At 51.5% G+C, this 57,671-nt stretch carries 46 protein-coding genes and 6 tRNA genes (2 of these 52 running past the window's edge); 13 read left to right on the top strand and 39 right to left on the bottom strand.

Features of this window, described 5'->3' with window-relative positions; genetic code table 11:
* Both BGL48_RS15625 and BGL48_RS15620 read left to right on the top strand, forming a co-directional pair.
* Window positions 1-461, top strand: partial view of a 3-keto-5-aminohexanoate cleavage protein gene (locus tag BGL48_RS15625; RefSeq protein WP_069363509.1) — the 3' portion only. Its footprint begins 367 nt before the window's first position; the window shows 461 of its 828 coding nt (coding positions 368-828); its start codon lies off the left edge, out of view; its stop codon occupies window positions 459-461.
* Window positions 462-604: 143 nt separating this feature from the next.
* Window positions 605-1,576: a TAXI family TRAP transporter solute-binding subunit gene (locus tag BGL48_RS15620; RefSeq protein ID WP_069363508.1), complete on the top strand. Its 972-nt coding sequence runs from the start codon at window positions 605-607 to the stop codon at window positions 1,574-1,576.
* 78 nt (window positions 1,577-1,654) lie between these two features.
* Here the strand turns inward: BGL48_RS15620 and mltA are convergent, their stop codons facing one another.
* Window positions 1,655-2,737: a murein transglycosylase A gene (mltA, locus tag BGL48_RS15615; protein ID WP_069363507.1), complete on the bottom strand. Its 1,083-nt coding sequence runs from the start codon at window positions 2,735-2,737 to the stop codon at window positions 1,655-1,657.
* Between the two features lie 235 nt (window positions 2,738-2,972).
* Between mltA and BGL48_RS15610 the strand changes: the two genes are divergently transcribed.
* Entirely contained in the window at window positions 2,973-3,197 is a 225-nt protein-coding gene (locus tag BGL48_RS15610) for a hypothetical protein (protein ID WP_069363506.1), read from the top strand.
* A 29-nt stretch (window positions 3,198-3,226) separates the two neighbouring features.
* On the opposite strand, the gene BGL48_RS15605 is transcribed toward BGL48_RS15610, so the two are convergent.
* Complete coding sequence (locus BGL48_RS15605; protein ID WP_069363505.1) at window positions 3,227-3,583, bottom strand: DUF2850 domain-containing protein; 357 nt, start codon at window positions 3,581-3,583, stop codon at window positions 3,227-3,229.
* 233 nt (window positions 3,584-3,816) lie between these two features.
* On the opposite strand from BGL48_RS15605, the gene argA reads away from it, so the two are divergent.
* Complete coding sequence (argA, locus tag BGL48_RS15600; protein ID WP_069363504.1) at window positions 3,817-5,142, top strand: amino-acid N-acetyltransferase; 1,326 nt, start codon at window positions 3,817-3,819, stop codon at window positions 5,140-5,142.
* Window positions 5,143-5,157: 15 nt separating this feature from the next.
* On the opposite strand, the gene recD is transcribed toward argA, so the two are convergent.
* From recD to BGL48_RS15570, 6 genes are all read right to left on the bottom strand, one after another.
* The gene (gene recD / locus BGL48_RS15595; protein ID WP_069363503.1) at window positions 5,158-6,996 is read right to left on the bottom strand and encodes an exodeoxyribonuclease V subunit alpha; all 1,839 of its coding nucleotides are present in this window, start codon (window positions 6,994-6,996) and stop codon (window positions 5,158-5,160) included.
* Window positions 6,993-10,580 carry an exodeoxyribonuclease V subunit beta gene (recB, locus tag BGL48_RS15590; RefSeq protein WP_069363502.1) on the bottom strand — a complete coding sequence of 1,196 codons (3,588 nt, stop codon included), beginning with the start codon at window positions 10,578-10,580 and terminating at the stop codon, window positions 6,993-6,995. The genes recD and recB overlap by 4 nt, the downstream gene beginning before the upstream one ends.
* Window positions 10,581-10,719: 139 nt before the next feature.
* Window positions 10,720-11,241 carry a GNAT family N-acetyltransferase gene (locus BGL48_RS15585; RefSeq protein WP_069363501.1) on the bottom strand — a complete coding sequence of 174 codons (522 nt, stop codon included), beginning with the start codon at window positions 11,239-11,241 and terminating at the stop codon, window positions 10,720-10,722.
* A gap of 164 nt (window positions 11,242-11,405) precedes the next feature.
* The gene (locus BGL48_RS15580) at window positions 11,406-13,652 is read right to left on the bottom strand and encodes a CehA/McbA family metallohydrolase (RefSeq protein WP_069363500.1); all 2,247 of its coding nucleotides are present in this window, start codon (window positions 13,650-13,652) and stop codon (window positions 11,406-11,408) included.
* A 515-nt stretch (window positions 13,653-14,167) separates the two neighbouring features.
* Complete coding sequence (gene recC / locus BGL48_RS15575) at window positions 14,168-17,548, bottom strand: exodeoxyribonuclease V subunit gamma (protein ID WP_069363499.1); 3,381 nt, start codon at window positions 17,546-17,548, stop codon at window positions 14,168-14,170.
* Between the two features lie 134 nt (window positions 17,549-17,682).
* Window positions 17,683-18,366 (bottom strand): DNA-3-methyladenine glycosylase I, encoded by a 684-nt coding sequence (locus tag BGL48_RS15570; RefSeq protein ID WP_069363498.1) that lies wholly within the window; start codon window positions 18,364-18,366, stop codon window positions 17,683-17,685.
* Window positions 18,367-18,449: 83 nt separating this feature from the next.
* Between BGL48_RS15570 and BGL48_RS15565 the strand changes: the two genes are divergently transcribed.
* The 4 genes from BGL48_RS15565 (at window position 18,450) to pheA (ending at window position 22,201) form a co-directional block, all read left to right on the top strand.
* Window positions 18,450-18,758, top strand: coding sequence for a YebG family protein (locus tag BGL48_RS15565; protein WP_069363497.1), 309 nt, complete (start codon window positions 18,450-18,452; stop codon window positions 18,756-18,758).
* Window positions 18,759-18,980: 222 nt separating this feature from the next.
* The gene (dapD, locus tag BGL48_RS15560) at window positions 18,981-20,012 is read left to right on the top strand and encodes a 2,3,4,5-tetrahydropyridine-2,6-dicarboxylate N-succinyltransferase (RefSeq protein ID WP_069363496.1); all 1,032 of its coding nucleotides are present in this window, start codon (window positions 18,981-18,983) and stop codon (window positions 20,010-20,012) included.
* Between the two features lie 394 nt (window positions 20,013-20,406).
* Window positions 20,407-20,757: a ribosome hibernation-promoting factor, HPF/YfiA family gene (hpf, locus tag BGL48_RS15555; protein WP_069363495.1), complete on the top strand. Its 351-nt coding sequence runs from the start codon at window positions 20,407-20,409 to the stop codon at window positions 20,755-20,757.
* 259 nt (window positions 20,758-21,016) lie between these two features.
* Window positions 21,017-22,201 (top strand): prephenate dehydratase, encoded by a 1,185-nt coding sequence (gene pheA, locus BGL48_RS15550; protein ID WP_069363494.1) that lies wholly within the window; start codon window positions 21,017-21,019, stop codon window positions 22,199-22,201.
* A 72-nt stretch (window positions 22,202-22,273) separates the two neighbouring features.
* Here pheA and tyrA read toward each other — a convergent pair whose 3' ends face one another.
* Both tyrA and BGL48_RS15540 read right to left on the bottom strand, forming a co-directional pair.
* Entirely contained in the window at window positions 22,274-23,407 is a 1,134-nt protein-coding gene (gene tyrA / locus BGL48_RS15545; RefSeq protein WP_069363493.1) for a bifunctional chorismate mutase/prephenate dehydrogenase, read from the bottom strand.
* A gap of 3 nt (window positions 23,408-23,410) precedes the next feature.
* Window positions 23,411-24,487 carry a 3-deoxy-7-phosphoheptulonate synthase gene (locus BGL48_RS15540; protein ID WP_069363492.1) on the bottom strand — a complete coding sequence of 359 codons (1,077 nt, stop codon included), beginning with the start codon at window positions 24,485-24,487 and terminating at the stop codon, window positions 23,411-23,413.
* Between the two features lie 179 nt (window positions 24,488-24,666).
* Here BGL48_RS15540 and BGL48_RS15535 point away from each other — a divergent pair, with 179 nt between their 5' ends.
* Both BGL48_RS15535 and btsR read left to right on the top strand, forming a co-directional pair.
* Window positions 24,667-26,364, top strand: a complete 1,698-nt coding sequence (locus BGL48_RS15535) for a sensor histidine kinase (protein ID WP_069363577.1) — start codon at window positions 24,667-24,669, stop codon at window positions 26,362-26,364.
* Window positions 26,361-27,077, top strand: a complete 717-nt coding sequence (gene btsR / locus BGL48_RS15530; RefSeq protein ID WP_069363491.1) for a two-component system response regulator BtsR — start codon at window positions 26,361-26,363, stop codon at window positions 27,075-27,077. Before BGL48_RS15535 ends, btsR begins: the two co-directional genes overlap by 4 nt.
* Window positions 27,078-27,093: 16 nt before the next feature.
* On the opposite strand, the gene BGL48_RS15525 is transcribed toward btsR, so the two are convergent.
* The 7 genes from BGL48_RS15525 to ffh form a co-directional block, all read right to left on the bottom strand.
* Window positions 27,094-27,483, bottom strand: coding sequence for a DUF2799 domain-containing protein (locus BGL48_RS15525; RefSeq protein WP_069363490.1), 390 nt, complete (start codon window positions 27,481-27,483; stop codon window positions 27,094-27,096).
* A 147-nt stretch (window positions 27,484-27,630) separates the two neighbouring features.
* Complete coding sequence (locus BGL48_RS15520; RefSeq protein ID WP_069363489.1) at window positions 27,631-29,055, bottom strand: carbon starvation CstA family protein; 1,425 nt, start codon at window positions 29,053-29,055, stop codon at window positions 27,631-27,633.
* Between the two features lie 218 nt (window positions 29,056-29,273).
* The gene (gene rplS, locus BGL48_RS15515; RefSeq protein WP_046074125.1) at window positions 29,274-29,627 is read right to left on the bottom strand and encodes a 50S ribosomal protein L19; all 354 of its coding nucleotides are present in this window, start codon (window positions 29,625-29,627) and stop codon (window positions 29,274-29,276) included.
* Window positions 29,628-29,655: 28 nt separating this feature from the next.
* Window positions 29,656-30,411, bottom strand: a complete 756-nt coding sequence (trmD, locus tag BGL48_RS15510) for a tRNA (guanosine(37)-N1)-methyltransferase TrmD (protein WP_069363488.1) — start codon at window positions 30,409-30,411, stop codon at window positions 29,656-29,658.
* A 25-nt stretch (window positions 30,412-30,436) separates the two neighbouring features.
* Entirely contained in the window at window positions 30,437-30,964 is a 528-nt protein-coding gene (gene rimM, locus BGL48_RS15505; RefSeq protein ID WP_069363487.1) for a ribosome maturation factor RimM, read from the bottom strand.
* A gap of 28 nt (window positions 30,965-30,992) precedes the next feature.
* Window positions 30,993-31,241 carry a 30S ribosomal protein S16 gene (gene rpsP / locus BGL48_RS15500; RefSeq protein WP_069363486.1) on the bottom strand — a complete coding sequence of 83 codons (249 nt, stop codon included), beginning with the start codon at window positions 31,239-31,241 and terminating at the stop codon, window positions 30,993-30,995.
* 205 nt (window positions 31,242-31,446) lie between these two features.
* Complete coding sequence (gene ffh / locus BGL48_RS15495) at window positions 31,447-32,829, bottom strand: signal recognition particle protein (protein WP_069363485.1); 1,383 nt, start codon at window positions 32,827-32,829, stop codon at window positions 31,447-31,449.
* Between the two features lie 181 nt (window positions 32,830-33,010).
* Between ffh and BGL48_RS15490 the strand changes: the two genes are divergently transcribed.
* A complete protein-coding gene (locus BGL48_RS15490) occupies window positions 33,011-33,808 on the top strand; it encodes a cytochrome C assembly family protein (RefSeq protein WP_069363484.1) in 798 nt (265 codons plus the stop codon).
* Window positions 33,809-33,914: 106 nt separating this feature from the next.
* Window positions 33,915-35,201, top strand: coding sequence for an HlyC/CorC family transporter (locus BGL48_RS15485; RefSeq protein ID WP_069363483.1), 1,287 nt, complete (start codon window positions 33,915-33,917; stop codon window positions 35,199-35,201).
* Between the two features lie 144 nt (window positions 35,202-35,345).
* Here BGL48_RS15485 and BGL48_RS15480 read toward each other — a convergent pair whose 3' ends face one another.
* The 22 genes from BGL48_RS15480 to BGL48_RS15375 form a co-directional block, all read right to left on the bottom strand.
* Window positions 35,346-37,901, bottom strand: a complete 2,556-nt coding sequence (locus tag BGL48_RS15480) for a LuxQ periplasmic sensor domain-containing protein (RefSeq protein WP_069363482.1) — start codon at window positions 37,899-37,901, stop codon at window positions 35,346-35,348.
* A 3-nt stretch (window positions 37,902-37,904) separates the two neighbouring features.
* A complete protein-coding gene (locus BGL48_RS15475; RefSeq protein ID WP_077599259.1) occupies window positions 37,905-38,951 on the bottom strand; it encodes a substrate-binding domain-containing protein in 1,047 nt (348 codons plus the stop codon).
* Window positions 38,952-39,253: 302 nt separating this feature from the next.
* Window positions 39,254-39,772 carry an S-ribosylhomocysteine lyase gene (gene luxS, locus BGL48_RS15470; RefSeq protein ID WP_069363481.1) on the bottom strand — a complete coding sequence of 173 codons (519 nt, stop codon included), beginning with the start codon at window positions 39,770-39,772 and terminating at the stop codon, window positions 39,254-39,256.
* Window positions 39,773-39,801: 29 nt separating this feature from the next.
* Window positions 39,802-40,419: a hypothetical protein gene (locus tag BGL48_RS15465; RefSeq protein ID WP_069363480.1), complete on the bottom strand. Its 618-nt coding sequence runs from the start codon at window positions 40,417-40,419 to the stop codon at window positions 39,802-39,804.
* Window positions 40,420-40,433: 14 nt separating this feature from the next.
* The gene (gene gshA / locus BGL48_RS15460) at window positions 40,434-42,011 is read right to left on the bottom strand and encodes a glutamate--cysteine ligase (RefSeq protein WP_069363479.1); all 1,578 of its coding nucleotides are present in this window, start codon (window positions 42,009-42,011) and stop codon (window positions 40,434-40,436) included.
* Window positions 42,012-42,108: 97 nt separating this feature from the next.
* A complete protein-coding gene (locus BGL48_RS15455; protein ID WP_069363478.1) occupies window positions 42,109-44,958 on the bottom strand; it encodes a M16 family metallopeptidase in 2,850 nt (949 codons plus the stop codon).
* Window positions 44,959-44,968: 10 nt separating this feature from the next.
* Window positions 44,969-45,391, bottom strand: coding sequence for a YqaA family protein (locus BGL48_RS15450; protein WP_069363477.1), 423 nt, complete (start codon window positions 45,389-45,391; stop codon window positions 44,969-44,971).
* A 62-nt stretch (window positions 45,392-45,453) separates the two neighbouring features.
* A complete protein-coding gene (locus BGL48_RS15445) occupies window positions 45,454-46,410 on the bottom strand; it encodes an NADP-dependent oxidoreductase (RefSeq protein WP_069363476.1) in 957 nt (318 codons plus the stop codon).
* 183 nt (window positions 46,411-46,593) lie between these two features.
* Window positions 46,594-47,724: a sodium ion-translocating decarboxylase subunit beta gene (locus BGL48_RS15440; protein ID WP_069363475.1), complete on the bottom strand. Its 1,131-nt coding sequence runs from the start codon at window positions 47,722-47,724 to the stop codon at window positions 46,594-46,596.
* A gap of 9 nt (window positions 47,725-47,733) precedes the next feature.
* Window positions 47,734-49,524: a sodium-extruding oxaloacetate decarboxylase subunit alpha gene (gene oadA / locus BGL48_RS15435; protein WP_069363474.1), complete on the bottom strand. Its 1,791-nt coding sequence runs from the start codon at window positions 49,522-49,524 to the stop codon at window positions 47,734-47,736.
* A 32-nt stretch (window positions 49,525-49,556) separates the two neighbouring features.
* Window positions 49,557-49,811, bottom strand: a complete 255-nt coding sequence (locus BGL48_RS15430; RefSeq protein WP_069363473.1) for an OadG family transporter subunit — start codon at window positions 49,809-49,811, stop codon at window positions 49,557-49,559.
* A gap of 504 nt (window positions 49,812-50,315) precedes the next feature.
* Window positions 50,316-50,392: transfer RNA gene (locus BGL48_RS15425), tRNA-Arg, on the bottom strand.
* Between the two features lie 27 nt (window positions 50,393-50,419).
* Window positions 50,420-50,496, bottom strand: a tRNA-Arg gene (locus tag BGL48_RS15420).
* Window positions 50,497-50,551: 55 nt separating this feature from the next.
* Window positions 50,552-50,628: transfer RNA gene (locus BGL48_RS15415), tRNA-Arg, on the bottom strand.
* Between the two features lie 31 nt (window positions 50,629-50,659).
* Window positions 50,660-50,752, bottom strand: a tRNA-Ser gene (locus BGL48_RS15410).
* An 8-nt stretch (window positions 50,753-50,760) separates the two neighbouring features.
* Window positions 50,761-50,837, bottom strand: a tRNA-Arg gene (locus BGL48_RS15405).
* Window positions 50,838-50,860: 23 nt separating this feature from the next.
* Window positions 50,861-50,953: transfer RNA gene (locus BGL48_RS15400), tRNA-Ser, on the bottom strand.
* Window positions 50,954-51,152: 199 nt separating this feature from the next.
* On the bottom strand, window positions 51,153-51,350 hold the full coding sequence (gene csrA, locus BGL48_RS15395) for a carbon storage regulator CsrA (protein WP_069363472.1): 198 nt from the start codon (window positions 51,348-51,350) through the stop codon (window positions 51,153-51,155).
* 439 nt (window positions 51,351-51,789) lie between these two features.
* Window positions 51,790-54,372 (bottom strand): alanine--tRNA ligase, encoded by a 2,583-nt coding sequence (alaS, locus tag BGL48_RS15390; protein WP_069363471.1) that lies wholly within the window; start codon window positions 54,370-54,372, stop codon window positions 51,790-51,792.
* 128 nt (window positions 54,373-54,500) lie between these two features.
* Window positions 54,501-54,968, bottom strand: coding sequence for a regulatory protein RecX (locus BGL48_RS15385; protein ID WP_255377423.1), 468 nt, complete (start codon window positions 54,966-54,968; stop codon window positions 54,501-54,503).
* Complete coding sequence (recA, locus tag BGL48_RS15380) at window positions 54,968-56,017, bottom strand: recombinase RecA (protein WP_069363470.1); 1,050 nt, start codon at window positions 56,015-56,017, stop codon at window positions 54,968-54,970. Before recA ends, BGL48_RS15385 begins: the two co-directional genes overlap by 1 nt.
* A gap of 130 nt (window positions 56,018-56,147) precedes the next feature.
* Entirely contained in the window at window positions 56,148-56,633 is a 486-nt protein-coding gene (locus BGL48_RS15375; RefSeq protein ID WP_069363574.1) for a CinA family protein, read from the bottom strand.
* A gap of 87 nt (window positions 56,634-56,720) precedes the next feature.
* Between BGL48_RS15375 and mutS the strand changes: the two genes are divergently transcribed.
* Window positions 56,721-57,671, top strand: partial view of a DNA mismatch repair protein MutS gene (gene mutS, locus BGL48_RS15370; RefSeq protein ID WP_425589745.1) — the start only. It continues 1,653 nt past the right edge of the window; 951 of the gene's 2,604 nt are visible here — the first part of the coding sequence; its start codon is at window positions 56,721-56,723; its stop codon lies off the right edge, out of view.

The following is a 57,671-nucleotide window of genomic DNA, read 5'->3' as shown; positions in this document are numbered from 1 at the left end:
CCGAAGCCAGAACATTTTTTGCATGGTTACATCACCATGCTGTTTACACACAGTTTATTCTCTATCACCCTCAAGATGTGGCGCGCTACCGTCAGCTACGTCACGCCGGCGTGATCCCTCCTACAGGGCACCATTTACTCTTGGTTGCGGGTCGGGATCAAAATCCCCCATTTGGCCACCCAGAAGACATCGTCGCCATGTGGCAAGCGCTCCCCGACCCTAACAACCTGCCCTGGTCAGCCTGTGCATTTGGCCACCATGAAATACGCTGTCTGACGACCGCTGCACTGCTAGGAGGAGACATACGAATCGGCTTTGAAAACAACACCCAACGCGTTGACCAACGTCAGGCCATAGATAACGCATCTCAGATCACAGATTTACGCAACACACTGGAAAAGCTGGGATATTGTACTAAACCTGTACAAGCACTAAGGCAAACCATGACCCAATCGTTTTAACCCAATACAATTGCTTGCAAATATTGTTAAAAGATTGAAAAAATAGCGTGGTGACACTTTTTTGTCATATTGTTATTGAGTGTCATACCAACTTCGAGGGTGCGCCCGGATAGCAACCTCTAACTTAAAAAGGAATCTTAAGCATGAAAGCGATGAAACCTACTCTGATTGCGCTCGGCTTTTCTGCCGCACTAGGAACCGCGGCAAGCGCGCAAGCTAACCAGTTTGTGACTATTGGTACTGGCGGTGTCACGGGTGTTTATTACCCAACAGGTGGTGCAATTTGCCGTCTGGTCAATAAAAGCAAAGATGACCATGGCATTCGCTGCTCGGTAGAAAGTACAGGCGGCTCAATCTACAACATCAACACCATTCGTGCTGGCGAGCTAGATATGGGTATCGCCCAATCTGACTGGCAATACCATGCTTACAAAGGCACTAGCAAATTTGAAGATCAGGGCGAATTTAAAGAACTTCGCGCCGTTTTCTCTATTCATCCAGAACCGTTTACCGTGGTAGCACGTGCCGATGCAGGCGTAAAAACCTTTGATGATCTGGAAGGCAAGCGCGTTAACATTGGTAACCCTGGCTCGGGCCAACGTGGCACCATCGAAGTATTGATGGATCAAATGGGTTGGGATATGGACAAGTTCGGCCAAATTTCTGAACTAAAAGCGGCCGAGCAATCCAAAGCCCTGTGTGATAACAAAATTGATGCCATGGTTTACACCGTGGGTCACCCAAGTGGTGCGATTCAAGAAGCGACCACCGCCTGTGATAGCGTATTGGTTGAAGTTGCGAATGATGCGGCTAAACAGCTGATTGAAGATCGTGACTATTATCGTCAAGCCATTATTCCTGGCGGTATGTACCGTGGCAACGACAACGACGTCACCACCTTTGGTGTGGGTGCGACCTTCGTCTCTTCCACACAAGTTCCTGAGGATGTGATCTATAACGTGGTGAAAGCGGTGTTTGAGAACTTTGACGACTTCCGCCGTCTCCACCCTGCATTCGCTAACCTGAAGAAAGAAGAGATGGTAAAAGACGGCCTGTCTGCTCCCCTTCACCCAGGTGCGGCGCGCTACTATCGTGAAGCCGGGTTAATTGAATAAGTCATCTCCCGCTTACCAAAAAGCGAGCGTTCAACGCTCGCTTTTTTATTTCCTAAGGGTCTGACCTCATCTTGGCCGTTACTCTGACTGGCTCACTCTTTGTGGCGCTAAGGCGTCCAGTTTCCAAACCCGACCAAAGTGCTTGTAGTGCCCGGCTTGCTCGCCTGCTTCACGACCCATGCCATGGTATAAATCCAGGTGATTTTCTTTCACCGCGCCACCGGTATCTAGTGCCATTAACAGCTTGATCACATGCTCGCCCGTCCAGTTGCCTTGCTCATCCAACTGAGGCACTTCAGCCAGTAACACACTGCCCATGGGTAAGTAACGTCGATCCGCCGCCACAGACGCCCCGGCTTTCAACGGAATCCCCGCCGTGCCACTGACAGGATCAGCCGCCTTTGGGGTAAAGAAAACATAAGAGGGATTTTGCTCGAGTAATTCACGCACTTCATCTTTACTGTGGGCAGCCACCCACTCTTGGATCGCTTTCAGCGACATTTTTTCGCGCGGAACCTCACCTCTCTCGATCAGCACTTTTCCAATGCTGACATATGGGTGACCATTCTTGCCTCCGTAGGCAAAATACTCCAGTTGGTCGTTATCGCCAAAATGCACAAAACCGCTGCCTTGTACTTCCATAATAAAACTATCGATAAGGGAGGCACTGTAGCCCAGCTCTAAGCCCTGCCCATCCAAGGCGCCAGCATAGATAGCAGCGCGATCTGGACAGTCGTCATCACAAGGGGGTTTGGCGTAGACAGGATAGCGGAACAAATCATCCGGCTGGTGGCGCATTTCTATCACCGGAGAGAAATACCCGGTAAACATCACGTTCCCAAAGTCATCTCCCCCTGCCATTTGGTTCACTTCCAAGCCATAATCCGCAAGCGCCTCGATCTTGCCTCCCGCGTCTAACCAGGCTTGCAAACGCTGATAAACGGCTTGATGCTCCGCCACTAACGACGGAGAGTTGGCGGTCACCGCCGCTAACTGGTCATTGAATAAACTAAAGTCTCGCGGGCTTTCAGAAGCCACTTGTGGTACTGGGGTGAGTATCGATTCAAATCGCCCATCAATATATTGTTGACCCCGGTCGGTAGGACGCACACATCCTGCCAATATCGCCACACACGCCATCACAACTAACGCTTTTTTCACACCATATTCCAATCAGTGAGTTAATAGCGCTAAGGCTCGCAAAAAGCGCCCCGCTTGGCAATCAGTTCTCGAGGTTAAGTTTGTAACTGTCTGCAAACCAATACAGATATATTGTGACGCTATTCGGCTTACTTCCTTTACCAAGACGACATTCATCAAATTGTCATATAAATATTATGTACTGACCTTGCAACAAAACTGCATAGAAAGTGCAACATAAAGGAGTAAAGCAGCGATGGATTTAAAAGTTGGGCGTTCAACGCTACTTGATAGTGATGCAGTGGAATACCAATGGATTCGTATGATGGCCACCGAAGGCTGTACACGCCAGGTGATTAATACCAGTATTCAACGTTGTCTGGGGGGTGATGCTGAAACCGCCGATCTCTTGCGGAAAGTGGCAACAAAACAGTGCTCGGTCAACGAGCTTCTCACCACCTTGGAGTCACAGCACTTCTGAACCAGGCCGCGTAGCGGCTAACACGTCCCTCATGAGCGATTATCTTTGGCAAAAAAGGATGTGTAATGAGCAGGTTCAATACGCTCGAGCGTCTTTGCGTCTTCAACCCGATATAGGTAGGTTTCGGTTCCTATCGTATATTTGAGCAGATCGCCATCAAACTGATACTCAGTGGTGGCGCGGCTCCCATTGGTGTAAATACCATCAGAGCGTATTTCAAACTGGTCGGCGGCATAAGGTGCCACATCTTGTTCTACCCATTCGCCATACAAATCGGCTTGCGTCACGTCAGGCGCAAAAATGGCCGGCTGAGTCGCCACTAAAAACCCCGTCCCACCAAATAAGATCAAAAGAACTAATAGAACCACTTGTTTCGTTTTTCGCACACGCTTACCTCTCAGTGCTTTTTATTCCAGCATAACTGACTCATTACTTTATTTTAGACGCTGAACGCTAGATTGTGATCTTGCTTCATCTACCGACATTGCGAGTGGAAGTGTTGAGAGTGCGCGCGAAACCTTATCGCTTCACGTGCGCCTTGACACCAGACAGGACTTGACACTCAGACCCGAAAAAGAATAAAAAGGCATATATAGTGAATAATTAAACAGGTGTCCGCGTGAAAATAAGAAGTACCGCACTGGTTAAAGGATTTCGCCAATCGGCCCCGTATGTCAACGCTCACCGAGATAAAACCGCGGTGATTATGCTGGGTGGCGAGGCGATGGCGGATGAGAACTTTCAGAATATCGTCAATGATATCGCCCTACTCAACAGCCTGGGCATGAAACTGGTGTTGGTGTTTGGTGCCCGTCCACAGATTAATTGCGCCTTAAATCAGTACGGACTGGAAACGCCTTATCACAAAGGTATTCGCATCACCGACAACCATGCGCTTGAAGTGGTCAAACAAGCGGCCGGCCAAGTGCAACTCGACATCACGGCACGCTTATCCATGGGGCTGAATAACACGCCCATGGCCGGCGCTCAGATCAATGTGATCAGTGGCAATTTTGTTATCGCGCAACCGTTGGGCGTCGATGAAGGAATTGATTATTGTCACAGTGGCAAAATTCGCCGCATCGATATTGACGGTATTCAGCGCCAGCTCGATCAAAACGCAATCGTGCTGATGGGGCCAGTGGCCAGCTCAGTCACTGGGGAATGCTTTAATCTCACCTCCGAAGAAGTGGCGACTCAGGTTGCGATTCGGTTACGCGCAGACAAGTTGATTGGCTTTTGCTCCGAGCAAGGGGTTTTAAACCAAGACAGTGAGGTGATTTCTGAGTTACTGCCTACCCAAGCCCAACCGCTTTTAGAGGCGAGAGAAGCTGCTGGCGATACTGGCTCTGGCACCAGTCGCTTTTTACGCGGCGCGATTGCTGCGTGTCGCGCGGGCGTCACCCGCAGTCACTTAATCAGCTATAAAAAAGATGGGGCATTAATCCAAGAGCTGTTCTCGATTGAAGGGATCGGCACCCAGATCGTGATGGAGCGTGCCGAAAAAGTGCGCCAAGCCCAGATTGACGATATCGGTGGGATCTTGGATTTGATCCGCCCTTTGGAGCAACAAGGGATCCTAGTACGCCGCTCGCGGGAACAACTGGAGCAAGAAATCCCACGCTTTACCATCATCGAGCGGGATGGATTGGTGATAGGCTGCGCCGCTCTCTATCCGTTTAGTGACGCGCGCACCGGCGAGATGGCATGTGTCGCTATTCATCCCGACTATCGTGATGGCGACCGCGGTGTCATGCTGCTCAATCACCTCAAACAACGCGCCAAAGCCAAAGGGCTCGAAACCATTTTTGTGCTCACTACCCATAGTTTGCATTGGTTTCTGGAACAAGGCTTTTTGCTCTCCGATGTGTCAGCACTCCCCAACACTCGCCAAGAGCTGTACAACTATCAGCGTCGCTCTAAGGTGCTGACCTTGGCGCTTTAGCAGATGTCACTGCACTCAAGGCGCTATCAAGGCATCCGGCAAACCACTATAACGGGCGGTGCGTGCGCCTACACCGTGACGCAGCACCGGCCAAGACGCGTAGAGATCAAGCTGGCGCTTCGCCCGCGTGATGCCGGTGTAAATCAGCTCGCGGGTGAGCACTGGTGAAATGGTAGGCGGACACACCAACACCGTATGCGCAAACTCCGAGCCCTGTGATTTGTGTACCGTCATCGCAAACGCGGTTTGATGGGCGGGCAAACGGCTGGCAAGCAAATAGCGCACTTCGCCATCGTGGGTTTCAAACGCTACCCGGGTGATCCCCGCGTGTTGCACAGCAATCCCAATATCACCGTTGTACAGCCCCAGGGCATGATCGTTTTGTAAAATCATGATCGGCCGGCCGTGATACCAGGTGTCACGCTCTTTGGCGATTAACCCCGCCGATGCCAAGTGCTGCTCAATGGCTTGGTTGAGGCCAGCGACACCAAATGGGCCTTCGGTCAATGCACACAACAAACGAAATTGGCTAAAGGCACTCAGCACGTCCGCCATGGATGGCGGGTTTTCGAGCGTCGCATTATCGAGTGTCGTTAAGTAATCGCGATATCCTGTCACCGCTTGTTGCATCAGGGTCTGATAACTGTCATCACTCAGCACATGGTGGGTAATATCGCCATAGCCGCGTTTTAACACCGCCCCCACCTCGGCCATCTCTCCTCGGTTCACCGCAAAGGCGAGCTGGCCAATGCCGGATTGGGCATCAAAACGATAACTTTTGCGCAACAGACACAGGGCACTAGCAATCGCTGGCGCGTGCCGATTTTCGGGTACGTCAAAGCCTGTCAGTTGGCTTAAACGCGCGGCTTGCGCCGCTGGATAGCCCGCCTCGGCGTACTGACAAATATCCCCTAGCACCGCCCCCGCTTCCACAGAGGCAAGCTGATCTTTATCCCCCAGCAAAATAATGCGTGTTGAAGGCGCCAAGGCATCGAACAGCTGTGCCATCAAGGGCAAGTCCACCATCGAGGCTTCATCGACAATCAATACATCCGCATGCACGGGATTATTTTTATGATGGCGAAACGCCACTCGCTGCGGAATCGCTCCTAATAATCGGTGAATGGTGCTGGCTTGGGTCGGCAGCGCCGCTTTCACGTCATGATCAACAGGCAAGGCAGCAATCGCCCGTCCCAGAGATTCAGTCAATCGGTTAGCCGCTTTGCCGGTCGGGGCGACCAGCTTGATGGTGAGCGCAGCAGAGGTTGTGCGCTCGGCATGGTGTGACGCCACCAGCGCCGCCAACAAACGGGCGACGGTGGTGGTTTTACCCGTACCCGGCCCACCCGAAATCACCGCAAACGGCTGGGTCAACGCGGTGGCTGCCGCCACTTTTTGCCAGTCTATCTCTGCCTGTGAGGCGGCAAATAAATTATCTAGAGTTTGTCTGGCCTCATCCGGTACCGGCAGCGCCGTCAGACGCTGGCGAATATGCCCCGCCACTTGCTGCTCGGCATGCCAGTAGCGATGTAAATACAATCGGTGTCCGGCAAGCACCAAGGGCGTCGCCTGCGTCCCGTCAGACACCACCGACGCCTGTGCCAATTGCTCGCTTGGCGCTTGGCTATCAATGTGCGCCAATAAAGGCTGCCAAGCGACATCACTGGGTGGCTGCCATTGGTGCAAATCAAGGCAGACATGGCCTTTGCCCACTTCGCGACTCAGCAGCGCCGCCCATACTGTGATAGCAGCCTTATCTAATTGGGTGTCTTCTTCGCCCATCAAACAAGCAAATTGCACATCAATCGCTCGCAATTCCCCGCTCTGGTAGAGTGCCATTAATGCTTGTTTCATACCGACTCTCCAGCAAAGAGGTTGTCTAAGGCGTCAATCAGCGCCTTATCGGGACGGTGCGCGAACACACCGGTCTCGCCGCTATCACTGGCGCCCCGTAAAAAGAAATAAAACACGCCCCCCACATGGGTGTCGTAATCATAATCTGGGATCCGCTGGCGCAAAAAGCGGTGCAGCGCCAAGGTATAGATCTGGTACTGAAAGTCGTATCGGTGCGCGATCATCGCCTCTTTGAGCGCCTCAGGATGGTAATCGGCCACACTGTCCCCTAAATGGTTCGACTTCCAATCCAGCACGTAATACTTGCCGTCGGCGCGGAAGGTTAAATCGATAAAGCCTTTTAACATCCCGCGCGCCGTGTCAAAGCTGAGCTGGCCAGCACGCGCTGATAACGCATCATATCGCGCGGCGAGTCGGTTGAGTCGCTGGCAGTCTAGTGCGGCCAAAGGCATCACGAACTCCATCTCCGTTAATCGACTGGCGTTGTCAATTTGGTTCAGCCTCAGCCCTTGGTCACTGAGCGGGTGCTTCAATACCTGTGTCATCCACTGCTGCAATATCGGGCACCACTGTGGGTCATAGTTTTCCAAGCTAAGGTGATGGGTAATAAGCTCAGCGACTTCTTCACTCATCAAATCAGCGGTAAAGTCCACCTCTTCAAATAAGGTATGTAAAAAGGTACCGGCTCGTGCGCCTTTGGGAAACGCGAAAACCGACCAAGGATCCACCGCTACATCCGGCGTTTCCTCATCGGCGAGGTCATCGTCCGCGTCCAAGTCGTAACTGGCTAGTGTGGGCAAGGCGCTGACATGATGGCTTTGTTTTAACAGCCCTGAGTAACTGGTTAAGCGCCACTGACGGTCAATCTTGCCGTCAAACTGACGCGCGCTTAGCGCCTCGTGCGCACCCGTTTGAGGGGCATAACGGCTATCATCCGGCTCCGGTGGCGCAACCACAGCCACCGCATCACTCGTGTTCGCCAATCCAGCCAAACTCTCGGCCAGCAGGCTAGCATCACCGGCTTCTCCATGCTGGAGCAAATAGCCGAGGGCCGTTAAGTGCAAGGCCGAGTCTTTTTGCCGACTGTTACCTTGTTTAAGAGGTGCACAGCCGATAAAACACCCATACACGGCACGGGTCACCGCCACATACAGCAAGCGGATATCTTCAGCCAGCCGCTCTTTTTCAGCGCGTTCTTTGCCTTCATCAACATTATCCAGCGCCAGCACCGGCTGATACTGTTCATCATGATAAAACGGTTGGCTGCTTTCGCGATACTGACAAGCAAATGGCAAGTAAACCAGATCGTATTCCAAGCCTTTCGATTTGTGGATGGTAACGATTTGCACCAAATCACGCTCCGACTCCAAGCGCACCTGCTGCTCTTCCGATTGTTGAGCCGGCTCGGCCATTCGCTCTTGTAACCAGCGGATCAGCGCGTGGGGGTTATCCAATTGCTGGCTGGCACTTTGCAGCAACTCCGCGATATGCAAAAAGTCGGTCACACAGCGCTCGCCTTGCGGCATCGCCAACCAGTTTTCTGCCACTTGGCGGGCACTGGCGACTTGGCGAAGCATCGGCATCACCCCACGGCGCTGCCAAGTATCACGGTAATGGCTAAAGGCCACCACCTCTTGCTCCCACAAGGCTTCGTCTTGATTAAGTAGCGCCAGCTGCTCGGCAGTCAGGCCAAATAAGGGGCTGGCTAGCGCTGCCCGCAACTTACGCTCGTTTTCAGGCTGCATCACCGCCACTAAGATGCGCTCAATATCGCTGGCGACAGGGCTGGCGAAAACATTATCACGGTTAGAAAGATACACAGACGCCACGCCTTTTTCAGCCAGCGCTTGCTTGACCAGCTGTGCCTCGCGTCCGGTGCGCACCAACACGGCGATATTGTGCGGCTGAATTTCGGCTTGGCCGGAAGGCGTCTGTAGATAACTATTGCCCGCCACCGATTGGTTGAGCACTTGCGTAATATGCTGTGCGGTACTCACCGACAAGGTCTGTTCAAAATCTTGCTTGCCACACAATTCATCCGGGCTGTGATGCCAAAAGGTGAGCGCGGGCTGCTCGTTTCCCTCCACCACCAGCGCCTTTTGTTTGGCGCTAGGCGACGAGGCCACCTCTAAAAAGGGAATACTGTCTTGATAAACAAACGGTGCCTTCGCACGAGAGAACAAGGCATTGACTCCGCGCACCATGCCATCTGTCGAGCGCCAGTTAGTAGCCAGGTTATAGTGATCACTCACCTGCGCACGGGCATGAATATAGGTGAAGATATCGGCACCACGAAAGGCATAAATCGCCTGCTTAGGATCGCCAATCATCATTAAACCGGTGCGCTCACCCTCTTCCTCTGTCTCTGCGTCTGCGAATACAGGGGCATCGTCCGCCACTGGTGGCTGATAGACAGTGCTAAAAATCTGATATTGCAGCGGGTCGGTGTCTTGGAACTCATCAATCATTGCCACCGGATATAAGCTGCGAATACGCGCAGCCAACTGACCTTGGCTATCTTGGTCAAGTGCGCTGGCAAGTTGAGAAAGGAGATCGTCAAACGAGAGCCACCCTTGGCGGCGTTTTTCTTGGCGGAGCAGCTGCCGCACTTCTGTAATCGCCAGTGCAGTTAATCCCGGTTTTAACGTCGGCGGCTGATCAACCAATGCCTGAATTTGATCAAATAGCGCTAGGCTCGGTGGCTCAGCTTTACTCTTGGCCGCCAACGTCTGTTGGGCGAATTTTTCCAATTTGTCGGGCAACTGGTAATCAAGCGTCTCGGCATTAGCCCATTGTTCCATCGCATTCAGCCAGTTCGCCAAATGATCTTTGCGATAACTGCGGCCATCGAGCTTAGCGGCGCTAAGCTGGTCGGTGATTTGCTCCCCCGCCTCGCGCCATGCGCGCTTCACCCCGTCAATCTTGGCTATCGCCGCTTGGTGTGCCGCCATGAGATCCTCGCCGAGATCAGGCGCCTTGACCATCACTTCCGGCCCGGATAAATAGGGCGCAATCTCTTTTAATAAGGCCTCCGGCGCGGGCCAGTAGCTGCTCACCACACCGGCTAACGATTTTGGCAGCGGATAAAAACGACGACGCCAAAAATCGGCTGCCGCGCGCGCTTTAATTTGTCGCTCGTCGGTGACAAATTCATGACTGAACAGGCTGCCCGATTCAAACGCATTTTGGGTCAGCATCCGCTGACAAAAACCGTGAATGGTATAGATAGCCGCTTCGTCCATCTGACGCTCGGCCTCTAACAGTTGCTGCGCCGCGGTTTTATGATCGCTAATCTCTGCCAACAAAGGTGCAATGATAGGATCGTCACTCTCCCCGCGCATAAAAGCAAAACGCGCCTCATGAATGCGACGCCGAATACGGTCTTTTAGCTCTTGGGTTGCCGCTTCGGTAAACGTCACCACCAGTATTTGCTCGACCCGACACGGCGCTGCGCGGCCATGCCCAAGCAACAATCGCAGGTACAAGCCAGCAATGGTAAACGTCTTACCGGTGCCGGCGGAGGCTTCGATTAATCGGACGCCATCAAGTGGCAAGGTGAGCGGGTTGAGGATCTGCGGTTCCATATCATTATTTCATCGCCTAGTCTGCCCGCTATTGTAGCAACCCCTTGGGGTAAAACATATTCTAACGAAGGTAACCAAGCGGAGCAGCTAACGTTTTAACAAACGGAGGTACACCCTCATTGGTCAATCTGCAGCCACGCTAGTCACTTGCCGGAAACCTTGAAACGCCTCTTTCATAGCTAAATCGAATAAAAGTCATGATAAGGTCACGATCTTTTTCTTCACTTCGTTGGTGTGCCTCTCCGACTAGGTCAAAAACAGCCGATTGCCAAAAGTAATGGGCTGGCGTGTTTGTCCGTAAAATGCGAATTTGCCAGTTCCCTTGATGTTGAGCGACTAGTTGTCTGAAGGCAGTTTTGCCAACGTTTGAACCTCGAAAGCGGTTCATGATAAAGAACTGATCCATATCTAAACGAGACATATCCTCAGGGTATCGGCGTAGCATCGCAAACCCTGCCAGTTCATTATCCGCATAAATCAAGTAAGCCCAATGATGAAGGGCGTCATCATATGGGGCGAGAACATGATCGGGGACACTAAAGCATCCTTCCTCAGTTAACGGCAACGCTATAAATGGCGACATGTCATACATATAAAGCTGAAAAAGGTTCTTCAATACTGTGTGAGATTGGGAAGAAACGGGAGTTAGCGTTATGTCCATACTGGCCACCTTTTGGTGCTGCATAAGCTGGCAGCATGGTGAATCAATTGCCGCTTAAACTTATGATCCTAAAAATAAAATAGGTTATACCATAAGCAGAAAACGCGTCACGATCAAAAAAGGCCAGCATCGCTGGCCTTGGTTCGTTTATTGAGACTCGACGTTTACGACTGAAGCCAAACTGGGTTGGTCCATGCCGTGCTGCCGTCTTTGTCTTCCACTTCTAGGTTGATCCAACCTTCTGCATCCGCAGGAATAGGCAGTGATAACTCAAGACGCTGTGTGCTCTCTTCGGGGTTAATGGTGATGCTGTTTAGCACCTCACCACCTTGACCGATTAAGCGCACTTCTTTGAGGCCATCCGCAGCGACCACATTAATATCCCATTTATCACCTGCCTTGGCGGTTTCACCAAACATGATGTTTTGTGGATATAGAATTGGTCCCTGAGTGGCATAGCCGTGACCAGCTTTCAACGCTTTAGCAAAGGCCAGTGGCGTCAACTCACCGTCAACGTTAGCCATCATACGAATACGACCAGTCAGCTGGTTCCACGCATCATGAGTATCGGTACCCGCCGTGAAATACATAGCTTCGCCGCTATCCCACATATCATGTGCTTTTTTCAGAGTCGGCTCGTTATCGACACGTGCGTTAAGCTCCATCAGATCGAAACGGTCTGTCTCACCGCCCGGCACCGCATCTTTGGCGATATTAGTGAAGTAACCATAATCGTTGTAAGGATGGTTCATCGGCACCACTTCTGCGCCCATATCATGCGCGGCATCAATCAGAGTATGCACGTCATCAGTACCCGGATCGACCGTTAGTGCTGCGCCATTGTCGATGGGGAATGGGTTCATGTGACCCCAAGAAGGCGAAATCTCAATCGATGGGATGAAAGGCACACCACGTTTTGCTGATAAGTCAGCAAAGACTTTGTGATTAATGGTGGAGTCGTGATCACTGATAAAAGTCAGATCCAAGTCAGTTGCCAGCTGAGCCTGCACCACGATTTCTGGTGGGGTTACCCCTTCCAGCACATTGCCGTGGTGGTGCAAGTCAGCGCCATACCAGTGGTTACGGTTCGGGAAAGTCACCTGAGGCACTTTCACCACTTGTTGATTGGTTTTGCCCGACTCGAGCGTCACATCCAAGGTTTGTGATTCTGCAGTAAAGCCCGCACCCGCGTTAATGCCCAGCTTGTATTCACCCGGTGCCAGTTTTAGCTCGGCATGGCCGGCTGGCAGCAAGTCAGTGAAGAAGGTGCGTTTACCCAAGAACTCAACCGGTGGCGCTTGGCCTTCGATAATGGTGACACGCGCGTCTTTGGCGACACCAGAGGCGGCCTCTTCCACGTTAAGTGCAAGCGTTGCAGGGCTTTTCAGCGATGTGAAGTCCAGTGTCTGCTCACTGTCAGCACTCACGGTAATAGATTGCGGCTGGCTATTCGCATGCCCGGTTGCCGTACCATACACTTGGTACTTACCTTCCGGCAATGCCATGTCGTACTGGCCATCTTTAGCAAGCGTCCACGCGTAAGGGTGGCCGTCTTTTTCAATCATCACAATCGCATCGTCCGGCACGTTACCGTTGTCGGCACGAAGTTGACCGGTAATGGTGCCCGTTGCTTCGCCATGACGCTCAGCTTCCGCTTTGACAATCGGTGCCATATCGCCGTTAGGAACAACCTGCAGCTTTGAGTCAAAGGTACGGGTCTCACCGGCTTTCAGCGTATGGCCCAAATACATATCGCGGCCATTGTATTTGATGCGGTCAAAATAAGGCGCATGCAGTGCGAAGGCCCAATCACGATCATACGCGACCATGCGATCGGCAAGGGCATTATCGGCCATCGCTTCTTCATTGCCTTCAAGGCCCGGCACCGCGAACTGATAACCCGTATCCGGCCAGATTGTGTGGCCTGATTCCAGCTCAAGATCGTCTTCGCCTTGGTTGGTCATTACGGTTTTCAGCCCAATCGAATCAGAGCCGGCTTCCAAGGTATACCAAGTGGTAATGTCGACCTTGTCGAAGTTACGGCTCACTTTGATCACCGCTTTTTCATCGCTGTCTTCAACAATATCAATCGACTTGCGATCGTTCGGCCAGGCCGACCAGCTATTAGGGATGAAATCTGCAAAAGCGACTCGGTCTAGATCAATTTTGCCATTTTTCACCGCCGCAAGATCCACCAAGGTGCCACGTGGCACACCCCACGGTGGCGCAGACTCAACCGCCAATGCGAACGCGACATGCTCGTTCTTCACCGTGATGTCTTGCGCGTGGGTTGCCTCGCCATCGGGGATCGCAGTCTTGCCTTGAGTAATACTGACGTCGGCGTGCGCTGAGGCACCCAGCAAAAGGCCAGAGACTAAGGTTGCCACTGCGCTTTTTGAGAATTTATGCATGAAGGCACTTCCTTTTTTTCATGGTTTGTTATGTGAATTTTCGATGACATTGTGCGTTAAGTTAATTACACGTTCAAATAAAAAACATCAAAAGAAGCCTACAAAACCACATGAATAATACGTCCACTAACAAATATAAAAAAAACAAACCATTGTTTTAAATGAAATTATTTTCAAATCCAGCTATTCAAATGATCGTTTGAAAAATATTTAGACCCCAAATAGATTGACCCCTAACGAGACGCACGATGCGCAATCTTTAACCAACAAATTGGTAACAACTGTCACTCGACGCGCAGAAATATGGACGCACCTCTCGCTCACTCTCCTATAATACTCGAGGCATCACATTGAGTATAAATTCACAATAAGAGATTAAAGATGCAATCGAGTCACTCGTCATACTTTTGACGACAATCGACGCATAATAGAAAGCCAAGCATCAACTTGGCTACAGGGAGAAGATGGGGAGGAGACAGAGGCCGCTGACTCACATGAGGAGGATTCGCTGAGTACTAGTGTTTTTGTCGCTGCGCTAGCATCGGCATTAAGTGGCGATCGCCTGTAGCTAATAGCGCCTGGCCGAAGCTTTCACGCCATTGCGGCCAAACACGGTATACGTAAGGGTCTTGTACTTCACCAGGATTGAAGCCCCCGACAAAGGCATCACACATGGCTTTTAGCGCTTTGTCTTGGCCGGTTTCACTGTAATCAAAGCCTTTTTTGCTATCACGGGCTTTTATCCCCGCTCCGACTGAGCTTGGCAGATAGGTAAGCGGCTGATTGAGGCCCTGTTGATAATCTTCAACCAAAGCTTGTAAGTGTGCACGCGCGTCATCTTTACTGAGTGGGGCAAACTCGATGGTTTCTTTCACCCCCACCAACGTACTCGGCACGGCTTCGCCCATCGCGCATTGGCATAAGTGATCGATCCATACCGCAAGTTGATGACGCACGGTCAGATCGCCGCAATGAAAGCGCACCAAGCTGTCTTGATAACGCCGATTAAGCCAACCTTGCAGTTGTACCTCGCCCAACGCAGTAGGGAGGGTCAGATTAAGTTCAAGATCGGGGCGCGGCGCGGCGAGCAAAGGCGTTAAGCGTTGGTACATGTTACGGATCACCGTAACTTGCGTATCCAAGGTCAATTCGCCAAAGTACGCCAAGGGTAATTTGCCCTGCCCACGCTGTCGGGCCATAAAGTCCTGCACACTTTGGGGGCTGTCATCGGTTTCAATAAAGTGCGCTAACAGCTGATCGCGCAGCTGAAAGCGGTGCAAGGTATCTAAACTAAAGGGTTCGAATTCTTCTAACGGCGCTTCTAACTGCTCAAAGAAGACTTTCAAGCGGCGTTGGAAAAAGTAGCGCACGGGCAGCCGCCAAAAGCGCTGCAATTCAGCCAACTCAATCACAGGATCCTGGTGGCTGTCCGGATCAGGGCTTAACGCATCGCCAATAAATGCCGGCAGTTGCGTCCCTTGTCCTTGGGCGGCCGGTAGCCACTCTTGCGCATAACTGCCACCGTGAGCAAACGCCTCAGGGCTAAAGGGAGTGAGTGGATGCGTCTGGATAAGCGTCTCTTCCAGCCGCTGACGTGACTGGCGTTCGGGTAAGTCGCGGTCACCAGCCAAACAGTAGCCTTGGGTGCAATACTCAAGCAGCTCGGTGACCAGCACCGATGGGACTTTTAAGCTGTTGTCTTGCACTGAGCGACCGACATAACTGATATACAAACGCTGCTGTGCTGACTGCAGCGCTTCTAAAAATAGGTATCGATCATCGTCGCGGCGCGAGCGATCCCCTGCCCGGGTGCGGCCCACCATCAGATCAAAACCGACGCTGGGCACAGTGCGCGGGTACACGCCATCATTCATTCCTAGCAGGCACACCACATCAAAGGGAATGGAGCGCATCGGCATCAAGGTACAAAAGTTAACCTGCCCGGCTAAAAAGCGCTGGCTGACTCGCTCGTTATTGAGGCGACCATTAAAGTAATCGCGCACCACGGGCAAGGTTAGCGTATGGGTAAAGGCGGCATCGCTAAGCTGTGTCAGCCAACTGTCTAACTGGGTACGGATCAATTTGACTGCTACCTCTTCATCCCCTTCTATGGCGAAACAGTCATCCAGCATTTGGGTCAACCGCGCCACCCACGTCTTGCCATCGCATTCAATCGCCAGTTGCTGCTGGTAGTGAATTAAGGTGTCGATAAACAGCCCTAAACGCCCCGCCAGCTCCGCATTAAGCCCTTGGACTTCATCATAAGGCACGGTGTCTGCAAACAGCCCTGCCTCACTCGGCATCGCGTAGCCGAGTAACATACGTTTCAAGCCAAATAGCCAGGTATTCTGATACTGTTCGGGCAAGGCAAATTGGCTGGCGGTATGGGTATCAAGCCCCCAGCGAATACCGGTTTCTTCCACCCACTGTTTAATCTGATCAAACTGTTGGCTGTCGATGGAAAAACGGCGCGAGACCGCCGGCACCTCAAGAATTTCCAACAGCTCCGCCGCACTACACCGACTATCGGGCAGGGTGAGCAGACGCAAAAAGGCGGCTAACACCGGGCTTTCTTGATCGGCGCTGCGATCTGAGATGGAAAACGGAATAAAACGCTCGCGAGGCGCATTACCAAACACCGCTTGAATGGCGGGGCTGTAGGCATTGATATCCGCCACCATCACAATCACATCGCGGGGGCTCAGTGATGGGTTAGCCTCAAACATCGCGAGTAACTGATCGTGCAGCACTTCGACTTCGCGCATCGGGCTGTGACAGGCATGGATAGCGATGGAAGCATCATCTGGCTCGATTTCTGTTTTCGCCGCACTGGTCTCGGTTTGCTTGGGATCACCCGGCTCATTCAAATCCAAAATATCGGCTTGGAGATGATGCAGCAGGTGATCGCGATTAATAGGTACAAAGCCGCTATCAATCTCATTACAGGCCATTTCCGAGAGTAGCAGTAAGTTATCGCGCCCCAGTTTTCCCATCGACGCCAGCAAGCTGTTCCCTACTTCACCGTACTCGGGCTCATCAAGCCCCAGAGCCAATTGGCTGTCGGCGGGGATGTCTTCAATTCGGCTGATTTTATCGCGGTCCAATGCGGCACGTTTAGCCAGATAGCGCTTGTCGCGAATATCGCCCCAATAATAACGGCATGGATTGGTGAACATAAAATGCACCTCCACATGCTCACCTAGGGCTTGCAACGCATCCAGATAGCGTGGTGGAAGCGCCGAGATACCAAACACAAAGACCCGCTCAATATCAGCCAGCCCCTCAGGTTTGTGCTGATGGCTGGTTAAGGTGTCGATAAACTCTTGATACAAGTTAGCGCGATGGTAAGGCGATTGGCCCAGCGCCAAGGTGTGATCGTATAAGCGACGCCACAGTTTTTGCTGCCAAGGCTGCACATCGTCAAGCTCGGGCACCGGTTGCTCTTGCTCCCATGCCAGCACCCACTCGGGGCGATAGACCAAATACTGGTCGAAAATATCGGCCACTTTTTCGGCCAGCTGGTAAGCACGCTGCTGATCCTGACTATCTTCCAAATACGCGGCTAAATCAGCGAACTCAGGCGCATCCAGGCAGCTGGGCAGAATATCCATTAGCTTCCATGTCATCGCCTCTTTGTTGAAATCACTGCGCTCAGGCACGCCATCCAACACCCGCACAAACAACTGCCAGATAAAGGTGGCGGGAAGTGGGAATTCGACGTTAGCGACAATCTGCTGCTCGTGGGCGAGTGCCATTTTTAACCACTGCGCCATGCCGGGGCTTTGCACCAGAATAAGTTCTTTTTGAAAAGGGTCAGACAGCGGTCGCTGTTGGATCAGGGAGACCAACAAGGATTTCAACAGATCGAGCTGATTAGAGTGATAAACAGTAAACACAAGGCGCTCACATGGGAAAGATAACTGGCATCGATTGTGGCCGATTGCCGTGATAAGCGCAAACCGCCACCGACACACCGCGACCTCGCACACGACTTGCTAACCGTGTGATAGCACAGCAAATCGCTGAGCGATTAAACCCGATTGTCACCCACACTGAAGGCGATCAGCTGGCTGATATGGTTCAGTGAACGGCCCGACTCTTGCTGCCACTGATTAAATGCCTGTTGCGCCGCTTGCATCGCCCGTTTGGTCTCTCGGCCGCTATCAACAATTTTGGTCGCGCGCAGGTAGTGCTCGATATCGCGGGTGAACAAGAAGGTGTCCTTGCCCATTCGGCGCAAGGTATAAGCACCGGTATTCCCGCCTAAACGCTTACCGTGTTTTTTTAAATACTGCCATAACCCGACAATATCTTCGCTGGGCCAATCGGCGACAAACTGGCTAAAACTGCCGTGCGATTGCTGCACGCGGTGGATCATTTCCGCGTTGTGCGGAATCGTCATCACCTTGGTAAGGTGACGAATAATCGCTGGGTTGGTGGCTTTTTCTTCCCACATTTCCGGCGGCATCAGCAGCATTTTCTCAATATCAAAGCCCCAGAACACCTCTTCAAATCCGGGCCACTTTTTACGGACCACCTGCCAACTAATGCCCGATTGAAACACCTTCTGACTAAACGCCGCTAACCAGCGATCATCCGGTATCTCACACAAGGCATCATGTTCAAGCGGTGCCACCAGCATATGCTCTAACGCACGTTGACCGCCTTTACGCTCAGCGGCACGTTGATAAATGGTGCTAAATTTTTCTCTCATGTCACAATCATGGCAGGGTCAGTGGACAATGGCCCTTATCCTACTGTATAAAAAGACAGTGAATCAACGAAGAGAGGGTAATTATGGCCGTTATCGTCAAGTACGTGGTCGAACGCGAGGGAGAAGAAAAGATGACATTTACCTCCAAAGCCGAAGCCGACGCCTACGACAAAATGTTAGATATGGCGGATGCGATGTTCGATCTGATTGGAGAGAGCGAACTGGTAGACGACGAAGAAAAGCGTGAAGCCTTGTCGCTATACCTTGCTCAACACAAAGACTCCGTCCTCGAAGCACTGGGTGCCAAACGCAAAGCGGCTAAGAAAAAGCCCGCTAAAAGCGAGACCAAAGCGGACGCAAGTAGCGACGATAAAGACGCCGACGCGGCCTAATGTTGTGATTGCTGACCCTTTTAATATCCGCGAAAGAGCAAGCCAATTTGGCTTGCTTTTTTATGCCTGTCTCCTGACGCCTATGCATCAATATGAATCGGTGCGCTGACCTGTAAGCATTTTTTCTTTCACCCGCCGTTAAGCGCTTCCAACCACCGCCGCTTGTCTTTAAGATGAAGTGTTTGATGTTTTAAGCCCAACGACACAAGGAGATCTCCCCCAATGGCAAGCTTTGCTCTGGCACTTGGTACCGCCACTCAAAACCAGGACGGTAAAATCATTGAAGCCTATTTCCCGGCGCCCCTGCTTAACCCTAGTGATGATCTGGTGAGTGCCTTAAGTGCGCTAACCGATTATAGTGCCGGTAATCAGGTACTAGCGATTGCTCCAGAAACCTGCGCTGCAATCAGTGAAGCCTTCGCCGCCGCTGGCGCGCAAGAGGCAGCTAACTTTGCCAGCAAGGCTCAACAAACCACACAGCCGCTGGTGCTGGTGATCCTCGAAAATGACAGCAAGCCTGCATCGGTTGCAGAAGGCTTCCTCAAGCTACAACTGATCTCGCACCGCTTAGTGAAACCACATGGTGTGGTGCTAGAAGGGCTCTTTGGCCTGCTGCACAACATTGCTTGGACCAACCAAGGCCCGATCGACTTGCCAGAGTTGCCTGAGCGTCAGATGGAAGCGCGTTTGAAAGGCGAAACGCTGACCGTTGAGTGCGTGGATAAATTCCCGAAAATGACCGATTACGTGGTGCCCGCTGGTGTGCGTATTGCCGATACCGCCCGCGTTCGCTTGGGCGCCCATGTCGGTGAAGGCACCACAGTAATGCACGAAGGCTTTATTAACTTTAATGCCGGCACCGAAGGCAAGAGCATGATTGAAGGTCGAATCTCTGCAGGTGTGATGGTCGGTCAAGGTAGCGACATCGGCGGCGGTGCATCGATTATGGGTACGTTAAGTGGCGGCGGCCAGATTGTCGTTTCGATTGGCGAGAATTCACTATTAGGTGCCAACGCGGGTCTTGGCTTCCCACTCGGCGATCGTTGCACCATCGAGTCAGGGCTGTATGTCACCGCTGGCACCAAAGTGACTATGCTCGACGCCGACGGTAACGCCGTAGAAAGCATCAAAGCGCGTGATTTGGCGGGCAAAGCCGATCTGCTGTTCCGTCGTAACTCTAAAACAGGTGCGGTTGAGTGTTTAACCAACAAAAGTGCGGTTGAACTCAACCACGATCTACACGCTAATAACTAATCAAGCGCTCTTTGAGTTCTTGTCAAAGGCGGCCCACTTGGTCGCCTTTTTTATGCCCACGTTGCTTTAAACTCTATCGCAGCACCGCAAGCGCCAAAAAGCACCAGCAGATTTGTGGCACATTTTTAACCACAGGTAAAAGGTAGGGAAATACATAGGCGCGACGCGCCCCTGACCGGCGGGTGAATTAGCATTCGTTATCTCTCCCAACGTAGCATTTTTATCAGTGAGTTCAAGGCTTTTACGGCCTTTTCGGTATCAGGATTCGCGAGTGCTCACAGATCCTCCTATCAACATCTTTCCCCCCTTTAAACATGAGCTAAGTCACGTTATCAATACTGAAAAGCGGTAATCTGAAGATGAACCTAATACAGGGGAACAAAGAGGAAAGAGTATGAGAGTGGAAATTGCAGGCAAAAACATCGAAATCACTCCCGCCATCCGTGAGCGCATCGAAAGCCGCTTTGAAAAGCTGGCCAAGTGGCAGGTGGCACTCATCAATCCTCATGCTGTGATCAGTAAGGAGCCAAACCACCAGTTCAAAGTAGAAGCCAAAGCTGGGCTACCAGGTTCAACACTGGTTGCCTCTGCCGAAAGCGACGACATGTACAAAGCGATTAACGAGATGGGCCAAAAACTCGAGAAGCAACTGAATAAGGTCCAACACAAAGGCGAAGCGCGCCGTAACGATAAATCAGCCGCGACGGTTGCGATGGAAGAAAATCCAGCCGATGAGGAAATCTAACCCTCAGCGCAACACCTAAATCGCTAAACATGTTAGCCCCGTCCTCGCGGGGCTTTTTGATCCTTGACACGCCTGCCTGCGCCCCATATGGTTAATCCATACGCAAACATAACAACACAACGCCCCATGCTGATTCACGCTCGTTTTTTTCGCTTCTTTTTTATCTCGCTAACGCGGGAGGAAGCGTGCTAAGCCCAATCAGCCTGGCGCACTAACCTCCCAACCGGGAGGTTTTTTTGTATTAGAACAAGGATAATGTATGCCAAACACACCACGCCCACTGGATGAGATACGCACACGGATAAGTCAGCTTGATCAAGAGCTGCTGACACTATTGGCCGAGCGCCGTCGCTTAAGCCTGGACGTCGCCAAAAACAAAGTCGCGGTGCAAAAACCCATTCGTGATCAAGCGCGCGAGCAAGCCTTATTAGAAAAACTGGTGACCAAAGCGCAAGATCACCAGCTAGATGCCCACTATGTACTGAGTCTGTTTCACACCATTATCGAAGACTCGGTACTGATTCAGCAGCGCTATCTGCAAAATCTGGCCAACCCAGACAATCAACGTCCAGTGGCACGGGTTTCTTTCTTGGGTAACCAAGGCTCATACTCCTATCTCGCCGCGCGCCAGTACTTTAGCCGCAAGCAAACCGAACTGGTGGAAATGGCCTGTGACAGCTTTAAAAAGGTGGTAGAAACGGTAGAAACCGGCCATGCCGATTACGGTATCTTACCGGTAGAAAACACCAGCTCTGGCTCAATCAATGAAGTGTACGATCAGCTGCAGCACACGCGTTTATCGATTGTCGGTGAGCTTACGCTGCCTATCGACCACTGCCTGCTGACTGTCGGCGACCAAGACCCAAGCCAAATTGATACCTTGTATGCTCACCCGCAGCCGCACCAGCAATGCAGTGAATACATAGATACCTTGGGTAACGTGAAGAAAATCTACTGCTCCAGCACCGCTGAGGCCATGCAACAAGTGGCGGATTTAAACCAGCCCAACGTGGCCGCGATTGGCCATGCTGCCAGTGGTGAGTTTTACGGTTTAACCGCAATTAAGGGCGAGATAGCTAACCAACAGCAAAATCACACCCGCTTTATTGTGGTGGCCCGCAAGCCGGTGAAAGTGTCGTCACTGACCCCTGCCAAAACCACGTTTATTATGTCGACCTCACAGCAAGCCGGTTCCTTAGTCGAATGCTTGATGGTACTGCGCGAGCGTGGCATCAATATGACCAAGCTCGAATCCCGCCCCGTGCTCGGCAACCCCTGGGAAGAGATGTTTTACGTCGATGTTGAGGCCAACATGGCTAGTGACGTAATGCAAAGCGCACTAGACGAGCTCACCACCCTGACCCGTTATCTAAAAGTGCTCGGCTGCTACCCGTCAGAGACCATTTCCCCCACCGAGGTATCCCTGCCGGACAATCACGAGTAGCCATTAACGTCAAAAGCCCACGATGTGGGCTTTTGCTGATAATTCAACGCTGAGCGGCGTATTTTACATAAGCTAGGTCGCGCTGCGATGGGTCGCATCGTTGGCTTGTCGCAGCAGGCCTTGGCTTTCTTGTAAAAAACGTGGGGCATAGTCTCCAAACCAGTTTTCGACTTGGGCAAACGCATCGACAAAGGTGGCTTTGTCGTGTTGTTCAAGCAAATCAATCGCTTCGCCAAAGCGCTGGTAAAAGCGCTTGATCATCGCCAGGTTTTGCGGCGAAGACATAATAATATCCGCATACAGACCCGCATCTTGGGCGAACAGACGCCCCACCATGGCAAGCTCTAAGCGATAAATCGGTGAGCTTAGCGCGGTAAGCTGATCGAGGTTGGGATTTTCTTCTGCCAGATGCACGCCGTAAACAAACGACGTAAAGTGGCGCAGCGCTTGGATCAGCGTCATGCCTTCATCATGCTCAATGGCACTGATCCGGTTTAACCCGGCACCCCAAATACGAAATTGCTCGAGCAACCATTGGTACGCCTCAGGGTGGCGGCCATCGCAATAAACAATCACCTGCTTGGCAAGGCTGGCCACATCTGGGCCAAACATCGGGTGCAGCCCGACCACAGGCCCTGAATGCGCGGCTAACATCGCTTGTAGCGGACCTGATTTGACGGAGGTGAGATCCACTAATAAGCAATCGTCTGGCAGCTGGGTCAGTTTACTAATGACTGCTTCCGTGACGTCAATCGGCACCGACACCACCACCATACCCGCGTCAGCCAGCAAGGCGTTGGCATGCTCCCAATCATCTTTATCCAGCACAGTGACTTGATAACCAGAAAGCGCAAACAAGCGCGCAAACAAACCACCCAGCTGCCCTTTACCGCCGATGACTACTATCCGGCGTAAATCCGGGTTTAGACACTTAAAGCCAGAGTCGTTTTCACTGCTGTACGACTCGCGCATGGTGCGACGCAGCACATCTTCAATTAAATCCGGTGGCACGCCTTGCGACTGTGCTTCTTGACGACGCGAAGCGAGCATCGCCGCTTCACGGTCCGGTGCATAAATGGGCAAGCCATGCTGGCTTTTTACCTCTCCCACTTCTGCTACCAGCTCTAAACGGCGCGCGAGCAGGCTCACCATTTGTTTATCGACATCGTCTATTTGATCGCGCAGTCGGCTCAGTTCTGCCACCATGATTTAGCCCTGTTGAATACGTTGTTGAAGAGAGGTTGCCAGCTCTTGGTGAGCATGACGCAGCAATTGTTCGGTAGACGCCCAATCAATGCAAGCATCAGTGATCGATACCCCGTATGCCATTTCATCTTTCGGCAGATCCGCTGATTGGTTGCCAGCGTTGAGGTGACTTTCAATCATCAAGCCAATCACGGAGCGATTACCTTGTTTGATTTGATGGATCACATCTTCCGCCACCAGCGGCTGGCGACGATAATCTTTACGTGAATTCGCGTGGCTACAATCCACCATCAGGGACGGGTTCAGTCCCGCGGCCTCCATTTGCTGCTCACATTCAGCGACGGAGACTGAGTCGTAGTTGGTTTGCTTGCCGCCGCGCAGGATCACATGGCCGTTCGGGTTTCCTTGGGTATTCAGCAATGCCACTTGCCCGGCTTGGTTGATCCCCATAAACCGGTGCCCAGATGCAGCGGCTTTCATCGCATTGGTGGCGGTGGCCAAATTGCCATCCGTGCCATTTTTAAAGCCGATTGGCATCGACAGGCCACTGGCCATTTCACGATGGGTTTGTGATTCGGTGGTACGTGCGCCAATCGCCGCCCAGCTAAACAGATCGCCAATGTATTGCGGGCTGATCGGATCCAGCGCTTCGGTGGCCAGCGGGATCCCCATTTGCGCCAAATCTGTGAGCAGACCACGCGCTTGCTTTAAGCCTGATTCGACATCAAAGCTGCCATCCAGATGGGGATCGTTGATCAACCCTTTCCAGCCTGTGGTGGTGCGTGGCTTTTCAAAGTACACCCGCATCACGATAAACAAATGATCGCTCAACTCATCCGACAAGGCTTTCAGACGACGCGCGTAATCTTTTGCTGCTTCCACATCATGAATCGAGCAAGGGCCACACACCACGAGTAAACGATGATCGCGTTTGTGAATGATATCCGCCACGGTTTGGCGCGCTTGGCTGATCGCCGCACGGGTGCTTTTTTCAATCGGAAATTGCGCGCGAAGTGCTTCTGGCGTGAGCAGAACTTGCTCATCGCGGATATGGACATTGGTCACCGAATCTTGCTGCATAGCCTTGCCTTAAATTGTTCATTAGGTTTTACACAGACAATATCAGGCTCTATTTTAAAAGCAATAGGAAGTGTACCAATTTATTTACCATGTAATTATAAGTTTACAGTTAGATTGTCATAGAGTCTTAAACGGCCAACCGTTACTATAACCTATCCGTGATTTTTGTGTGGGTGGTTATGGCCTTGGTTCTTTCCCTCTTGCAGCAAATGAGCGTTTATCTGGTAATCGCCTATTTGCTGAGTAAAACGCCGGCGTTTATGCCGCTGCTGAGTATCTCTGGGCGGCTGTCGCATAAGGTCGTTTGTTACTTCCTCTTCTCTGGGTTTTGTATTCTCGGCACCTATTTTGGCCTAAGTATCCAAGATGCGATTGCCAATACTCGCGCTATCGGCGCAGTAATGGGCGGCTTACTGGGCGGGCCGGTCGTGGGCTTTTTGGTTGGGCTAACCGGTGGCTTGCATCGATATAGCTTAGGCGGTTTTACCGATCTCGCTTGCGCCATTTCTACCACTGCCGAAGGCTTGATTGGTGGCTTAATGCACCGCTACTTAGTATCTCGCAACCAAACCAGCCGTTTATTTTCCCCTACCGTGGTGTTGGGGGTGACTTTTGTCGCCGAGCTGGTGCAAATGGCGATTATTCTCGCGGTCGCTGAACCCTTTAGCCGCGCGTATGAGCTGGTTAGCGCGATTGCCGCCCCCATGGTGATTGCTAACTCTATTGGCGCCGCGATGTTTATGAGCATTATTGTCGACCGCAAAACCCTGTTCGAACGCTATTCAGCGGCGTTTTCCAGTAAGGCGCTAAAAATTGCTGAACGCTCGGTCGGTATTTTAAGTAGCGGCTTTAATCAGCAAAGCAGTGAACAGGTCGCCGCCATTATTCAACAAGAGACAGGGGTCGGCGCCGTTGCGATTACCGATCGCGAAAAAATCCTCGCCTTTACTGGTATTGGCGATGATCACCACCTGCCCGGCACACCCATTGCCTCAGATTACACCCGGCGCGCGATTGCCGATGATCAATTAATTTATATCGATGGCGCTGATACGCCCTACTGCTGTTCACTGTCGCCTTATTGTAAGCTCGGCTCCGTGCTGGTGATCCCGCTACGCGGCGGCGATGGTTATGTGCTAGGCACGGTGAAGCTTTATGAGCCGAAACGTAAGCTCTTTTCTGCCATTAATGTCACTATGGGCGAAGGGATCGCCCGATTGCTCTCCAACCAGATTTTGACCGGCCGTTATCAGCGCCAACAGAGTTTGCTCACCCAAGCTGAGTTAAACTTGTTACGCGCCCAAGTGAACCCGCACTTTTTGTTCAATGCCTTAAATACCATTAGTGCGGTGGTTAAGCGTGAGCCGGAACGTGCTCGCCAGTTAATCCAGCACTTATCCACCTTCTTTCGCAGTAACCTCAAGCAAAATCGCGAGACCGTCTCGCTTGAGCAAGAGTTGAATCATCTTGATGCGTACTTAGAACTGGAACATGCCCGCTTTGCCGACCGTATGCGTGTTGAAAAGCAGATTGATCCGGCTATCTTGCACGCGGTGATCCCCAGTTTTACCTTACAACCTTTGGTTGAGAACGCGGTGAAACATGGGATCAGTCAATTGATGGCAGACGGTAAAATTGTGATCCGTGGCTGGCAAGAAGGCGAATGCCTGTATTTACAAGTGGAAGACAATGCTGGACTTTATCAACCGGCGGCACAGCGCTCAGGACTTGGGATGCGGATTGTCGACAAGCGCGTGCGCGGTCTGTTTGGTGGCCAATATGCGCTAAAAATGACCTGTCAGCCCGATATGTGGACGCGGGCAACTGTCACTCTGCCCTTAACTTATCAAATGCCCAACAAGGAGAGACAGGGATGATAAAGGCACTGATTGTGGATGATGAGCTTCATGCACGTGAAGCCTTGGAAGATGAGCTACTCGCGCTTGGCGGCGTTGAGGTGGTTGGACAGTGCAACAATGCCATCGACGCACTAAAAACCATCAACCAAAGCCGCCCCGATGTGGTGTTTTTAGATATTCAGATGCCACGCGTGACCGGCTTAGAGCTCCTCGCGATGCTCGACCCCGACACCATGCCTAAAGTGGTTTTTGTCACCGCCTATGATGAATACGCGGTGCAAGCGTTCGAGGAGAATGCGTTCGACTATTTGCTCAAACCCGTCGAGACCGAGAGATTGAAAAAATCACTGGAAAAGCTCACCCGTGAGCTGAGCCAGAAACACGACTACCAAGTGATCACGCCCACATTGGATTTACTCCCTTGCGCCGGACATAACCGGATTACTCTGATCCCGCACCAAGAGGTTGAGGTCGCGCGTACCGCCTTAAGTGGCGTCGCCCTGCTCACCGCAAAAGGCGAATCGACCACGCACTTATCACTTAAGGTACTGGAAGACAAAACCCCCTTAATACGCTGTCACCGCCAATACTTGGTGCACCCGGCTGCTATCCGTGAAATCCAGTTGCTCGACAATGGCCTCGCCGAAGTGGTCACCACATCGGCGTATGTGGTGCCTGTGAGCCGCCGCTATCTCAAATCATTAAAAGATAAACTCGGGCTGTATCACTAACCCTGCTTACCGTGTGCTAGTAAAAAAGTCCATTGGCTTGGCTTTGAAAGTCGTTATAGCCGCGCTGCCACTCCATCCTAAAGCGCTGAGAGCCAGGGCGACTCTCACACACCCCCATATAGGGGTTGCCATCTAACCCTAGTTGGTAGGCATGCTTGGGATCGCAATAAGCATCAATACCCTGAATATAGCCTTGCTCGTAATCGAGATAGTTGGCATTGATGGTTTCGCCAGCCTCGGCGGCTAACGTCCGCAAATCGCGCAACGAGCGCTGAGGCAACCCGCGCTGACCATCTTGCTCGCCGAGTCCATACCAGTTCTGCTCATCGACCAAGCCTTGGGTGGTCGATGCGGCGCATCCGACCAAGAGTACACCAACCAACAATGCAAAAAACGTTTTTATCATGCTTAACCCTTCCCTGACATAAAAAAGCCCCAGCAAAAGCTGAGGCTTAGATCTTAGCGTATTTGCACAGATATTGCCGTAAGACCAATCATTTAGATAACCATCAATCGGCGCTAAGCGACGCGACTAGCCGGGTTGGCATGACAATCACTTCTCATCCGCGATCAGTTGTGGATTAGGCTTGTATCCCACAAAGAAAGCAATAGTGGCCGCAATGGTCGCCCCCACGCCAATCATGGTGGCGATATTCATCGGCAGGCTAAACCCGATTTCAGCATTGGCTAAGTACGTAACGGTCACGGCGGTCATAAACATCGCCGGAATCGTACATACCCAGTGCAGCTTATCACGTTTAATCAGGTAAGCCGCCGCGGCCCACAGCATGATCATCGCGGTGGTTTGGTTGGCCCAGCCGAAGTAACGCCAAATCACACCAAACTCCGCCTTGGTGATCAAAAAACCGATCACAAACATGGGGACCGCAATCATCAAGCGCTTCACCATCGGTTTTTGCTGAATTTTCAGAAAGTCGGCGATAATCAGACGCGCAGAGCGGAAAGCGGTGTCACCTGAGGTAATCGGCAGCACAATCACCCCCAAGACCGCCATAATGCCTCCGACGGTGCCAAGTAGTGAGGTGGAAACCTCATGCACCACCGCAGCCGGACCACCGTTGGCCAGCGTTTGATTAAGCGCCTCACTGGATTCATAGAAGCTCAAGCCCAGGCTGCACCAGATAAGCGCAATCACACCTTCACCGATCATCGCGCCATAAAAGATAAAACGCCCTGACTTCTCGTTTTGCATGCAGCGCGCCATCAATGGCGACTGGGTGGCGTGGAAGCCGGATACTGCTCCACAAGCGATAGTAATAAACAGCAATGGCCACAGTGGTAGGTCGGTTGGGTGGAAGTTAGTCGCAAAGTCTAGCCCTTGGCTGTAGAAGCTGTGATCGCTCACAGCCAAGCCGATAATCAAGCCCACCGACATAAAAACAAGCAAGGCACCAAACACGGGATAAAAACGGCCGATAATTTTATCAATAGGTACCACTGTCGCCAGCACATAATAGGCAAAGATAATCCCCACCCACATCGCCACGCTCATTTCTGACAGGCTACCTAACAACTTGGCGGGACCGAGTACAAATACCACGCCCACCAACATCAAGAGCAACACCGCAAAGAAGTTCATAAAATGTTTAGCGAAGTTACCCAGATGCTCACCGACCACAGAAGGCACGGAGGCCCCATTGGCGCGAACACTCAACATGCCCGAGAAGTAGTCATGCACGGCCCCCGCAAAAATGCAGCCAAATACAATCCATAACATGGCCACAGGACCGTACAAGGCACCGAGAATCGGGCCGAAGATGGGGCCTAATCCAGCAATATTTAAAAGCTGAATCAGGTAAATTTTTTTGTCCGACAGCGGCACATAATCCACGCCGTCGCTCATGCTCATGGCCGGTGTCGCTTTTTGCGGCTTAGGCCCAAAAATTTTGGTAATAAAGGTGCCGTAAGTGAAGTAGCCCACAATCAAGGTCACCACGCATAATAAAAACCAGGACATCACTGTTCTCCATGTCGTTAGCGGCTAAGCTGCCAGTCTTTTAGTAGGGTACAGATGCCATTTTGCCGACATAGCCGCCACATTCATCTGCTTTGTCGGTGAGTGGTCGCATGGCCGAGTAAACGGTTGTAAGCACGGTTGAGCGGTTGCGCGGTTGAGGACATTAAAAAAGCCCGTCCAAGTGGACGGGCTTTTTGAGCAATAAACGCCGAGGGCGATTACTTCTTGTTAAGACGCTCTTTGATTCGAGCTGACTTACCAGAACGCTCACGCAGGTAGTACAGTTTGGCACGACGTACTGCACCGCGACGTTTAACAGTAATGCTGTCGATAACTGGCGAATGGATTTGGAAAGTACGCTCTACACCTTCACCGCTTGATACTTTACGTACGGTAAATGCAGTGTGTAGACCACGGTTGCGCTTAGCGATAACCACACCTTCATATGGCTGCAGACGCTCACGGTTACCTTCTTTTACTTTAAGCTGTACCAGGACAGTGTCACCTGCTTGAAACTCAGGCAGGTCTTTTTTCATTTGCTCTTCTTCGAGCTGCTTGATGATGTTACTCATTGTTTATAACCCTAGAATAAACTGAAACTCAATTTGATTCGGCACTTGCACGGTGTTCTTTTATGAACTCGGCAAGTAGTGATTCCTGTTCGTCAGTCAGAGCTAGGTTTTCCAGGAGCTCTGGTCGTCGTAGCCAAGTGCGACCTAGCGATTGCTTTAATCGCCAGCGACGAATGTCCTTGTGATTGCCGGATTTTAGCACCTCTGGTACCCCCAACCCGTCTAACACTTCTGGACGTGTGTAGTGTGGACAGTCTAACAACCCGTTAGCAAAGGAGTCTTCCTCTGCTGACGCCATGTCGCCGAGTACACCCGGTACAAACCGAGCAACCGCGTCCACCAGCGTCATTGCGGGCAGCTCGCCCCCACTGAGCACAAAATCTCCCACTGACCATTCTTCGTCTACATGGGTTTGAATAATGCGCTCATCTACCCCTTCATACCGGCCGCAAATCAAAATAAGTTTGTCATTGCTAGCCAGTGATTCAACCCCCGCTTGGTCGAGCTTGCGCCCTTGCGGAGAGAGGTAAACCACTTTCGCTTTATCGCCTGCGGCATATTTGGCAGCGTGAATAGCATCGCGCAACGGCTCAACCATCATCAACATACCGGGGCCACCGCCGTAGGGTCGATCATCAACCGTGCGGTGTTTGTCGTGGGTGAAATCACGCGGATTCCACGTTTCGACGTTTAACAGCCCTTTTTTTACCGCTTGGCCCGTGACTCCAAAATCAGTGACCGCTCGGAACATTTCAGGAAACAGGCTAATAATGCCAACCCACATATTTCCGCTCGCTTACCGTTGGAGTTTAAAAACCAGGATCCCAGTCAACTTCGATCCGTTGAGCAGTGCGATCAATTGACTTGATAACCTGCTCTTCAAGGAACGGAATTAAGCGTTCCTTTTTGCCAAAAGCATCTTTGAGGTTGGCTTTGACGACAAGTACGTCGTTAGAGCCGGTTTCGAGCATGTCAGTCACCGTACCGAGGTGGTAGCCTTTTGCATTCACCACGTCCATGCCAAACAGCTCACGCCAATAAAACTCTTGATCTGACAAAGCAGGCAGCGACTCAGTTCCGACTGCAATCTCAGCATTGGTCAGCATCTGCGCATCTTCGCGCTGATCCAGCCCTTTGAGCTTGGCAACATACCCCTTGTTGTGGCGTTTCCAGTCTTCTAACTCAAAACGTTGCCACTCGCCACGCACCTGGATATACCAAGGTGAGTAGGCAAAAATGCTCTCAGCTTCTTCAGTGTAAGAAAAAATCTTGAGCCAGCCACGAATACCGTATGACGCGCCTAGCTTGCCAACCACGATAGTATCTTGCTCACTCATTTCTTCTTTTAACCCTGACACTGGAGACTTACGCTGCTTTCGCGGCGTCTTTGACTAGCTTAGCCACACGGTCAGAAACCGTTGCGCCTTCGCCAACCCAGTGGTTCACACGATCCAGGTCAAGGCGTAGTTTCTCTTCCTGGCCTTGAGCAACAGGGTTAAAGAAACCGATTTTCTCGATGAAGCGACCGTCGCGCGCCTGGCGGCTGTCAGCTACAACGATTTGATAAAATGGGCGTTTTTTCGCGCCATGACGTGCCAAACGAATGGTTACCATATCGTCCTCATTTGCATTACTTAATAAAATTGGCCCCGTTTCGCGTCAGCAATGCGGGGCCTCGTGCCAAAATAAAGCTCGGGAATTTTACTCTTTATTGCTGTGAATGCAACTGGTTTAGTCAAATTTCCACCAGTTGTCCCAAGCCTCACAGCGAGTTGATCTGCCTGCCAACACTGGGCTGACAGGCAAGTCCGCTATCTGATTAGCCCATGAATCCGCCAGGCCCACCTGGACCACCACCCGGAGGCATCATGCCTTTCATTTGGCGCATCATGTTGCGCATGCCGCCTTTTTGCATCTTCTTCATCATTTTCTGCATTTGGGTAAACTGCTTAAGCAAACGGTTCACGTCCTGCACTTGGGTACCTGAACCTGCAGCAATCCGCTTTTTACGCGACCCTTTGATGATTTCTGGACGCTGGCGCTCACGCGGTGTCATTGAGTTGATGATCGCTTCCATTTGCAAGAACATTTTGTCATCAACGTTATCTTTCACGTTGTCGGGCACATTCGACATCCCAGGCAGCTTATCCATCATGCCCATCATGCCACCCATGCCCTTCATCTGCTCAAGCTGATCACGAAAATCGGCCAAATCGAAGCCTTTTTTCTGCTTAAACTTCTTGGCCATTTTCTCGGCTTTGTCTTGATCGACATTACGCTCGAGATCTTCGATAAGCGACAGGACATCGCCCATCCCCAAGATACGGGATGCCACCCGGTCTGGATGGAAAGGCTCCAGTGCGTCGGTTTTTTCACCCACACCCAAAAATTTGATTGGCTTACCGGTAATATGGCGCACCGATAACGCCGCACCACCACGGGCATCACCATCGACTTTGGTCAACACGACACCGGTTAGTGCTAAAGCGTCGTTAAACGCTTTGGCTGTGTTCGCGGCGTCTTGACCTGTCATGGCGTCAACCACGAACAAGGTCTCAACTGGGTTGACCGCACTATGAACGTCTTTGATCTCGCCCATCATGGCGTCATCAACGTGCAAGCGGCCCGCGGTATCAACAATCACTACGTCGTAGAACTTCAACTTACCGTGATCAACCGCCGCTTTGGCAATATCAACAGGGTTTTGGTCGGCGCTCGATGGGAAGAAATCCACCCCGACTTCACCCGCCAAGGTTTCCAGCTGTTTAATCGCCGCAGGGCGATAAACGTCCGCTGACACCACCAAGACTTTCTTTTTTTCCTGCTCGGTAAGCATCTTACCCAGCTTGCCCACACTGGTGGTTTTACCCGCCCCTTGCAAGCCTGCCATCAAAATCACTGCGGGCGGCTGGGCCGCAAGATCTAATTTTTCATTGGCATCGCCCATCACCGCTTCCAGCTCGGCTTGGACAATTTTAATAAATTCCTGACCAGGGGTCAGGCTTTTAGACACTTCAATGCCAACGGCGCGTTCTTTGACGCGTTTGACAAAATCACGAACCACAGGGAGCGCGACATCGGCTTCCAGCAGCGCCATACGCACTTCGCGTAGGGTCTCTTTGATATTGTCTTCCGTTAACCGACCTCGGCCGCTCACATTTTTGAGCGTCCGGGATAAACGTTCTGATAAGTTTTCAAACATGCGTTACTCGCCCACTCGTCCTATTGGCCCATGATTTTTCATCTGGGTGCAATCGCTGTCGCGAAATTACTGAGATTATACCGCAATCCCCCCATCGCTTGCATGTATCGATAGCGACGAAGATTGAGGCAAGGTATACTCACACCTTCATTCTTATTGATTAACTGACTGATCGGTGACGATGGAAATTCTGACAGCCTTATTCGCATCAATGCTTTATCTGGCCGCCATTTTGCAGATCATCCCCGGCTTGTCCAGCAACAATCAAATTAGTGCGAAGCCGGTCTTTTTCACCGCCGTGGCTGCGCTGGCGCTGCATGCTTATTTGTTAAAAGACCTGATTTTATCCGGTTCAGGACAGAATCTTAGCATGCTCAACGTCGCCTCCTTGGTGAGTTTTATCATTGCGATGATGACCACAGGGCTAATTTTTCGATTGCGGCTGTGGTTCTTGCTCCCGGTGGTTTACGCCTTCGCTGGGCTAAACCTGGCGAGTGCGACCCTGCTGCCCGGTGCCTTTATTACCCATCTCGAATCGCACCCAGAAGTGCTGTTGCACATTTCTTTGGCGCTGTTCGCCTATTCAACCTTGATGATCGCCACGCTCTATGCGCTGCAACTGGCGTGGTTGGATTATCAACTCAAACACAAAAAACGCCAGGTCATTAATCACAATGTTCCTCCCTTAATGATGGTGGAGCGACAGCTTTTCAACATCATTTTGGTGGGTCAGGTTTTATTAACCTTCACTTTAATGACTGGGTTTATTTTTGTCGATGATATGTTCGCGCAAGGGAAAGCGCACAAAGCCTTCCTTTCAATGGCCGCTTGGGTCGTGTATGGCGTGCTCCTTTGGGGACATTATCAATCAGGCTGGCGTGGACGCCGGGTGGTCTGGTTTAGTATTGTGGGCGCCTTTCTACTCACTTTAGCCTATTTTGGCAGCCGTTTTGTCCGTGAGATCCTAATCGCGGGGTAAGACAGTGCGCGCATATGGCAAAGGGCAAACAGCCCCATAGGCGCGTGGCAGTAGTGTACACTCGAGCGTAGGCTCTGATCTTCAAACAAACGTAAGGAACAGTTCGTTGGACGACATATCGACGGGAATTTTAATTTCCCTTTTGGTATTGCTTATCGTCATTTCCGGTTATTTTTCCGGGTCTGAGACAGGCATGATGGCCATTAACCGCTATCGGTTACGCCACCTTTCTAAATCAGGCCATAGCGGCGCTAAGCGGGTCGAAAAACTGCTCACTCGGCCAGACCGATTGATTGGTCTTATCCTGATCGGCAATAACTTGGTCAATATTCTGGCCTCGTCGATCGCCACCGTTTTAGGTTTGCGCCTGTACGGTGATGCCGGTATTGCAATCGCCACCGGGGTACTAACCATGGTGATTTTGGTCTTCGCGGAGGTGACCCCTAAAACGCTCGCCGCCCTCTACCCGGAACGGGTCTCTTTTATCAGCAGCTTTGTGCTGACCATTCTGATGAAAGTGTTCTATCCGTTGGTCAGTTTGGTGAACTTCATAACCAATGGCTTTTTACGGATACTGGGGTTAGGCGCCAAGGCTGATGGCAAAGACAGCTTAAGTACCGAAGAACTGCGCACGATTGTTAATGAGGCCGGGAGTCTGATCCCGCGCCGCCACCAGCATATGCTATTGTCGATTCTTGAGTTAGAAGAAGTGACCGTGGATGACATTATGGTACCGCGTAATGAAATCACCGGGATTAATATCAATGATGACTGGAAGTCGATCATGCGCCAGTTCACGCATGCCCCGCATGGACGGATGGTACTCTATCGCGACACCATCGACGAAGTGGTTGGCATGCTGCGCGTGCGCAAAGCGTACCGCTTAATGGTTGAGAAAAACGAGTTTAATAAAGAAACACTGCTGCGCGCCGCCGACGAAGTGTACTTTATTCCGGAAGGCACACCACTGAATGTGCAGATGCTGAAATTCCAACGCAACAAGCAACGTATTGGTTTGGTCGTTGACGAGTATGGTGACATGATCGGTTTGGTGACCTTGGAAGATATACTTGAAGAGATCGTCGGTGAATTTACCACCTCATTGTCACCGAGCTTGGCAGAAGAAATTACGCCACTGACCGACGGTGGCTATCTGATTGAGGGCAGCGCCAATATTCGCGACTTGAATAAGAGCCTTAATTGGGCCCTACCAACCGATGGGCCGCGTACCCTCAATGGCCTTATCCTCGAGCACCTAGAAGATATTCCTAACAACCGCTTAAGTGTAGAGATTGATGGCCATCATATTGAAATTGTTGACGTTGCAGACAATATGATTAAGCAAGTTAAGGTATTACCGGCCAAGCAACCACAAGCGAGCGTAAACAGCTAGTTGAGCACCTTCGCATCAGCTATATCATGGCACTAGCACGCTGAAAAAGCCATGAGATGAACGCACAAAAAAGTGGGGCCTTCCCCACCTTTTTTGTGCTTGCCTCTTTTTAGGTCATCACCTGATCGCCCGTTACCACTGCCGTCATGAAGAGCTGTTTTCCGTAAAGGTGTAATGCCGTAATGCTTCAATAAAGCTAGCCTCTTTGATGGGTTTCACAATCACATAATCGGCACCCGCTTGATAAAAGGCCTCATGAACATGACCGTACGCATCTGCCGTGCACGCATAGATGGGGACGCGGAGCCCTAACGTATGACGAATCGCTTTGGTCGCATCAATGCCGCCAAGATTCGGCATATGGTTATCCATTAATACCAGATCATAGGGCGCTTGTTGGAGACGTTCGAGAGCCTGCTCCCCATCTTTCACCCAATCAACATCAATCTGGTATTTGTTGCAAAACGCTTGAGCCACCATGGCATTGATTTTATTGTCCTCGACCAGCAACACCCGCTCAATGCCCAAAGACGCCGGATCAAAGGGATCAGCCTCGACGGCTTGTGCGGGTTTAGCGTGTGTCACGGTCACAGGCACAGTGACCATAAAGCGACTCCCTTTTTCCGGCTCACTGGTCACATCAATCTCCCCCCCGAGCAAGTCGAGTAAGCTTTTCACGATAGATAAGCCCAAGCCACTGCCTCCGTATGTCCGCGTGACGCTGGAGTCGGCTTGTACAAAAGGGTCAAACAAGGATGCTAGCGCTTGTTGATTCATTCCCACGCCCGTGTCAGTGACCTCTATATGTAAGCTTGTTTGCTCACCCGACTCGACTAATTTGATGGTCATCCCCACCTTGCCGACATGGGTAAACTTCACCGCATTACTCATCAAGTTGAATAGGATTTGAGTCAGGCGTGATTGATCAGAGTACACCATGGTGTCACCCGCGACGGGGGCATCAATGGTCAATGCAATCTGTTTACTCTCACAAATCGGGGTATAGATATTCTCAACGGTACGAACCATATCTTGCAGATAAAAGTCGTCGTGCTCGATGGTCATCTTTCCTTGTTCAATTTTGGAAAGGTCAAGCACATCATTTAGCACAGTTAGTAAGTGCTCACCACTTTGATAGAGACTCCCTAAAAGATCTTTTTGCTCTTTTTCTTTTGCCTTATCACTCAATATTTGGGTAATCCCTAAGATACCATTGAGCGGCGTTCGAATTTCATGACTCATCTTAGCCAAGAACTCCGACTTAGCACGGGCAGAGGCTTCAGCCGCCTCTTTGGCTCGTTGACTTTGCTGCTCCGCTTCGATCAATGACGTGATTTCTTGACCCTGCCCAATCACCGCTTTCACTTGGTTGTCGACCATTAACGGCGCCAGATTCCAACGATACACTCGACGATCAATCTCTATGTTCACCCCTTTTAAAATCGTCCCGTTTAATGCGCGTTGTAGGTGAGGGGTAATCGCATACATAAACTGGTCGTAGAGCCAACTCGAGGCATGAATTTGCTCGTCATAGTTAAGCTTTAGTTTGGCCGCGGGGTTAATCCGTGTAATGTCAAAGTGGGTGTCCCAAACGATGATGGGTGACAAGGCATAATCAAACAGGTCTTGGAGTGAGCGCTCTTTTTCATACAAGGCATCAAACGTGGACTCCAAGGTTTTACCGATATGGTTAAACTCTTCAATATCCGATCCTGCAAAGGGCAAGGTGCGCTGTCGAGAGCGCGCGCCTTGGGTATAACGCATCAATTTTTCCAGTGAATCTGCGATGCGCGTTTGCACAAATCGATTAACCCAGATCGCTGCCACGATAATCACCATCGTGGTCAGCAGCAGGTTAATCCCCATTTGCCGCTGCAATGCCACCACATTGTCATTTTGCTGTGCCGACAGCAGCGTAATTTTTGAAGGCTCACCAGCAATGCGTAACTTGGCTTGGCTCACTAAATAGTGGCGAAATGCTTGACTCTCGCCTGGCGCGGGAAGCGTGAGATCGCGGCCAATATCATCGTTGCTGCTCAAGGTCGAGGCGAGAGTGACGTTATCGGCAGACAACCACACCGCTTGCGTACCACTGGCGCGCTGCAAACTTTTGACAAACGAGAAGTTGCCATTAAGCATCACCACCACATATAAGTAGCCCCCCAGCTTGCCGCTAGATTGAAACACAATCGGTGTGCGTCGCATTAACAGGTAGCTCTGCTCCATTTCTGTGGTGATGGTGGTTAACGCCCACCGATTAATCCCCCTTAACTGGAGGCGTAGCTGCTCTAACTGCTCACGATCAATACCATGAAAGAGGCTGCTACCGTCATGCCACAGCACACGGTCGTCTTTGGCGATAAAGCGAAAATCGGGGGTATTGGCCACGTCTTGCTGTTCTTGCTCGATAAAGTAATCATCTAAGGCAGCACTGTCTTCATTCGCCACCATTGATTGCAGTGTCATACTCGCGGCATTGGTATTTTGATGAATTTGCAACGAGGTCAAGCGACTATCAAACACATTTTGCAGCAGACGAGACGTCTGCGTCAGGGTACGGGTGATTTCTTGATTAATCCCCGCCAACGTCAGCTGATAACTCTGTATATACACCCCGGCCGTCACAAAGAGGAAGAAGACCACGATCAAACGGGTCAGTAATTGAGACAGTGACAGCTTCGGCGATCCCGATATGGCCATTTTTTAGTCCGAATATCTAAATGCTTGTTTTTTGAGCGCTTTTATTCGCTCAGGATCATCGTAGCGAGTAACCACTTCAAACCGCCCAGAATAGACCACAGGCACAGGTTGATGCTCAATATCACGCTTGATCGCCTCGGCCATGGCGACACCTGTGTCATCATTCATTCTCATCACAGTCACATCGAGTTGACCGGCGGCAATCGCGTCGAGTTCTGCCGAGCCACCGCCCCAGCCGTTGAGCCCAACCGTATCACGACCTAATTCATCTAAGGCCTGGACGGCACCAAACGCGACATCGGTTGCACACGCATAAATAAAGTCGAGCTTTGGATTATTATTTAGCATCGCTTTCGCCGCTTGGTAACCCGATTCTTGATCACCCTTGGTGTAATAAGCAGACAGCAAGCTGCTATCACCGTGCGAGCTCATGGCCTCAATAAAGGTATCTCCCCGTGCATCACTGACATAACCTTGCGAAAAATAAAGCACCGAATAGTTCACGCCTTCAGGATATCTCTCTTGGTAATAGCTTGCCAATGCACGGCTACCACGTTGGTGATCAAACCCCACATATAAGAACGGCTGATTGTCTTGCCACGCTTTTACGGGCGTGGTGATATTTTGCAAAATAAGCTTGGTTTGGTTCTGGGATAACACATGGTTAATAAATTTACGGTGGCGCACACTGTTCAACGTAAAAATGAGATAATCGGCACCATCACGTAACGCCGCATACAACGAGGCACTTTGCTCACGAATATCAGTATTGGGGCGCGTCGTCACTTCCTGAAGCTCATATGGGATATTGAGCGCATTCAGCCGCCGCTCGAAGGCACGTACATTACGTTGCCAGTAATCGGATATTTGCTCGCCTGGCACCACCACTGAGATTTTTATCGGCTCCATGGCACCTAAAAAAGGCACGGGATCACGCTGTACGAGCGCATCCAATTCGGTGGTTAGCCTTTTTTGCTCCGGGTGCAGCGCAAGATACTCATCATAGGACCAAAAACCATTGAGTGATCCGTGGGCATTCGGCATCACCATCAGCAAGGTGAGCCCAGTTAACCAACGGCAAAAACGGATCGCGTCATTTAGATGTCTAGTGCGTAAACTCACTTTTATCCCACAGCCCTTTTGTTTCCGAATCAGTGCCAGCTTAGCGAAACCCGTGCACCGACGCAGCGAGAAAAGCGAGAAGCGTGCTTGATGAGGCAAAAAAGATGCAACAAAGCCTACACTTCCCAAGCATTTATCTAGCAATCAAGACAAAAAGGGAGAAGCCATCAATACCAACAAAAACGGCAGCCCAATAGGGGCTGCCGTTAGCGTTCAAAAACAGAGACGCGCTAGTCGACACGCAACGTTTGTAACATGGACTCAGGTAAGGAAAGATCATCGTTTTTGTTCACGGTCACCCCGGCATCGATGATGGCACGCGCGATATCTTTCGCCTCGTTAAGTGAGTGCATCTCATACGTCCCGCATTGATACTCGTTAAGCTCAGGGATCTTGTCTTGCGACGGTACAACCAGCACATCTTCCATCGCCAATTCCCATGCTTTCGCCACCTCAGGCTCTTGGGGCTCACCAATCAGACTCATGTAGAAGCCTGTACGACACCCCATCGGCGAGATATCAATGATCTCCACCTTGTCGCTGTTGAGGTGGTTACGCATAAACCCAGCAAACAGGTGCTCGAGCGTGTGGATCCCTTTTTCCGTCAAGTGCTCTTCGTTAGGACGACAAAAACGAAGGTCAAAGACGGTAATCGTATCACCGCTAGGGGTCTGCATCGTTTTTGCAACGCGCACAGCCGGTGCATGCATGCGCGTATGGTCAACCGTAAAACTATCTAATAGTGGCATCTTACCTCCTTTATTCCTCGCGGCGACCCTTAAAATGGCCACCAGCTCAGATTATCCTCGAGTCGTTGTCGGCAACCTTTCAGCTGCCAACCGTAGTCCTTTGCTTGTTGTTCGACTTTGCGCGCCACGCGTTTTAACCCAGGTTTCCCCTCAAACGAGCCGCGCTGAAATCCACCTCTACCTTCATGGTAAGCCAAATATTGGCGATACACATCCCACTTTGACACCCCGAGTTGGCGGTAGGTTGCATCGGTATACCAGCCAATAAACTGTAACGCGTCGGCAAAGTCAGTACGGGCGCCGCCATTATCTGTGGCTTTTTGATAATCGGACCAAGCCGGGTCTTGCGCCTGCGCATAGCCATAAGCACTGCTCACTCGCCCCCACGGCAAGATGCCTAACACATAATCACGCGGGGGCAAAGCATCATGCACAAATGCACTCTCTTGCTTTACGAACGCCATAGCCACTTGGATGGGCGTCCCCCATTCCTCTTCCATATCCACCGCCGCTTCAAACCAGTCGGGGTGTTGGTCGAAGATCGCACAGAGGTTGTTGGGATTATCCGGCGGTGGTGTGGCACATCCTGATACCATCACCACGGTGAAAAGTGCACCAATATGACGGGAAAAGCGCTTCCTGCTCATCGTCGTCCGTCCAATTACCAGCTTTCAGCCATGGGCACATCTTTAAAGTAAGCATTCAAAAACGCTTCAAAGCTTTGTGTATCACTGTCTTCTACCGCTTTTTGACGCGCAACGCTTTGTTTGGCTTCTTGTAAAAAGTCGGCATCACTGTGGATATTGTAAGGCACCTCCGCTAGCGCCGCTTTGTGGTCACGCGCAAGGCTTAGCCCTAGGCCGCCAATTCCACCTTGCGCTATCACGTCAGCGAGAACACGGCCAGATAGTGTGAGCTCTGGGTTATCAAAGCAGGTGATCATCTTGTCACAGACGGTCTCATAACGATGATCCCCAACGGCTTGATCCATCACTTTCGCCAACTGCTTAAGCTCACCCATTACTTGTAATCCCCACTCTGCTTGCGTGAGGGTCTCGCCTTCGCATCCTGTGGTCAGGGTTAACCCTGGTTTGCGGCCTTCGAGTACAATTTTGTTCCAATTGTCACGCCAGCAATTGAGTTCAGGATCAGTCATCGGCTCAGAGGGGGACAAGGCACACCAGGCGACGAACAGATCAAGGAAATGAATCTGATCCTCTTCAATCCCCACCGCGCTGTATGGGTTCACATCCAAAGAGCGGACCTCGATGTACTCGACACCGCCTCGCTCAAGCGCTTCGGTCGGCTTTTCACCGCTTTCGGCATTCCGCTTAGGGCGTATGGGGGCATATAGCTCGTTTTCAATTTGCAGCACATTGGTGTTGAGCTGACGATACGTCTCGCCATCACGAATACCTAGCTTGGCAAACGCGTGTGAGGGGGTACGAATCGCGTTTCTTAAACCTTCAAGATATTGCTCTAGGGTGTTAAAGCCAATTTTTAAATCCGCTTGCGCATTGTTGGTATACCCCAAATCACTCAAGCGCAGCGACGTTGCATAAGGCAAGTAACACGTCCCTGACGGCATATGCTCAAAGGGCAATTGGCTTTCCGCATGCTTGATAAACGAGCCACATAAAGCAGGTGACGCACCAAATAGATAAGGGATCATCCAACCATGGCGGTAATAATTACGAATAAGATCAAAGTACCCTTGGGTGACTGACGCTTGGCTTACCGTGTCTGAGTGGTACAAATGCTGCCAAAATGTCTCAGGCAAAGAGATGTTAAAGTGCACTCCTGAGATCACTTGCATGACACTGCCATAACGATGCTTGAGCCCTTGGCGATACAAGGTCTTCATGCGGCCGATATTTGACGTACCGTATTGCGCCAAGGTGATATCGTCTTCCGATGCCACCACGCATGGCATTGACATGGGCCACAATTGTTCGTCGCCCATTTGCTGATAGGTAAAGCGATGGATGTCCTGCAACTCATCCAGCATCCCTTTCACCGAGGTGTTAACAGGCGTAATAAACTCCAACAGCGATTCCGCAAAATCCGTCGTGATCCAACGGTGTGTCAGCGCCGATCCAAGTGTCTCTGGATGCGCCGTCTGCGCTAAGTGGCCTGTTGGCGTAATGCGTAATGCCTCGCGCTCCAATCCGCGGCCAATCCCCTTTAAGGCATCTGGGTTTTGCGCTAAACGCGCTAACCGTTGGGTAAAGTCAGTCAAAATGTATCTCTTATTTTTTTAAGCTGCGTGGCGGTCAATATAAACAAGCTATTGCTCAAAAGCCATCACGCAGCGGAGTAAGTTTATCCAAATAGGCTTATCGATAATCAAGCGCTAACCTGCGCACTGGCAAGCCAAGTTGACGTAAGCTATCGCTAAGGCGAGACGCATCCCCGACCACAATAATTTGATAGTCGTTTGGATCAAACCAACGTGTCGCTTGGGCATTCAGCTGTTGCAATGTGATTGATTGCAATAAGGCTTTTTGTGCCTCACGGTAGTTGTCGTCTAAATCAAAGGCCTCAATATGCGCGATCAAGCCTGCTTTTTCCCATGGCGTTTCATAACGCAGCGCATCACGCTGACCACTCGATTGGCGTAAGTAAGCCAATTCTTGTGCGGAAAAGCCATTTTCTTGTGCATGCGCCATTTCTTGCCATAGCGCTTTAATCGCATCGTGTGTCGCATCAGCGCGCACATCGGTACTGACTTCTATGGTGCCTGTCTGCCGGCCTCCATAAACACCGCTATGCGCACCATAGGTATAACCTTTATCTTGACGCAAGTTTTGATTCAGGCGCGCATTAAAATTGCCTCCTAAATTAAAGTTGGCTAAGCGGGTTTTAAACATCGGGCCGGTGGCATCGTAGGGCATACCATGGCGCACCATACGAATACTGGTTTGGGGGGCTTGCGGTTTATCCACCAGCCAAATTTGTGCCTGGTCGTAGTCTTTCGGAACGGCACGCGCCACCTGAGCCGTCGGTGGCATTTGCGCTTGCCACGGCGTGATCCGGTTGGCGAGATTGATCGCATGTTCACGCGAAAGATCACCCACCACAATCAATTGGCTGCCTTGCAATACGTAGTGCTGGCGATAGAAGTGTTTCACATCGTCAAGTGTCATGGCCGCAATATCTTCCGCGACACCTCCCTCTGGGGCACGGAAGGTGGCATCTTGATATAACAGCTGGTTTGTCGCTTGGCTAGCTAACCAACCGGCATCATCAGCGCGAGAGGCCATGCCCTCCAATAACTGGTTTTTGACACGATCAAAATCTTTTTCTGCAAAAGTCGGCGCGCGCAAGGTTTTATTGACCAGTTTCAGGGTCTCACCCAGATGCTTTTTCAGTGATGTTACCGTGATTTGTGTATGGTAACTGTCTGCGTCGACATTGACTTGACTGCCCAGCTTGTCTAGCGCTCGAGTCAGCTGGGCGGCTGACATACCTGCCGCGCCCTCGGTCACCATGGTGGCCGTTAAGTGAGCGATGCCTCGCTGATCGTTAGGCTCCATTAAGGTGCCGGCGGGTAAACGAAGCTGCAAGGTGACCGTGGGTGTCTCGCGGCTCACTGTGCCTGCCAAGTGAATACCATTGTCTAAGTCCGCCCGATAAATGCGTGGCACATTCACCGTGACACTCCCATTCGGAGCCGGGATCTGGGTGCGATCGAAGTCTTCTGGCGTATCACGTCGCGCTAACGTGTCGTGCGGGTTTTGCGTCTGTGCCTGACCATAATCTGGACGTTGATAGATAAAATTCGCTGGCGCCGCCACCAAATCCGTCCGCCCAACGGGGACCACACTGGTGTTCACTGCGGGCTGACCTTTTATCCATTGCCGATAGCTTTCCATCACCTTGTCAGGGGTTACCGCATTAAGGCGTGCAAGGCGCTGATTCATACGGTTTGCATCACCGTAGAGCGTATAATCTCTGGCCAGCTGTGAGACCTTGCCGTCGACACTTTGCAGCGCAAAGATATTATCGGCTTCCACCATGGATTGGATTTGGTCGATATCCTCGTCACTGACTCCTTTTGCCTCAAACTGCGTCAGAGTTTGCGTTAACAAGGTACGGATCTCAGCCAGTGATTGGCCTTGGCGGCCGACACCGTAGATCTCAAACGTACAGGCCAGCTCACCGCACTGATGCGATGCGCCTGCACTTAACAGCTGCCCCGTTTGCACGAGGGACTGATAAAGCACACTGTCACGCCCTTGCCCCAATACATTGGCCAGCACGCCCAAGCGCGTCGTGGTATCCGTCTCAGGCACACTGGTAGGAAAGGTCATTACCAATACCGGTTGCGAGACCTTATCTTCCAATGTCACAAAGCGAGGGCCGTCCAGCGTGACCGGTTGAGGTTTCGCATCTGGTATTGATGGGCCTTGAGGAATATCACCAAAGTATTTTTTCACCCAAGCAAGGGTTTGCTGAATATCGATGTCGCCACCAATGGTGAGGGTGGCATTGTTCGGCCCATACCAACGCAGAAAGAATTGCTTGAGATCGCCGACATCGACACGGTTAAGATCCTCAACGTAACCAATCACCGGCCATGAGTAAGGGTGACTCTCAGGGTAGAGTGCTTGATTAATCGTCTCGTTAACACGGCCATAAGGAACATTGTCTATCCGAAATGCGCGTTCGTTTTTCACCGTGTCACGCTGCACTTCAAATTTGCGTTGAGAGACCGCATCGAGCAAAAAGCCCATGCGATCAGATTCAAGCCAAAGGACACGCTCAAGCTCGTTAGCCGGCACGGTCTGGTAATACTGGGTGGTGTCACGGTTGGTTGAGCCATTGTTATAGCCCCCCACCTCTTTAATACGTTTTCCGTGATCATCTACGTGCTCTGAGCCTTCGAACATCATATGCTCAAAAAAGTGTGCGAAGCCAGATTTCCCCGGCTCCTCCCGGGCAGAGCCCACGTGATAACGCACATCAACGTTAACAAGAGGGTCAGAGTGATCCTCATGTAACAGCACCGTCAGTCCATTATCTAATTCAAATTGTTGATAAGGAACTTGGGCACTGCCCGCTGGGGGCGAGACAGTTTTGATCCACGTAATGCCCTCAGGCGTTTGAGTGGGTGAGGAGCCAGTCAGTTGGCACCCTGACAAGACAGATAATAAGAAAAATGTGGCGAGCAATAAACGTGGCATAGAATCATTCCTAACCGGCTACCCAACGAAATGAAATCACAATCACTAGGTAGCGCGATGCTTTTGCAACAAAGATAATCAACCAGCACCAAGATTGGCGAAGGCGCAGCCAGCCGGCCACCACGCAAAGCGGATCACCCATAATCGGGACCCAACTTAATAGCAAGGCAGCATAACCATAGCGTTGCAGCCCAGCGAGCGCTCGGCGGTGCCATGATTGACGCGGTTGATAATCGGGCAGCCAACGCCCAATGGCGTAGTTGGTCATACCACCGAGCGTATTGCCGACCGTGGCAATCGCCACAACGATCCCATCCGCGAATGAGTGCTGGGTTAATAAATACACCAAATTGGCTTCAGAGCCACCAGGCAATAAGGTCGCACTTAAAAAGCTGGTGGCAAATAAGGTTGCCAGCAGCATCCAATCGTCCATTCGACCTCATACAGTATCATTGGTTCAGCGCTTACGACAAAGCGCTCCCCCGGGGTGAATAGCTAAGTCGAGGGCATTTCCAACACACGCTTACCACGTGTATGACCTGTTTCTAACGCTTTGTGCGCCTGTGCGCCCTGTTCAAGCGGGTAGACGGCCGCGATATCTATTTTCAGATCGCCCTGATCAAGCATGTCGAGCAAGCGCTGAGTCTGCCAAGTATTTGGATCAACCAACATACCTGTCGCCTTCAGCCCTCGCTCGGCAGCCGCGGAGGTAATGGTATCGCGCGTATTAGTGGGGACGGTGACAATACGCCCACCTGTTTTCAGGCCTGCTAATGCATCAATGGCGGTGTCTCCTCCCACCAAATCAATCACCAGATCAAACTCACCATTGGCGGTAGCCCAATGCGGTTGATGGTAATCGATCGGTGTCGCATCCAGTTGACGTAAAAAGGCATGATTGTTTTCAGAAGCCGTGGCAAAAACCTGGGCCCCGAGACGAACGGCTAACTGTACCGCAAGGTGCCCGACGCCGCCGGCGCCGGCTAAAATCAATACTTTTTCGTCACGCGCCAGTTTACCATGCTCAAGTGCTTGCCAAGCCGTCAGCCCTGCCAATGGCACTGCGGCGGCATCCACCATAGGCACACTCGGCGGCACGGTTGACAACAAGCCAGCATCGGCGACCACATATTGGCTGTATCCCCCGCCTTCGGTGGGAAAACCAATCATCCCAGCGACACGATCCCCCACATCAAACTTGCTTTCATTGGTGCCATTCGCCACCACGACCCCGGCAACGTCATAGCCAGGCACCCAAGGCAAATGATCGCGATTATGCTCAGCAGCCCAACCAAGCCCTGCTCGCGTTTTTGCATCAATGGGGTTAACCCCTGCCGCTTTTACTTGAATCAACACCTGCTCTTCAGAGGGCGACGGAATCGAACGGTTGACTGGGGTAAGTACCTCTGGTGCACCAAATTCAGTGATTGCAAGTGAGAGATTATTCGACATATTGACTCCTTTCGCATGCCATTGTGCTTATGCTGGCGTATCTATTAAAAGTATTCGCCTTGACGACGAGATAAAGCACAGAGCCATTGCAAAGCGTAAACCTCTAGTCTTAACAAAAAAAGCGGCAGACTCAATGCCTACCGCTATTTTCTTTTTATCGACTCGGTATCAAATCACTGAAGGCTAGCCGACCAAAGCCAGCAAAATCCCGGCCGCGACCGCTGAGCCCAATACGCCAGCCACATTGGGTCCCATCGCATGCATTAATAAGAAGTTATGCGGGTTGGCATCGAGTCCTACTTTGTTAACCACTCGGGCCGCCATCGGAACGGCTGATACACCGGCTGCCCCAATCAATGGGTTGATAGGATCGCGGCTAAAGCGGTTAAGGATTTTGGCCATTAATACCCCAGTTCCGGTGCCGATGCTAAATGCGACGGCGCCCAATACCAAGATCCCTAAGGTTTCAAACTGAAGAAACTTATCGGCTTCCAATTTGGAGCCTACCGCCAGACCAAGGAAAATGGTGACAATGTTGATCAGCTCATTTTGCGCCGTTCCCGATAAACGGTCCACCACGCCACACTCTCGCATCAAGTTGCCAAGACAGAACATACCAACCAGCGGGGTCGCCGAGGGCAAGAACAAGATGGTCATCATCAGCACCGCCAGCGGAAACAGGACCTTCTCTGTTTTCGACACATGACGGAGTTGCTTCATCTCAATCTTGCGTTCGCTGTCAGAGGTAAACAACTTCATGATGGGTGGCTGAATAATGGGTACCAACGCCATATAGCTATAGGCTGCGACGGCAATGGCGCCGAGCAAGTCCGGTGATAATCGACTGGCGAGGAAGATAGCTGTCGGCCCATCCGCGCCCCCAATGATGGCGATGGAGGCCGCATCTTGGAGGCTAAACGCCATGCCTGGCACCAAGTTAAGTAAAATGGCACCAAACAAGGTAGCAAAAATACCAAACTGTGCCGCGGCACCGAGCAACAAGGTGCGCGGGTTAGCGATCAGCGCGCCAAAATCGGTCATCGCCCCCACCCCCATAAAGATCAGCAGGGGGAATACGCCAGTATCAATCCCGACATGGTAGACATAGTAGAGCAGGCCGCCTGGCTCGTTAAAACCGGCATTGGGTATATTCGCCAATATGGCGCCAAAACCGATAGGTAGGAGCAACAGTGGCTCAAACCCACGTCGAATCGCCAAAAAGAGCAATAGACAGCCCACGGCAATCATTACCAACTGTGGCCACTGGAAGTTTGCCAGTCCAGTTTCCGACCACAGGATCATTAATCCTTCCATGCTGCCCTCTTATCCTAAGTGCAATAACGGCATGCCGACGGTCACAGCATCGCCTTCTTTCACTTGTACGTCTTGGACGGTGCCCGCATGGGCAGCTCGCACCTCGGTTTCCATCTTCATCGCTTCCAAGATGATCAGGACATCGCCTTCCTGGACATGCTCCCCTGGGGTGACCATCACCTTAAAAATGTTCCCTGCCAGAGGGGCCGTCACCGGCTCAAGGTTGCTTGGCGCAGCTTGAGGGGCTGGCGCACTCGTCGATACTGGCGCCTGACTCACTGGCTGAATATCACCCAGCGCCCCATCTGGCCCTACATCGACCTGATAGACCTGACCGTTAACACGCACGCTGTAGGTTTCCACGTCACCCCTGCCTGATTGCTCAGGTACGGCGGGTGCAGGTGTTGGCTCCCCGATTGGTACTGGTTCAAACGCTTCAGGGTTACCTCGGTTTTGTAAGAATTTCCACCCCACCTGCGGGAACAGGGCATAGGTCAGCACATCATCAATGGTCTGATCCGCTAAAGTGACATTCTCGGCCGCGGCTTTGTCGGTCAGTGCTTGAGTCAGCGCGTCCATTTCCGGCTCCAACTTATCAGCAGGGCGACAGGTGATTGCCTCTTCGCCATCTAACACTCGAGCCTGAAGTGTTGCATTTACCGGCGCGGGGGCTTTTCCATACTCCCCTTTGAGTAATGCAGCCGTCTCTTTGGTAATGCTCTTGTAGCGCTCACCGGTCAGCACGTTAATCACCGATTGAGAGCCGACAATTTGCGAAGTCGGGGTGACTAAGGGGATATAGCCTAAATCTTCACGGACCCGGGGAATTTCCTCCAACACTTCGTCCATTTTGTCGGCCGCCCCCTGCTCTTTAAGCTGGCTCTCCATATTGGTCAGCATGCCGCCGGGCACTTGTGCAATCAAAATACGTGAGTCGACGCCTTTAAGCTGCCCTTCAAATTGCGCGTATTTTTTACGCACGGTGCGGAAATAAGCGGCAATGGACTCAAGCTTATTCAGATCGAGGTTCGTTTCGCGCTCAGTGCCTTCGAGCATCGCGACCACGGTTTCCGTCGGCGTGTGCCCGTAGGTTTGGCTCATTGAAGAAATGGCGGTATCGAGCACATCCAGGCCAGCTTCAACCGCTTTGACGGCGGTGGCCGTCGATAATCCCGTGGTGGCGTGACAATGCAAGGATAGGGGGATATCACACGCCGCTTTGATACGGCTCACCAGCTCATGGGCTTCATAAGGCTTTAGCAAACCAGACATGTCTTTAATGCACAACGAGTGACAGCCAAGATCTTCCAACTGTTTAGCCAAGTCGGTCCAGGTGTCCATGGTGTGCACGGGACTGGTGGTATAAGAGATGGTGCCTTGCGCATGCGCACCGACTTCCACCGCCGCGCCCACCGCTGCTTGGAAGTTGCGCACATCGTTCATCGCATCAAAGATCCGAAACACATCCATGCCATTTGCATGTGCGCGCTCGACAAACTTGTGTACCACATCATCGGCGTAGTGGCGATAACCCAACAGGTTCTGACCACGCAACAGCATCTGCATCGGCGTATTTGGCATCGCTTTTTTGAGCTCTCGCAAGCGCACCCAAGGATCTTCACCCAGGTAGCGAATACAAGCATCAAAGGTCGCCCCACCCCAGGTTTCCAGTGACCAAAAACCAATTTGATCCAGCTCGGCGGCAATCGGCAACATATCGTCCAAACGCAGACGTGTGGCAAACAACGACTGATGGGCATCACGCAATACCACATCGGTAATAGCTAACGGCGTAGACATAACAAACTCCTTTTTTATATGTGCCTGGCCACTCAACGGTGACGTTGGCGGTACTGCTGAACAGCGACAGTGATCGCGGCAATCACATCCGGTGAAGGCTGCGATACGTCAGGTGCTGCTTGGGCTTTGGGCTGAGCGGCTGCTTTCGCCGCGGCAGGGGGGATAGGGTCACCAAAACGTTCCAGTTGGCGGACCAAAAAAATTAATATCGAAAGAAATACAAATACCACAACCATGCCGGTTAACATCAGCATCGTTGCCTGTTCTAAAAGCGGGCCTAAATCCATGGTTTTTTCCTTGTCACACTCACTATTGCTTACTTCTAAGCAGTGATTGCCCCCATTATTATCCATTTATTTTGGTGGCAAACTCATCAACGGCGTTCAAAATACTAACAATTCGTATCAATGACAATCTGGCGATTGCGTTTTTGTTACCTCATAACGCCCATTAATGGGCATTTTTAGCCACTTCGCGATCAAACCAAACAAACTAAGTGTTTATATACAATTACCGTCAATACAGGGCCGAGAGCCACTGACGCGAGCACCGAATAAAATGGGGAACGATACCAATTTTCAGACTATCGCACTTTTGGAAAAAACCTTTTTCCTATCGTGATTATTTGTATCAACTGTCAAAACGACGTACTGAGCGTGACAACCAAGCAATCAAAACGTAAAGGGAGATATAAAAAAAACGCGGAGAGACATGAAGAGGTCAACGATAACTATCGAAGCGATAGGAGTAAACAAAGGATGGTATGCGACAAGGCAGAGAAGCGAGCAAAATGGCGCGTCCGGGAGGATTCGAACCTCCGACCGCCTGGTTCGTAGCCAGGTACTCTATCCAGCTGAGCTACGGACGCGCTGACGGATTTGCTTAAGATTGAAGATGGCGCGCTCGGGAGGATTCGAACCTCCGACCGCCTGGTTCGTAGCCAGGTACTCTATCCAGCTGAGCTACGAGCGCGTGTCGTCAATCTTACGTTCATCATGAACCGTGTTGCGGGTCTTCCGTGAAGAGATGGCGCGTCCGGGAGGATTCGAACCTCCGACCGCCTGGTTCGTAGCCAGGTACTCTATCCAGCTGAGCTACGGACGCACATCTTAATACAAGGCAGGCTTGTAAATCATGGCGGTGAGGGAGGGATTCGAACCCTCGATACGGCTACAAACCGTATACTCCCTTAGCAGGGGAGCGCCTTCAGCCACTCGGCCACCTCACCGCAAGTTATGGCGCGTCCGGGAGGATTCGAACCTCCGACCGCCTGGTTCGTAGCCAGGTACTCTATCCAGCTGAGCTACGGACGCGCATCTATCTTGCTGCAGCAACATGGCGGTGAGGGAGGGATTCGAACCCTCGATACGGCTACAAACCGTATACTCCCTTAGCAGGGGAGCGCCTTCAGCCACTCGGCCACCTCACCGTCGCTGCGGGTGCACATATTACTTTGAGCCACATATATGTCAAACACTTTTCTGGCAAAAATAGTCTTGCCACCAACAAATGGACAATTATCACCCAAAGCCCAATTCTATTGTTGGATTTATCGCCGTTTCATTCTGATTTTACGGGAAAAGCAGGGATAAAAAAGGCCGACCTTTGGTCGACCTCTTTTTGCCTTGTTAGTAGTCGCTCTGACCACCTGCAGGTGCGCCTTTTTCGGCCTGAATACGCATGTAGATCTCTTCACGATGTACCGAAACATCTTTCGGTGCATTCACACCAATACGGACTTGGTTACCTTTTACACCCAATACAGTGACAGTGACTTCATCACCAATCATCAAGGTTTCGCCCACACGGCGAGTTAAAATCAGCATGCTTCTACTCCTTGAGTATCAATCTTTTACTTATTCAATTAGTGTCTGAGCCAGATAACCCGCCAGCGTATCGGCCCGTTACCTGTGATCGTTGGATTCTTTCCCTGCTCATGATGCCAATACGGGCGCTGACTCGCGTCCGTATTCCACACTATGGTCGAATTATCACACCATATCCAGAAAAGGGCAGAGAAATTTACTGTTTTATCATCATGCCGTTAGCCGTGGAGGCGATTGACCTGAGATAACAGTGTAAGAGAAATCTGTACGGCATTGGCCAGCATGGTGACAAAATCTAACCAATATCACGTCTTACCGCTGACACCGCTTAAGGCGTTGCACTATACAGAATCAGGAAAAAAGTGCAATTATTAATCTAGATCACAAAAAAGGGTCGCGATACGCGACCCTCTTGACTTTTTAAAAAAACAAAAGCGACTTATAGTTGCTCAGCGAGCCAGGTCTCCGCGGAGGCTAACGCACTCGGCAGTGCACTCACATCACTACCGCCGGCTTGTGCCATATCAGGACGACCACCGCCTTTGCCACCCACTTGCTGTGCGACAAGGTTGACCAGCTCACCCGCTTTTACCGTGCCGGTTAGATCCTTGGTGACACCGGCAATCAGGCCGACTTTATCATTGGCCACGTTACCGAGTAGCACAATGCCACTGCCCATTTGGTTTTTCAGATCATCCACCATGCTACGCAGAGCTTTGTTATCCGCACCATCAAGCTGGCTAATCAGCACTTTTACCCCGTTTAGCTCACGGACCTGATTGATCAGCCCAGCACTTTCTTGTGCGGCCAGTTTCTGTTTAAGCTGCTGAATTTGTTTCTCTAACGCTTTCGCTTTGCTCTGGGCTTCGTCAAGTTTGGCTTCATAGTCAGCCTGTTGCTGATAAACGCTATCAATGGCCGCTTGCCCGGTAATGGCTTCGATGCGGCGTACACCGGCCGCGATACCCGCTTCAGAGACGATTTTAAACATGCCAATGTCGCCCGTACGCGTCGCGTGTGTCCCGCCACACAGCTCGATAGAAAAGTCACCCATGCTTAATACACGCACTTGGTCATCGTATTTCTCACCAAACAGTGCCATCGCGCCTTTTTGCTTGGCGGCTTCGATATCCATCACTTCTGTCTGCACGGGGCTATTTTCACGGATTTGTTGATTCACGATCCGCTCAACCGCTTTGAGTTCGTCAGCAGTGACCTGCTCAAGGTGTGAGAAGTCAAAACGCAACCCATCAGGCCGGACTAGCGAGCCTTTTTGCGCAATGTGCTTCCCTAGTACCTCACGCAGTGCGGCGTGCAGCAAGTGAGTCGCGGAATGATTCATCGCTACCGCGTGACGACGCGCGGCATCCACGCGAGCGGTTGCTTGTGCCCCGACACTCAGTTGCCCTTCCGACAAGCTACCGTAATGTGCAATGGCTTGCCCCGCTTTCTGGGTATCCGTCACGGTAAATCGCCCTTGGTCAGTGTCAATCACCCCTGTATCACCACATTGGCCACCGGCCTCGGCATAGAAAGGCGTGTGATCAAGGATCACCACCGCTTTATCGCCCGATACCAAGCTATCAACGGTGTCACCGTCGACAAAAATCTCAGTGATCTGGCCTGTGCCTTCTGTCCCTGTGTAACCACAAAAATCAGAGCCATGCTCCACTTTTATGGCTTGGTTGTAGTCAGTGCCAAACTGACCGGCTTCGCGCGCGCGCTGACGCTGGGCTTCCATCGCCGCTTCAAAGCCGGCTTCATCAATGCGATAACCGCGCTCACGCGCAACATCATTGGTTAAGTCTGCCGGGAAGCCGTAAGTGTCATAGAGTTTGAAGACGGTTTCACCATCTAACTCGTCACCCTTAACCTTGTCCAAGGCCTCTTCCAACATCAACATGCCACGCTCAAGCGTGCGACCAAAGTTGTCTTCTTCAATCTTAAGGACTTTTTCCACCATGGTTTGCTGCGCACGCAGATCTTCACCGGCCGTCCCCATGATGGTAGCGAGAGGGCCAACCAGCTTATAGAAAAACGCCTCTTTGCTGCCAAGCTTGTTACCATGACGAACCGCACGACGAATGATTCGGCGCAACACATAGCCTCGTCCTTCGTTAGAAGGCATCACACCATCAACAATCAAATATGCACACGAGCGGATGTGGTCAGCGACTACGCGCAAAGACTGGTTAGTGAGATCTTCAACCCCAATGATGTCAGCGACTTGCTTAATCAATTGCTGGAAAACATCGATTTCATAGTTAGAGTGCACGCCTTGCTTAATTGCCGCTATGCGTTCAATCCCCATCCCGGTATCCACTGACGGCTTAGGCAGATTTTCCATGGTGCCGTCTGCTTGGCGGTTAAACTGCATAAAGACGATATTCCAGATCTCGATGAAGCGATCCCCGTCTTCTTCTGGCGTCCCTGGCGGGCCACCCCAAATATGCTCACCATGGTCATAGAAAATTTCGCTACATGGTCCGCATGGCCCAGTATCGCCCATTTGCCAGAAATTATCTGACTCGTAAGGCTTACCGCCTTCTTTATCGCCGATACGCACAATGCGATCCGCTGGGACACCGATTTGCTGATGCCAAATATCAAATGCTTCGTCATCGGTTTCGTATACGGTTACCAACAGCTTTTCTTTTGGCAAGCCAATGGTTTCGGTCAAAAATGCCCATGCGTATTGAATCGCATCTTGCTTGAAGTAATCACCGAAGCTGAAATTGCCGAGCATTTCAAAGAAGGTATGGTGGCGCGCGGTAAAACCGACGTTTTCAAGGTCGTTGTGTTTGCCGCCCGCCCGCACACAACGCTGTGCTGACGTTGCACGCGTGTAGTCACGCTTTTCAACCCCTAAAAAAGTATCTTTAAACTGGTTCATCCCTGCGTTGGTGAACAAAAGCGTTGGGTCATCGGCAGGCACGAGCGACGAGCTAGGCACAATCTGGTGCCCTTTGCTTTCAAAGAACTTGAGAAACGCTGTACGGATCTCATCAGTGCTCATATACATTGGCTAATCCTGATAATCGAATATTGCGTTAGCAACCAGATATGGTCGTGACGCGATGGAAGCATGGTTTTATTTACGCCATTGTAAACAACCGATCGCGTGCGGAAAAGAGACAGAGTGGGATTGGTTTAGAAATGCGTGTCCGAATCGTCGTGACTGAGTGCGTATTGGATTTGATCAAAGTTGAAGCCACGTGACTGTAAAAAGCGCATGCGTTTGGCTTTTTCCTTTTGCTCGGCTGGCGGAAGGCGGCCATCGAGATCGGCATATTTACGCTGTGCGGTCTCTCTGGCTAGCGCATACCAGTCAACCTCTTGCTCTTGTTCGGCACGTGATAACAACTCAGTGTCGATGCCCTTTCGCTTGGCATCTTGACAAATACGTAGCCAGCCATGATGTTTGCTCACACCTTGGCGCAACAAGCTGGCCGCAAAACGGGCATCATCTAACCAACCACGCGCGAGACACTCATCAAGGGTCAGCGCAATGGTGTCTTGATCAAACCCGCGTTGAATCAGTTTTTGTTGCAGCTCGTGAACAGAATGGTCACGGCGGGCTAACAAGCCCACCGCAACGTCTTGGCACGATACGGCCATTACAGCTGATCGTCCTCGGCTTCTGCCTCCGCGTTCGCGTCGACCGCTTCGTTGTTGAGGCCAGGCTGCAGCAACATCTCACGCAAGGTGGTGTCAATTTCTTCCGCAATGTGTGGGTTTTCTTTCAGGTATTTACATGCATTGGCTTTACCTTGGCCAATTTTATCGCCTTTGTAGCTGTACCAAGCACCGGCTTTTTCTACCAGCTTGTGTTTCACGCCCAAGTCTACTAATTCGCCTTGCAAGTTAATGCCTTGGCCATAAAGGATTTGGAATTCGGCTTGTTTAAAGGGCGCAGCCACTTTGTTTTTTACCACTTTGACGCGGGTTTCGTTGCCCACCACTTCGTCACCTTCTTTAATCGCACCAATGCGGCGAATATCCAGGCGAACCGAGGCGTAGAATTTTAACGCGTTACCCCCAGTCGTGGTTTCTGGGTTACCAAACATCACACCAATTTTCATGCGAATTTGGTTGATGAAGACCATCATGGTATTGCTGTTTTTGATGTTGGCTGTGAGCTTACGCATCGCTTGTGACAACATCCGCGCTTGCAGACCCATGTGTGAGTCGCCCATCTCGCCTTCAATCTCAGCTTTAGGTGTCAATGCCGCCACTGAGTCAATCACGATCATGTCGACAGCGCCCGAGCGTGTCAGGGCATCGGCAATTTCCAACGCTTGCTCACCGGTATCTGGCTGAGAGACCAAAAGGTTATCGATGTCGACACCCAGCTTGCGCGCATAAATAGGGTCAAGGGCATGCTCAGCGTCGATAAAGGCACAGGTCTTACCCATTTTTTGTGCTTCGGCAATCGCTTCTAGCGTCAGCGTCGTTTTACCTGATGACTCTGGGCCATAGATTTCGATAATACGACCAAAAGGCAACCCGCCGGCACCTAGGGCGATATCGAGAGACAAAGAGCCGGTCGATACGGTTTCGATGTCCATGGTGCGGTCATCACCCAGACGCATGATTGAGCCTTTGCCAAATTGCTTTTCGATTTGCCCGAGTGCGGCTGCGAGCGCCTTTTCTTTGTTATCGTCCATTTCAGTCTCCAGGAAATAAACCGCTATCTATGCGATGAAAGCTATCAGTCATTGGGGCTAAGTATACTGTCCATACATACAGTGTCTAGCCCTGTATAGAAAAAATCTGTGTGGTGCGACACGTCTCCAGTTACGGAGACAAGCGCCTTAAAGCATGGGACAACACATGCGCGACCGTTTGTTCACGAACCGCGCGCCTGTCCCCCTCAAAATGACAGACTTCTGTGTCAATTTCGCCACCATGCCAAGCCCATGCGCACCACACGGTGCCCACAGGTTTATCAGCACTCCCCCCCGATGGGCCAGCCACGCCACTCACGGCAATCGCCAAGTCTGCTTCTGCCTCTTGGCGCGCACCTTCCGCCATCGCCATCACCACAGGTTCACTCACCGCGCCATATTGTGCTAATAGGTCATCTGGCACGTGCACTTGTTGGTGTTTGGCTGGATTGCTGTAGGTCACCCATGCTTGCTGAAACCATTGCGAGCTTCCTGGCACGTCCGTCAAGCAGTAAGCGATACCGCCCCCGGTGCAAGACTCTGCGGTGGTCACTGTCAGCCCTGCATCCAATAAGGCATCGCCGAGTTGCTTTGCTAGCGAGAATAACTGTTCCACCATGCGCTCCTTTTGTTGAGGGGGAAGAAACCGGTACCGCAACTTTACCCTTTGCCGTACGATCACGTATTCTACCTACCCTTTTCAATGTTCCATTTTGCAGGTCTAGTCGTGACAGTACAAGCGCTCGAAAAGCACACCCCGATGATGCAACAGTACCTCAAACTCAAAGCGCAGCACCCTGAAGAGCTGCTGTTCTACCGCATGGGGGATTTTTACGAACTCTTTTACGACGATGCCAAACGCGCCTCTCAGCTTTTGGATATATCACTGACTAAGCGCGGCAGCTCAGGCGGTGAGCCGATCCCCATGGCGGGTGTGCCCTTTCATGCCGTGGAGGGATATTTAGCGAAGTTAGTGCAATTGGGCGAGCCGGTGGCGATTTGTGAGCAAATTGGCGATCCGGCCACCAGTAAAGGCCCGGTTGAGCGCCAGGTGGTGCGAATCGTCACCCCCGGCACAGTATCCGATGAAGCGCTGCTTAGCGAGCGGGTTGATAACTTGGTTGCCGCACTGATTTGTGATAACGAGCAGTTTGGCTTCGCCACCTTAGATATTACCTCGGGGCGATTTGTGCTGACCGAGCCTGCTACCTACGAGCAAATGCAAGCCGAGCTGCAACGCACGCAACCGGCTGAGCTGCTTTATCCAGAAGACTTTCCCTACCCTGATTTACTCGCAGCGAGCCGCGGCGCAAGGCGCCGACCGATTTGGGAATTCGATCTCGACACCGCTCGCAGTCAACTGACCAGTCAATTTGGCACCCGCGATTTAGTCGGCTTTGGCGTGGAAGACTGCGTGCTGGGGCTCAGTGCCGCCGGCTGTGTATTACAATACGCCAAAGAAACCCAGCGCACTGCGCTTCCCCATATTCGTGCCATCATCAAAGATCAGCAAGACACCTCTGTGGTGTTGGACGCCGCGACACGACGTAATTTAGAGATCACCCAAAACCTCGCTGGCGGCACCGACAACACCCTGGCTGACGTTTTGGATCGCACGACAACGCCAATGGGCAGTCGCTTACTGAAACGCTGG

Origin of the sequence: Salinivibrio sp. SS3 (assembly GCF_001722105.1) — a bacterium.
GTDB classification, from domain to species: Bacteria; Pseudomonadota; Gammaproteobacteria; order Enterobacterales; family Vibrionaceae; genus Salinivibrio; species Salinivibrio kushneri.
Note: the sequence above shows the minus strand (reverse complement) of the source record. Positions and strands in the feature narration are given on the sequence as shown.

What these genes read in the sequence shown, in the direction of transcription:
- BGL48_RS15620 (WP_069363508.1), top strand. Translation starts at nt 605, where the DNA reads ATGAAAGCGATGAAACCTACTCTGATTGCGCTCGGCTTTTCTGCCGCA.
- BGL48_RS15610 (WP_069363506.1), top strand. Translation starts at nt 2,973, where the DNA reads ATGGATTTAAAAGTTGGGCGTTCAACGCTACTTGATAGTGATGCAGTG.
- recD (WP_069363503.1), bottom strand. Translation starts at nt 6,996, where the DNA reads ATGAAACAAGCATTAATGGCACTCTACCAGAGCGGGGAATTGCGAGCG.
- recB (WP_069363502.1), bottom strand. Translation starts at nt 10,580, where the DNA reads ATGGAACCGCAGATCCTCAACCCGCTCACCTTGCCACTTGATGGCGTC.
- BGL48_RS15585 (WP_069363501.1), bottom strand. Translation starts at nt 11,241, where the DNA reads ATGGACATAACGCTAACTCCCGTTTCTTCCCAATCTCACACAGTATTG.
- BGL48_RS15580 (WP_069363500.1), bottom strand. Translation starts at nt 13,652, where the DNA reads ATGCATAAATTCTCAAAAAGCGCAGTGGCAACCTTAGTCTCTGGCCTT.
- BGL48_RS15570 (WP_069363498.1), bottom strand. Translation starts at nt 18,366, where the DNA reads ATGAGAGAAAAATTTAGCACCATTTATCAACGTGCCGCTGAGCGTAAA.
- BGL48_RS15565 (WP_069363497.1), top strand. Translation starts at nt 18,450, where the DNA reads ATGGCCGTTATCGTCAAGTACGTGGTCGAACGCGAGGGAGAAGAAAAG.
- dapD (WP_069363496.1), top strand. Translation starts at nt 18,981, where the DNA reads ATGGCAAGCTTTGCTCTGGCACTTGGTACCGCCACTCAAAACCAGGAC.
- hpf (WP_069363495.1), top strand. Translation starts at nt 20,407, where the DNA reads ATGAGAGTGGAAATTGCAGGCAAAAACATCGAAATCACTCCCGCCATC.
- pheA (WP_069363494.1), top strand. Translation starts at nt 21,017, where the DNA reads ATGCCAAACACACCACGCCCACTGGATGAGATACGCACACGGATAAGT.
- tyrA (WP_069363493.1), bottom strand. Translation starts at nt 23,407, where the DNA reads ATGGTGGCAGAACTGAGCCGACTGCGCGATCAAATAGACGATGTCGAT.
- BGL48_RS15540 (WP_069363492.1), bottom strand. Translation starts at nt 24,487, where the DNA reads ATGCAGCAAGATTCGGTGACCAATGTCCATATCCGCGATGAGCAAGTT.
- BGL48_RS15535 (WP_069363577.1), top strand. Translation starts at nt 24,667, where the DNA reads ATGGCCTTGGTTCTTTCCCTCTTGCAGCAAATGAGCGTTTATCTGGTA.
- btsR (WP_069363491.1), top strand. Translation starts at nt 26,361, where the DNA reads ATGATAAAGGCACTGATTGTGGATGATGAGCTTCATGCACGTGAAGCC.
- BGL48_RS15525 (WP_069363490.1), bottom strand. Translation starts at nt 27,483, where the DNA reads ATGATAAAAACGTTTTTTGCATTGTTGGTTGGTGTACTCTTGGTCGGA.
- BGL48_RS15520 (WP_069363489.1), bottom strand. Translation starts at nt 29,055, where the DNA reads ATGTCCTGGTTTTTATTATGCGTGGTGACCTTGATTGTGGGCTACTTC.
- rplS (WP_046074125.1), bottom strand. Translation starts at nt 29,627, where the DNA reads ATGAGTAACATCATCAAGCAGCTCGAAGAAGAGCAAATGAAAAAAGAC.
- trmD (WP_069363488.1), bottom strand. Translation starts at nt 30,411, where the DNA reads ATGTGGGTTGGCATTATTAGCCTGTTTCCTGAAATGTTCCGAGCGGTC.
- rimM (WP_069363487.1), bottom strand. Translation starts at nt 30,964, where the DNA reads ATGAGTGAGCAAGATACTATCGTGGTTGGCAAGCTAGGCGCGTCATAC.
- rpsP (WP_069363486.1), bottom strand. Translation starts at nt 31,241, where the DNA reads ATGGTAACCATTCGTTTGGCACGTCATGGCGCGAAAAAACGCCCATTT.
- ffh (WP_069363485.1), bottom strand. Translation starts at nt 32,829, where the DNA reads ATGTTTGAAAACTTATCAGAACGTTTATCCCGGACGCTCAAAAATGTG.
- BGL48_RS15490 (WP_069363484.1), top strand. Translation starts at nt 33,011, where the DNA reads ATGGAAATTCTGACAGCCTTATTCGCATCAATGCTTTATCTGGCCGCC.
- BGL48_RS15480 (WP_069363482.1), bottom strand. Translation starts at nt 37,901, where the DNA reads ATGGCCATATCGGGATCGCCGAAGCTGTCACTGTCTCAATTACTGACC.
- BGL48_RS15475 (WP_077599259.1), bottom strand. Translation starts at nt 38,951, where the DNA reads ATGGTGATGCCGAATGCCCACGGATCACTCAATGGTTTTTGGTCCTAT.
- luxS (WP_069363481.1), bottom strand. Translation starts at nt 39,772, where the DNA reads ATGCCACTATTAGATAGTTTTACGGTTGACCATACGCGCATGCATGCA.
- BGL48_RS15465 (WP_069363480.1), bottom strand. Translation starts at nt 40,419, where the DNA reads ATGAGCAGGAAGCGCTTTTCCCGTCATATTGGTGCACTTTTCACCGTG.
- BGL48_RS15455 (WP_069363478.1), bottom strand. Translation starts at nt 44,958, where the DNA reads ATGCCACGTTTATTGCTCGCCACATTTTTCTTATTATCTGTCTTGTCA.
- BGL48_RS15450 (WP_069363477.1), bottom strand. Translation starts at nt 45,391, where the DNA reads ATGGACGATTGGATGCTGCTGGCAACCTTATTTGCCACCAGCTTTTTA.
- BGL48_RS15445 (WP_069363476.1), bottom strand. Translation starts at nt 46,410, where the DNA reads ATGTCGAATAATCTCTCACTTGCAATCACTGAATTTGGTGCACCAGAG.
- BGL48_RS15440 (WP_069363475.1), bottom strand. Translation starts at nt 47,724, where the DNA reads ATGGAAGGATTAATGATCCTGTGGTCGGAAACTGGACTGGCAAACTTC.
- oadA (WP_069363474.1), bottom strand. Translation starts at nt 49,524, where the DNA reads ATGTCTACGCCGTTAGCTATTACCGATGTGGTATTGCGTGATGCCCAT.
- BGL48_RS15430 (WP_069363473.1), bottom strand. Translation starts at nt 49,811, where the DNA reads ATGGATTTAGGCCCGCTTTTAGAACAGGCAACGATGCTGATGTTAACC.
- csrA (WP_069363472.1), bottom strand. Translation starts at nt 51,350, where the DNA reads ATGCTGATTTTAACTCGCCGTGTGGGCGAAACCTTGATGATTGGTGAT.
- alaS (WP_069363471.1), bottom strand. Translation starts at nt 54,372, where the DNA reads ATGTATATGAGCACTGATGAGATCCGTACAGCGTTTCTCAAGTTCTTT.
- BGL48_RS15385 (WP_255377423.1), bottom strand. Translation starts at nt 54,968, where the DNA reads ATGGCCGTATCGTGCCAAGACGTTGCGGTGGGCTTGTTAGCCCGCCGT.
- recA (WP_069363470.1), bottom strand. Translation starts at nt 56,017, where the DNA reads ATGGACGATAACAAAGAAAAGGCGCTCGCAGCCGCACTCGGGCAAATC.